52 protein-coding genes and 1 pseudogene (1 of these 53 running past the window's edge) are annotated in these 57671 nt (G+C 32.4%); 33 read left to right on the top strand and 20 right to left on the bottom strand.

Annotated elements, in window-relative coordinates; all coding sequences use genetic code 11:
* From ACHZDT_RS22445 to ACHZDT_RS22425, 5 genes are all read right to left on the bottom strand, one after another.
* A protein-coding gene (locus tag ACHZDT_RS22445) for an acyl transferase (protein ID WP_394776927.1) crosses the window boundary here: on the bottom strand, positions 1-429 show its start. 552 nt of this gene lie to the left of the window's left edge; the window shows 429 of its 981 coding nt (coding positions 1-429); the start codon lies at positions 427-429; the stop codon falls past the left edge of the window.
* A gap of 143 nt (positions 430-572) precedes the next feature.
* A complete protein-coding gene (locus tag ACHZDT_RS22440) occupies positions 573-911 on the bottom strand; it encodes a T9SS type A sorting domain-containing protein (RefSeq protein ID WP_394776926.1) in 339 nt (112 codons plus the stop codon).
* Positions 912-1018: 107 nt separating this feature from the next.
* A complete protein-coding gene (locus tag ACHZDT_RS22435; RefSeq protein WP_394776925.1) occupies positions 1019-2215 on the bottom strand; it encodes a hypothetical protein in 1197 nt (398 codons plus the stop codon).
* Between the two features lie 197 nt (positions 2216-2412).
* The gene (locus ACHZDT_RS22430; RefSeq protein ID WP_394776924.1) at positions 2413-3918 is read right to left on the bottom strand and encodes a T9SS type A sorting domain-containing protein; all 1506 of its coding nucleotides are present in this window, start codon (positions 3916-3918) and stop codon (positions 2413-2415) included.
* Positions 3919-4110: 192 nt separating this feature from the next.
* Complete coding sequence (locus ACHZDT_RS22425; RefSeq protein WP_394776923.1) at positions 4111-6924, bottom strand: TonB-dependent receptor domain-containing protein; 2814 nt, start codon at positions 6922-6924, stop codon at positions 4111-4113.
* A gap of 233 nt (positions 6925-7157) precedes the next feature.
* Between ACHZDT_RS22425 and ACHZDT_RS22420 the strand changes: the two genes are divergently transcribed.
* From ACHZDT_RS22420 to ACHZDT_RS22410, 3 genes are all read left to right on the top strand, one after another.
* Positions 7158-7841: a response regulator transcription factor gene (locus ACHZDT_RS22420; RefSeq protein ID WP_213299981.1), complete on the top strand. Its 684-nt coding sequence runs from the start codon at positions 7158-7160 to the stop codon at positions 7839-7841.
* A gap of 223 nt (positions 7842-8064) precedes the next feature.
* Complete coding sequence (locus ACHZDT_RS22415; RefSeq protein WP_394776922.1) at positions 8065-9150, top strand: sensor histidine kinase; 1086 nt, start codon at positions 8065-8067, stop codon at positions 9148-9150.
* A gap of 164 nt (positions 9151-9314) precedes the next feature.
* On the top strand, positions 9315-10610 hold the full coding sequence (locus tag ACHZDT_RS22410; RefSeq protein ID WP_394776921.1) for a porin: 1296 nt from the start codon (positions 9315-9317) through the stop codon (positions 10608-10610).
* Between the two features lie 142 nt (positions 10611-10752).
* Here ACHZDT_RS22410 and ACHZDT_RS22405 read toward each other — a convergent pair whose 3' ends face one another.
* The 4 genes from ACHZDT_RS22405 to ACHZDT_RS22390 form a co-directional block, all read right to left on the bottom strand.
* On the bottom strand, positions 10753-11835 hold the full coding sequence (locus tag ACHZDT_RS22405; protein WP_394776920.1) for a glycosyltransferase: 1083 nt from the start codon (positions 11833-11835) through the stop codon (positions 10753-10755).
* Between the two features lie 233 nt (positions 11836-12068).
* The gene (locus ACHZDT_RS22400) at positions 12069-12599 is read right to left on the bottom strand and encodes a hypothetical protein (RefSeq protein WP_394776919.1); all 531 of its coding nucleotides are present in this window, start codon (positions 12597-12599) and stop codon (positions 12069-12071) included.
* A 63-nt stretch (positions 12600-12662) separates the two neighbouring features.
* Positions 12663-16094, bottom strand: coding sequence for a hypothetical protein (locus ACHZDT_RS22395; RefSeq protein WP_394776918.1), 3432 nt, complete (start codon positions 16092-16094; stop codon positions 12663-12665).
* A 324-nt stretch (positions 16095-16418) separates the two neighbouring features.
* The gene (locus tag ACHZDT_RS22390) at positions 16419-16631 is read right to left on the bottom strand and encodes a hypothetical protein (RefSeq protein WP_394776917.1); all 213 of its coding nucleotides are present in this window, start codon (positions 16629-16631) and stop codon (positions 16419-16421) included.
* Positions 16632-16899: 268 nt separating this feature from the next.
* Here ACHZDT_RS22390 and ACHZDT_RS22385 point away from each other — a divergent pair, with 268 nt between their 5' ends.
* Entirely contained in the window at positions 16900-17229 is a 330-nt protein-coding gene (locus tag ACHZDT_RS22385; RefSeq protein ID WP_394776916.1) for a helix-turn-helix transcriptional regulator, read from the top strand.
* A gap of 9 nt (positions 17230-17238) precedes the next feature.
* Here ACHZDT_RS22385 and ACHZDT_RS22380 read toward each other — a convergent pair whose 3' ends face one another.
* The 6 genes and pseudogenes from ACHZDT_RS22380 to ACHZDT_RS22355 all read right to left on the bottom strand — a co-directional run bounded on the left by ACHZDT_RS22380 (position 17239) and on the right by ACHZDT_RS22355 (position 20679).
* On the bottom strand, positions 17239-17514 hold the full coding sequence (locus ACHZDT_RS22380) for a hypothetical protein (protein WP_394776915.1): 276 nt from the start codon (positions 17512-17514) through the stop codon (positions 17239-17241).
* A 3-nt stretch (positions 17515-17517) separates the two neighbouring features.
* Positions 17518-17670 (bottom strand): annotated as a pseudogene (locus tag ACHZDT_RS22375) (hypothetical protein); the annotation flags it as partial.
* 217 nt (positions 17671-17887) lie between these two features.
* Positions 17888-18091 carry a hypothetical protein gene (locus tag ACHZDT_RS22370; RefSeq protein ID WP_394776914.1) on the bottom strand — a complete coding sequence of 68 codons (204 nt, stop codon included), beginning with the start codon at positions 18089-18091 and terminating at the stop codon, positions 17888-17890.
* 94 nt (positions 18092-18185) lie between these two features.
* Complete coding sequence (locus ACHZDT_RS22365; protein WP_394776913.1) at positions 18186-18326, bottom strand: hypothetical protein; 141 nt, start codon at positions 18324-18326, stop codon at positions 18186-18188.
* Between the two features lie 372 nt (positions 18327-18698).
* Entirely contained in the window at positions 18699-19958 is a 1260-nt protein-coding gene (locus ACHZDT_RS22360) for an aspartate kinase (RefSeq protein ID WP_394776912.1), read from the bottom strand.
* A gap of 250 nt (positions 19959-20208) precedes the next feature.
* The gene (locus tag ACHZDT_RS22355) at positions 20209-20679 is read right to left on the bottom strand and encodes a GNAT family N-acetyltransferase (protein ID WP_394776911.1); all 471 of its coding nucleotides are present in this window, start codon (positions 20677-20679) and stop codon (positions 20209-20211) included.
* Between the two features lie 261 nt (positions 20680-20940).
* Between ACHZDT_RS22355 and fbp the strand changes: the two genes are divergently transcribed.
* Entirely contained in the window at positions 20941-21945 is a 1005-nt protein-coding gene (gene fbp / locus ACHZDT_RS22350; protein ID WP_394776910.1) for a class 1 fructose-bisphosphatase, read from the top strand.
* Between the two features lie 200 nt (positions 21946-22145).
* Here the strand turns inward: fbp and ACHZDT_RS22345 are convergent, their stop codons facing one another.
* Positions 22146-22577, bottom strand: coding sequence for a TerB family tellurite resistance protein (locus ACHZDT_RS22345; RefSeq protein WP_394776909.1), 432 nt, complete (start codon positions 22575-22577; stop codon positions 22146-22148).
* 160 nt (positions 22578-22737) lie between these two features.
* On the opposite strand from ACHZDT_RS22345, the gene ACHZDT_RS22340 reads away from it, so the two are divergent.
* From ACHZDT_RS22340 to ACHZDT_RS22320, 5 genes are all read left to right on the top strand, one after another.
* Positions 22738-23331 (top strand): HupE/UreJ family protein, encoded by a 594-nt coding sequence (locus ACHZDT_RS22340; RefSeq protein ID WP_394776908.1) that lies wholly within the window; start codon positions 22738-22740, stop codon positions 23329-23331.
* A 4-nt stretch (positions 23332-23335) separates the two neighbouring features.
* Positions 23336-23767: a deoxycytidylate deaminase gene (locus tag ACHZDT_RS22335; protein ID WP_394776907.1), complete on the top strand. Its 432-nt coding sequence runs from the start codon at positions 23336-23338 to the stop codon at positions 23765-23767.
* A complete protein-coding gene (locus ACHZDT_RS22330; RefSeq protein WP_394776906.1) occupies positions 23768-25345 on the top strand; it encodes a S41 family peptidase in 1578 nt (525 codons plus the stop codon).
* A gap of 18 nt (positions 25346-25363) precedes the next feature.
* A complete protein-coding gene (locus ACHZDT_RS22325; RefSeq protein WP_394776905.1) occupies positions 25364-25729 on the top strand; it encodes a nuclear transport factor 2 family protein in 366 nt (121 codons plus the stop codon).
* Positions 25730-25804: 75 nt separating this feature from the next.
* Entirely contained in the window at positions 25805-26116 is a 312-nt protein-coding gene (locus ACHZDT_RS22320) for a hypothetical protein (protein ID WP_394776904.1), read from the top strand.
* 194 nt (positions 26117-26310) lie between these two features.
* Here ACHZDT_RS22320 and ACHZDT_RS22315 read toward each other — a convergent pair whose 3' ends face one another.
* The 3 genes from ACHZDT_RS22315 to ACHZDT_RS22305 all read right to left on the bottom strand — a co-directional run bounded on the left by ACHZDT_RS22315 (position 26311) and on the right by ACHZDT_RS22305 (position 27804).
* The gene (locus ACHZDT_RS22315; protein ID WP_394776903.1) at positions 26311-26916 is read right to left on the bottom strand and encodes an FAD-dependent oxidoreductase; all 606 of its coding nucleotides are present in this window, start codon (positions 26914-26916) and stop codon (positions 26311-26313) included.
* Between the two features lies 1 nt (position 26917).
* Entirely contained in the window at positions 26918-27118 is a 201-nt protein-coding gene (locus ACHZDT_RS22310; RefSeq protein ID WP_017496183.1) for a hypothetical protein, read from the bottom strand.
* 107 nt (positions 27119-27225) lie between these two features.
* A complete protein-coding gene (locus ACHZDT_RS22305; RefSeq protein ID WP_394776902.1) occupies positions 27226-27804 on the bottom strand; it encodes a MarC family protein in 579 nt (192 codons plus the stop codon).
* Positions 27805-28316: 512 nt separating this feature from the next.
* On the opposite strand from ACHZDT_RS22305, the gene ACHZDT_RS22300 reads away from it, so the two are divergent.
* The 23 genes from ACHZDT_RS22300 (at position 28317) to ACHZDT_RS22190 (ending at position 55442) form a co-directional block, all read left to right on the top strand.
* On the top strand, positions 28317-28886 hold the full coding sequence (locus ACHZDT_RS22300; RefSeq protein ID WP_394777015.1) for a DUF3109 family protein: 570 nt from the start codon (positions 28317-28319) through the stop codon (positions 28884-28886).
* 334 nt (positions 28887-29220) lie between these two features.
* A complete protein-coding gene (locus ACHZDT_RS22295; protein WP_394776901.1) occupies positions 29221-30198 on the top strand; it encodes a ribonucleotide-diphosphate reductase subunit beta in 978 nt (325 codons plus the stop codon).
* A 259-nt stretch (positions 30199-30457) separates the two neighbouring features.
* Positions 30458-32857: a ribonucleoside-diphosphate reductase subunit alpha gene (locus ACHZDT_RS22290; protein WP_394776900.1), complete on the top strand. Its 2400-nt coding sequence runs from the start codon at positions 30458-30460 to the stop codon at positions 32855-32857.
* Between the two features lie 201 nt (positions 32858-33058).
* Positions 33059-33283 carry a hypothetical protein gene (locus ACHZDT_RS22285; RefSeq protein WP_394776899.1) on the top strand — a complete coding sequence of 75 codons (225 nt, stop codon included), beginning with the start codon at positions 33059-33061 and terminating at the stop codon, positions 33281-33283.
* A gap of 3 nt (positions 33284-33286) precedes the next feature.
* Positions 33287-33559, top strand: a complete 273-nt coding sequence (locus ACHZDT_RS22280; protein ID WP_394776898.1) for a hypothetical protein — start codon at positions 33287-33289, stop codon at positions 33557-33559.
* 264 nt (positions 33560-33823) lie between these two features.
* Positions 33824-35221, top strand: coding sequence for a DUF1800 domain-containing protein (locus ACHZDT_RS22275; RefSeq protein ID WP_394776897.1), 1398 nt, complete (start codon positions 33824-33826; stop codon positions 35219-35221).
* A 12-nt stretch (positions 35222-35233) separates the two neighbouring features.
* Positions 35234-36400, top strand: a complete 1167-nt coding sequence (locus tag ACHZDT_RS22270) for a DUF1501 domain-containing protein (protein WP_394776896.1) — start codon at positions 35234-35236, stop codon at positions 36398-36400.
* 110 nt (positions 36401-36510) lie between these two features.
* On the top strand, positions 36511-36858 hold the full coding sequence (locus ACHZDT_RS22265) for a type II toxin-antitoxin system RelE/ParE family toxin (protein WP_394776895.1): 348 nt from the start codon (positions 36511-36513) through the stop codon (positions 36856-36858).
* On the top strand, positions 36842-37147 hold the full coding sequence (locus tag ACHZDT_RS22260; protein WP_394776894.1) for a helix-turn-helix domain-containing protein: 306 nt from the start codon (positions 36842-36844) through the stop codon (positions 37145-37147). The genes ACHZDT_RS22265 and ACHZDT_RS22260 overlap by 17 nt, the downstream gene beginning before the upstream one ends.
* Positions 37148-37500: 353 nt before the next feature.
* Positions 37501-38340 carry a prephenate dehydratase gene (locus ACHZDT_RS22255; RefSeq protein ID WP_394776893.1) on the top strand — a complete coding sequence of 280 codons (840 nt, stop codon included), beginning with the start codon at positions 37501-37503 and terminating at the stop codon, positions 38338-38340.
* Positions 38341-38426: 86 nt separating this feature from the next.
* Positions 38427-39572, top strand: coding sequence for a pyridoxal phosphate-dependent aminotransferase (locus ACHZDT_RS22250; RefSeq protein WP_394776892.1), 1146 nt, complete (start codon positions 38427-38429; stop codon positions 39570-39572).
* 166 nt (positions 39573-39738) lie between these two features.
* Positions 39739-40596, top strand: coding sequence for a prephenate dehydrogenase (locus tag ACHZDT_RS22245; protein WP_394776891.1), 858 nt, complete (start codon positions 39739-39741; stop codon positions 40594-40596).
* Between the two features lie 19 nt (positions 40597-40615).
* Complete coding sequence (locus ACHZDT_RS22240; RefSeq protein ID WP_394776890.1) at positions 40616-41698, top strand: chorismate mutase; 1083 nt, start codon at positions 40616-40618, stop codon at positions 41696-41698.
* Positions 41699-41992: 294 nt separating this feature from the next.
* Complete coding sequence (gene rsgA / locus ACHZDT_RS22235) at positions 41993-42970, top strand: ribosome small subunit-dependent GTPase A (protein WP_394776889.1); 978 nt, start codon at positions 41993-41995, stop codon at positions 42968-42970.
* Between the two features lie 142 nt (positions 42971-43112).
* The gene (gene dtd / locus ACHZDT_RS22230; protein WP_394776888.1) at positions 43113-43565 is read left to right on the top strand and encodes a D-aminoacyl-tRNA deacylase; all 453 of its coding nucleotides are present in this window, start codon (positions 43113-43115) and stop codon (positions 43563-43565) included.
* A gap of 64 nt (positions 43566-43629) precedes the next feature.
* Positions 43630-45537 (top strand): DUF3857 domain-containing protein, encoded by a 1908-nt coding sequence (locus tag ACHZDT_RS22225; protein ID WP_394776887.1) that lies wholly within the window; start codon positions 43630-43632, stop codon positions 45535-45537.
* Positions 45538-45552: 15 nt separating this feature from the next.
* Positions 45553-47565 carry a transglutaminase domain-containing protein gene (locus tag ACHZDT_RS22220; protein WP_394776886.1) on the top strand — a complete coding sequence of 671 codons (2013 nt, stop codon included), beginning with the start codon at positions 45553-45555 and terminating at the stop codon, positions 47563-47565.
* A gap of 1 nt (position 47566) precedes the next feature.
* Positions 47567-49558, top strand: coding sequence for a DUF3857 domain-containing protein (locus ACHZDT_RS22215; protein ID WP_394776885.1), 1992 nt, complete (start codon positions 47567-47569; stop codon positions 49556-49558).
* 3 nt (positions 49559-49561) lie between these two features.
* Complete coding sequence (locus ACHZDT_RS22210) at positions 49562-49888, top strand: nucleotide pyrophosphohydrolase (protein ID WP_394776884.1); 327 nt, start codon at positions 49562-49564, stop codon at positions 49886-49888.
* 127 nt (positions 49889-50015) lie between these two features.
* Entirely contained in the window at positions 50016-51239 is a 1224-nt protein-coding gene (locus tag ACHZDT_RS22205; RefSeq protein WP_394776883.1) for a 3-phosphoshikimate 1-carboxyvinyltransferase, read from the top strand.
* An 853-nt stretch (positions 51240-52092) separates the two neighbouring features.
* Positions 52093-53142: a tRNA preQ1(34) S-adenosylmethionine ribosyltransferase-isomerase QueA gene (gene queA, locus ACHZDT_RS22200; RefSeq protein ID WP_394776882.1), complete on the top strand. Its 1050-nt coding sequence runs from the start codon at positions 52093-52095 to the stop codon at positions 53140-53142.
* A gap of 174 nt (positions 53143-53316) precedes the next feature.
* On the top strand, positions 53317-54594 hold the full coding sequence (gene kynU, locus ACHZDT_RS22195) for a kynureninase (RefSeq protein WP_394776881.1): 1278 nt from the start codon (positions 53317-53319) through the stop codon (positions 54592-54594).
* Positions 54595-55004: 410 nt separating this feature from the next.
* Positions 55005-55442, top strand: a complete 438-nt coding sequence (locus ACHZDT_RS22190) for a YMGG-like glycine zipper-containing protein (protein ID WP_394776880.1) — start codon at positions 55005-55007, stop codon at positions 55440-55442.
* 133 nt (positions 55443-55575) lie between these two features.
* On the opposite strand, the gene ACHZDT_RS22185 is transcribed toward ACHZDT_RS22190, so the two are convergent.
* Complete coding sequence (locus ACHZDT_RS22185; RefSeq protein WP_394776879.1) at positions 55576-57387, bottom strand: hypothetical protein; 1812 nt, start codon at positions 57385-57387, stop codon at positions 55576-55578.
* Positions 57388-57671 lie beyond the last annotated feature (284 nt).

Below are 57671 nucleotides of genomic sequence, written 5' to 3'. Positions count from 1 at the left end.
TTTTATAAGATCTTCGACCATATAAATTAACGAAGACCCATCGCGTTCCAGATAAGACGGCAAAAGGGCTAAAACAACATAATTTTCGATGTTTCCATAGAATTGCGAAAAACCATTGCGGTAACTTTCCTCATATAGGGAAACATTGGTCACTAAATGTCGGCTGGTAATCATTCCGGTTGTTCCGCTGCTGGTAAAAGTAACCTGTGCACGATCATTATTAGAAACAACATCATGACTTTTAAAAAACTGAATAGGTAAAAACGGAATTTGTTCCAATGATTTTACCTGTTGTGGATTTACTTTTAAAAAATCGCAGAAATCACGATATACTTTGTTATTCTCATGCTGAAAACGAAACACTTTTAATGCTGTTTTTTCAAATTGTTTCTGACTCGAAATTGTGAATATATCGTTAGCTGTGATCAAAACTTTTTTCTACAAAGATATTCTTTTTAGTTTTCAGTCACAGTTTTTCAGTCGCAGTTTTTGATAGGTAGTGAAACTGGAAACTGTGACTGATACTGAAAACAAAAAAAGCTCCTAAAGGAGCTTTTTTTGTTGTATTTTACTTATCGAATAATAAGCTTTCGGGTTGCAGAAGCATTTTCTTCGCTTATTTTAATGATGTAAACGCCGGGAACAAGATCTGAAACGTTTAATTCTCTCGAACTTAAATGCGTTTGAAGTATTTTTTTACCCAGAATATCAAAAATTATAATTTCTTTTTCTAAATCATTTTTAGACGAAATATTTACTTTTCCGTTAGTGACTGGATTAGGGTACAAGCTCAAACCCTCAATGGTAGTTGCATCTTGAGGTTTTGGTAATTGCTTACTATCTTGTGCCGAGACACTTATAGTAAAGAAAAAAGCCAATAAGAATGTAATATAAAAGTAGTTTTTTGCCATCGCGTTATTTTGATTAGTGTAAATATATACAAAAAAAATTACAAAAACTACGCCAAAAAAAAACATCCTAAATATTTAGGATGTTTTTAACAATTTATATGATATGCTTATTTGATCAAGCTCACGCCATCAACAGTAGCCCAAGCACCAGGAGTTAATGTAGCTCCGGTAGCTGTAGTACTAGTTGACCAGTTTGTTGCAGGAAGAAAGCTAGCGGCAGATAATGTAAAAGTAGCCTGTCCTGAAATGAAGATAATAGGAGAGTTAGTAATTTTTACATTGTTTAATTTGATTTTTCCACCAGCAACTTGATGATCGTAAGTAACTTTATCTAGTATTTGTAATACACCACCATTAAATGCTGTAGGCGTAGTTTGACTAACATAACCATCGATTACGATATTACTGTAGTCTCCATTTCCTTCTTTTTTAAATTGAATAGCGTCCAATTGAATTTCTTTTTGTTCTTCTGTAACCGTACCTGCAGCTCTTTTTAGAGTGATATTAGTTACTTTTGGAAAAAACGCATTGTCATTTGAAGAAGCTTCAATTTCCATACCATAGTTTCCTTTATCAACTTGGTAAGCATACCAGTTTGTATTTGCTTGACCTTGCCATCCATCTTGCCAGTCGAATGAATCATCATAGTTACCATAAGAGATAGCATTAGTCATACTTACAGTTCCTCCAAAAAATTCGAATCCGTCATCAGCACCTTTGTAAGATACTAAGTGATCTAAAGTTGTTCCTGAACCTACTGAGTAAAATGTAAAACCATTGTTTTCTTTTTGACCGTCAGCTAATTTTGAACCTGCGTATTCAACTCTTGTGTAAACTAATGATCCACCATTGTGAGTAGCATTTGCACCTCCGTAAGTTGTGTTATTTCCGTCTTCAGATGTCGAAGTCGATCCTCCACCAGCTACTTTTACAGGAGCATCACCATACATAATGATTCCCCCCCAAGATCCTGGAACTTTTGATTTTTCTGTAAATACTACAGGTTTCTCTGCAGTACCGTTTGTGATTAATTTTCCACCGTTTAAAACAACTAATGCGTTGTCTCCAGTAGATTTGTCTATAGTAATAGTTGATCCTGCATCAAAAGTTACAGTTACGCCTGAGTTAATTTTTACAATTCCTTTTAAAGTGTAGTTACCATAAGCGTAAGTTTTGTTTGCAGTGATTGTACCTGAGATTTCGCCTGTTGCAGGTGTAGGTGCAGGAGTTGGATCATCACTACTTGAGCAAGAATTTAAAAATAATCCTGTAGCAAGTGCTAAAGCAAAAAGTTTAGTTTTCATAGTTGTGTTATTATGTGTTTTTATTTTTGTCAAAATTAGAACGATAATCTTTTTCGGGTGTTATCTGAACATTACATTACGGTTACCAAAAACAAACTAAAATGTGAAGAGAATGTTAAGAGATTTTTTGCAATAGTTTATAAATAAAAAAAGCTCCAAATAAAATTCGGAGCTTTGATTTTAAATACATTATAATTTTATTGATATAAAATTTTTCCAGATTTAACTTCTTTATTGCCAGATATAACTTTATAGTAGTATATCCCTTTTGAATAGTTTGATGGGATATTCCATTTTATAATTTGATTGGGAGTGGAAGTGCCTTTAAAAACGGATTGAGCGTTTCTTAATCCTTCAGAATAAACAATGATTTCCATTTCTTGATTACTGGAAGAACTTGTTGTGAAATTTACTGAGTCTGATGTAGGATTTGGATAAACAGTAGATACTGTCATACTATTAAGACTTAATCCAGAGTTATGCGGCATTACAACATAATTACTAAATGAACGTGTAGTTCCTGAATATACAATTCTTGTTAGTTTAAAAGTTTTAGGTGAATTGATATAGTTAGTAAAAGCAGGGTCAGAAAACATTACATTTTGCGATGATATAGCAGTTAGTTCGCTAAAGTCTCCATCTTCATCAAGGATACCCCAAGTATAGGTGTAGCCACCAATTCCTCCCGTGGGGATGCTTCCTATTACTTGGTTGTTATTTATTGAAAGAGTGTTGTTTTGTATGTCAGAATTATGTGGCATTACAACATAATTACTAAATGAACGTATAGTTCCTGAATATACAATTCTTGTTAGTTGAAAAGTTTTAGGCGAATTGATATAGTTTTTAAAAGCTGGGTTAGAAAATATTACATTTTGCGATGATACAGCAGTTAGTTCGCTAAAGTCTCCATCTTCATCAAGAATACCCCAAGTATAGGTATAGCTTCCTGTTCCTCCCGTAGGAGAACTACCATCAACGCTTGTTCCATTAATTGTGATTATATTATTTTGTATAATTGGAACAGGAATAACCGTAACAGTTACTTCATTACTTACACTTGAAAAGGTTGCTGATGAAACATTTCGACGATATGATGTTGTTGCGACAGGAATACCTGGTGAGTAACTAGTGCTAGTGGCACCTGAAATAATAGTCCATGAACCACTTCCAACCTTTTTTTGCCATGAATAAGTAAAAGTTCCATTGCCACCTGACGGAGTAGATCCACTTATTATACTGGCAGATTGGCCTTCATAAATGTTTTGATTGCCTGAGATAGTATTATTAGTTATAGCAGTAGCTGGTGCAGCTTTGTAGTTAACAGTAATTTTAATCATTTTAGATTCATCCTGAAAACAGCTGCCATCTGTAGAAAACTTATAAGCAATTTGAGTATTTGCGGTCACTGTTTTTTTAAACTTGTATCTTATGGTGGTACTTTGCCCAGGTGTTAGTATACTTCCATTTGTATAGCTTGTTGAAAGTATACCGTCATTATTTGCACATGATTGCATTGCATTAAGAAATACAGATTCGCTTGTGCTTCCATAACAATTGACCAACACGTCAACGGTTCCTTCTACTCCTGAATTAACATCAATTGTTTTTGATATAGGACTGTAGGTAACATAATTTTGAGAAAATCCAATTTCTGCCAAAAAAAGCAGAGACATCATAAATAGTAATTTTACATTTTTCATAAGTTGTTGTTTAAAATTCCAGATAAAATTAGCAGGATAATTTTTACAACATGTTATGTAGGTATTACATTATGGTTACATAAAAGACATTTAAATATCAGAAAAATGCTATGAGTTTTTTTCAAGGATGTATAAATAAAAAAAAGCTCCAGATATCTGGAGCTTTCATTTTTATATTTATTTGGATGGGTACTAAAAAGTATATCCTAGTTTTACAGAGAAACCAACTCCTTTTTTATAGCTGTTTGCTAGTAAAGAGGATTCATCTACTTTTATAGTTCCTTCGTTTCCAAATTCACGTTTTCTCCATGAATTCAAAATGTTATCGGCAGTGAACTTCACATCAAAGTGCTCAGAAAGTTTGCTTCCCCATACAAAATCCAATTGCTGTACAGGCAACTCATAGATATTGTCTTGTCCATTGGTTCCTACAGCATATATTCTTTTTCCAAAAACACCATAAACAAGAGACATAGTATTTGTCATGTCTTTTCCTAAATTAAATTCATATTTTAAATCTGAATTTACTAACCAGTTTGATGCTCCCTGCAGTGATCTTGATTGATGCGTTTCAATGGAAGGTTTTACGGTAATTACCCCGTCCTCATCGATAGATTCAAAAGTTGGGCTTACAGTAACTTTTGATGACATCAAAGTAGCATTTAATCCCCATGAAAAATTATCTAAGTTTTCGCTGATTCTTTCTAAACCAACAAGTAATTCAGCTTCTATTCCAAATACGTTGGCACTTTCAGAATTTAGAAAAGTAGTAACTGTTCCTGTTGTTGCGTTTGAGATGAAAGTTTTTTCAATTGGATTGATAAGGTGTTTTCCAAATATTCCAACAGCAATCATTTCTTTACTCGTTGGGAACAGTTCATATTTTAAGTCAGCATTGTAATTGTCGCTGTTTTTCAAAATTGAATTTCCTTGAGTTGAAGTTCCGTCAGCATTGATGAAAGATATAGGGAAAGCCTCCATAATAACTGGTTTGGTGTATGTTTTGCTTGCTGCAAAACGAATGTTAGCGCTGTCAGTCAGCAAATACTTAAGATTTACTGATGGTAAAAAATAGGCATTATCATACTTTAATATTTTGAAAGCAGCATCAAAAGAACCTAGTGGTCTGTAATGCGTTTCTTTAAGAGTGCTTTCAAATCGAATTCCTGCGTTTACTTCAAGTTTCTCCCCAAATTTTAAAAACAAATTAGCATACCCTGCATTAGCCATTTCGTCAAGTTTAACTTTGTAAGTAGCATTAGAGTTTTCGCTAAAAGTCATTTTATTCGCTAAAATGTCGTTGGTTATTTGAGTATCTATATTATTTATGCTTGAAGTAAAACCATCATTACCGGTACTTGAAACAAAACGGTATGAAGATTCCATCTTAGATCCGTTGCCATTATATCCAACGGTTAATTTGTTTTGTTTGTCATTTTTTCCGAATTTCAAATTATACTCTACTAATGCTGAATAAAAAGAATTACCATCGACAGTCAAATATTGACGCAGGAAATTATTTGCTCCATAAGAAGCGCTTATCATATCATCGCCTTCTTTAAGACCAGAGAAAAACTTTCTATCTGGCTGCTCATATTTTGTAGTAGCAAATGAAGCTCCAGCTTTAATAGTCTGGTTTTTGTCTTTGGTTATTGCGTATTCCCCTAATAATTGGGCATTCAAATAATCACTTTTGTCTAATTGATTGGTACGGATAAATCCATTTTCAGCAGCTGTCCCTCCTGATGGTCCATACTGATCTTTTATAGAGTTTAAGTTAGTTCTGATGTATAATGTGTTGAACGATAACTTAAGCCTGTCATTGCTGTAGTTTAAACCAACTAATGCTGAGTTTGTGGTTTTGAAACGATAATCAGTGGTGATAAAATTGTTTACATATTTAGATCCGGAAGACTGTAAATCGATAGTTCTGTCAACTCCTTCTCTTATTGAAAAATTATTGTCGTAATTTATAGAAAGCAGGTACGAGAAAACTTGATTATTATTCAAATCGAATTTCTCGGCATGCAAAAGGTTGATACTTGTATTTAAAGGACTTTTAGTTTCATTTACATTAAAACCTTTATCGTTACTTACTGAGTTTAAAGCCTGGTCAGTTGTGAAAGTTTGTCTCGTTGCCTGACTGCCAAGAAAACTTGGTAATTGTCTGTCTTTACCATTAAATCCCAAAAAGCCTGTTGCTGTATCTGCATCATTTGATAATAAGAAATCTTTAAAGCTGTTTCCGGTTGTATAACCTGCTCCAACAGTTATCTTCGTAATACTTTTTGTTGGCTTTGAAGTTTGAATATTGAAAGTACCTCCGGCAAAATCACCATATATATTTGGATTAAATGTTTTGTACACATCAATTACTCCAACAATATTCGTTGGGAACAAATCCAAAGCAATAATTTTAGTGAATGGGCTGTTTGTTGGTGCAGCCAAATCATTAATCAATAAATTATTATATCGGTCTTCCAGTCCACGTACAAATATTCCACGGGAATCTACTTTGCTAATTCCGGTAATTTTAGTTAAACCTTCCTCTACATCACTAACGCCTTTTCTTGACATTTCCTGCGCGCCAATACTTTGTTTGATAACAACAGCATTTTTTTGATCTAGTAATAATGCGGTTTCTTTTTCTTTGTTTGCAGTCGATTTTACAACAACATCTTTTAATGTATAACCTCCTGATGAAAGTACTTGATTAACAGTAATAGTTTCGTTTGCTTTAACTATTACCGGTTGTTCTACAGATTCATATCCTACGAAACTAAAAATAATAATATAATTTCCCGGATTTACACTTAACGAATATTTTCCGTCAATGTCAGTGTTTGCGCTAATGTTTGTACCTTTAAGTAAAACATTTGCAAAAGGTAAAACTTCATTGTTGGTTTCTTTGTCGGTTAATACACCAGAAATCGTACCTTTGGTTTGCGCGATCGAAATCGTACAGATAAATAATGTGATAAATAGAAATTTTAAATTGAATTTCATTTCAGTGTTGTGTTTAATTTATTTTTGTGCAAAGAAAGAAACGCTGTGTAAAGTTCATGTTAGGCACTTGTTATGTTTTTGTGTCTTGTAGATTATCAAATTGTTACCACATTAAATTACCGTTAACCGTAATTTTTAACAGTTGTTTTGTTAGTATATTTACGCTGTGAAATAAAAAACATCGAATGTATAATGAAAAAAATTTGATGTAAAAATCTCAATTTTTGCTATTTATGAAAAAAACACAAACCAAGATTTTATTAGTTGACGATGAACCAGATATCTTAGAAATCGTTGGCTATAACCTTGCTCAGGAAGGCTATCAAATTGTAACGGCTTCAAATGGAAAAGAAGCTATCGCAAAGGCTCAAAAAGAATTGCCGGACCTAATTATTATGGATGTGATGATGGCCGAAATGGATGGAATGGAAGCTTGCGAACACATCAGAAAAATTCCTGAATTAAATAATGTTATCATAACATTCTTGACAGCAAGAAGCGAAGATTACTCACAAGTAGCTGGTTTTGATGCAGGTGCAGATGATTATATCACAAAACCAATAAAACCAAAATTATTGGTAAGCAAAGTAAAGGCTTTGTTAAGAAGGTTAAAAGAACAAGAAGTTGTTAGCGATACCTTAAATGTAGGCGGAATCGAGATTAATCGCGAAGAATACAAGATCATTAAAGGCAATGTCGAAATTGCTTTACCAAGAAAAGAATTCGAATTATTTTATTTATTAGCTTCAAAACCCGGTAAAGTTTTTAAAAGAGACGAAATCTTGGATAAAGTTTGGGGTAATGAAGTTGTAGTAGGAGGACGAACAATTGATGTTCACATTAGAAAACTACGAGAAAAAATAGGAGAAGAGCTTTTTAAAACCATCAAAGGTGTTGGTTATAAATTTGAAGTTTAAAAGTCAGTAAAAATTTGAACCATATAAGTTATATAAGTTCATTTAAATTATAGGGCGTACTTTTGTAATACAATATTAAGTTCATCTTTGTCAAAACTCAACACTTTGATAAAGATGAACTTTTTAAATTCATATTATTTATATAGAGAATAAGCTTTACTTTTAAATGAACTTATATCACTTATATGGTAAAAAATAATCTCTTAATGGTTAAATAATTTCAATGAAAATTAATTTTAAAAAAACATACAAGTTTGCTGTAAAATCAGCATTATATATCAGTCTTTTCGGGACAGGATTTGTGTTGATATTGATGAACTTATTCTATAAAAATCAATTAAAACATCAAGTTGCATTTGGAATAATATTTATTATTTCGATTTATATTTTCTCATTTCTGGTTGTACAATATCGGGTAGAACGCTTTATTTATCGACGAGTTAAAAAAATCTACGATGATGTTTCATTATTAGAATCTTCAACACTTATCAATCAGCCCATAACTACGGATATGGAAACGCTTTCACGCGAAGTAAAAAAGTTTGCAACAGATAAAAAGCTGGAAATCGAAATGCTTGAAATTCGGGAACAATACCGAAGAGAGTTTTTAGGCAACGTTTCGCACGAACTTAAAACACCTTTATTTACCGTTCAGGGTTATGTTTCTACTTTATTAGATGGAGCAATGGACGATAAAACGATCCGAAAAAAATATTTAAAACGTGCCGAAAAAGGAGTTGAACGACTAATTTATATCGTTGAAGATTTAGATATGATTACCAAATTAGAATCAGGTGATTTAGATTTAAATATAACCGATTTTAATATCGTGGAATTGATTCAGAATGTTTTTGATTTATTAGAAATGAAAGCTGATAAAAAGAAAATCAAACTGGCATTTGAAAGTAAAAATGTGCAATCGATTATCGTGCGTGGAGATCAGGACAGAATCCAGCAAGTTTTAGAAAATCTGCTTGTAAACTCCGTTAAATATGGTAAAGACGGCGGTTTAACCGAAGTTGGAGTTGTAAATTTAACCAAGAAAAAAGTTCTGATTCGTATTAGTGATAATGGAGAAGGCGTAGAGAAACAAAATATACCAAGACTTTTTGAACGTTTTTACAGAGTTGATAAAAGCGGAACCCGTTCTGAAGGCGGTTCTGGTTTAGGATTAGCAATTGTAAAACACATTATCGAAGCTCATAAAGAGAAAGTATATGTAGAAAGTGAATTCGGAATTGGTTCTGAATTTTCGTTTACACTCGAAAAAGCATTTAAAGCACAAAAAGCTGAGGTTAAAAAATTGTAACCTGATATTTGTAAAGTCCCGTAAAATATGGCGTTTTAACAATTAAGCAATTTACGCCTGAAGTTGGTAACATTAAATTTTTATTATAGTAACATCTTGTTAATGATTTCTTAACATTGATGCTACATCTTTGTATCCTGAAATTAAGGGATATTACAGAAAAGATGATGAAAACAAAATTAGTTGCCATTTTATTGCTGATAAATTTTGCAGCAAACGCTCAGGATTTGAATAAACAGGATGTAAAAAACGAAGTAATGCGTATTTTAGATTCCATCAACAAAGCAAAACTTCCGGATACAAAATCCGGAGTTAGCGGTGAAGAACATTGGTACGACAAAATTTCCTTAAGAGGTTATGCACAAATACGTTACAATGGTTTATTCTCTACAAATGATAAAGTTTCCTGCGAACAATGTGATAAATCATGGGGAACAACTTCTACAGAACCAGATGCAAAATCAAATAACGGACTTTTTATCCGTCGTGCGCGTTTAGTGTTTTCAGGTCAGGTACATCCAAATGTGTTTTTCTATTTCCAACCGGATTTTGCCAGTTCGCCAAGTACTGGAATCCAGAATTTTGTTCAGATTCGTGATTTATATTTCGACCTTTCTTTTGATAAGAAAAAGGAATATCGCGTGCGTGTTGGGCAAAGTAAAATTCCTTATGGTTTTGAAAACATGCAATCAAGTTCGCAGCGATTGGCTTTAGATCGTAACGATGCCATGAATAGTGCCATATTAAATGAACGTGATTTAGGATTATTCTTTTATTGGGCTCCAGCCGAAATCAGAGAGCGTTTTGCCATGTTAGTAAAAGATGGCTACAAAGGTTCAGGCGATTTTGGAGTTTTTGCCTTTGGAGTTTACAATGGGCAAATTGCCAATAAACTTGATGGTAACAGAGATCTTAATGTTGTTGCCAGAGTAACATATCCGTTTGTAATAGGAAGTCAGATTATCGAACCCGGAATTCAGGCATATACAGGAAAATGGGCTTTTACAGGCGAAATTTCACCAGGAGTAAAAGTAAATGATCCGCAATATATAAAAGACCAAAGAGTAGGCGCAACTTTTGTTTTATATCCGAGGCCTTTTGGGATTCAAACCGAATATAATATTGGTACAGGACCTCGATACAATAAAGTAACAAATACGGTTGACGAAACGGATTTAAATGGAGGTTATGTTTTGTTGAATTATAAATTAGATATAAAAAAACAGCATATTTACCCTTTCGCCAAATTTCAATATTATGACGGAGGAAAAAAATATGAGAAAGATGCCAGAAGTTACGTCGTTCGCGATTATGAAATTGGCATAGAATGGCAGCCCTTCAAAGCCTTTGAATTTACAGCAGAATATGTAATTGCAGATCGTACTTTTGAAGATAGCGTGCTTCCAATTAATCGTCAACAAGGAAATTTGTTACGATTACAGGCACAGTTTAATTTTTAAAAATAGGACACGGATAAAACTGATTCGCTTTCGCGAAGACGCGGATAAAAACGGATTTTTTCAGATATAATTTATAGTTATACTTTAAAAAATCCGTTTTTATCCGCGTTTTGCTTTAGCAATCCGTGTGATCCGCGTTCAATTATCTTGTTGTATTATCTTCAAAAACGGTAAACAAAGAATCCCAGTCGATATCTTCGTTAAACTGAGTTAAACCTTTAAACGACTTTACTTTTGAAAGATCTTCAATAGTAAAGTCGTCTTGCATTGCGTACGGTACTAAGTTTTCTTGCTGAAGTTTCACGGCTAAATATTCTTGCTCATATTGTCCCGGAGTTGGAATAAAAAAAGCTTTTTTGCCTAATTTAGCCAAATCCATTACGGTCGTATAACCGGAACGGCACAAAACAAAATCACTTTCGTTAAAAGTTTGTTCCAGTTGTTTAGTGTTCATGAAATTATAATACGTCACATTTCCGGCTTGCCATTTAGTTTGCACTTTCTCTACAATACCTTGTACAAAGACAACTTTACCATCATATTCAGTAATTTGCTTTTGAAGTTTGTCATCTAAAAAAGTACGTTGAGGTTCCGGTCCGGATAAAATAATCATCAAATCATATAATTTTGGCGTTTCCTTTTTACGCATTCTGCTCAAAGGACCAATATATTTTAAATTAAGATCATTAGTTTTAAGATGTCCAAGTTCACCCGTTAAATTTGTAGCGTCATTAGTATCAGGAACCCAGCATTCTGTATATTTTTTTATAATATGTTGATGGCATTTACTCGTAAACCAAGTCGTATTTCCCGTCATGACATTCAATTGATGCGTCATAAATACCGAAGGAACTTTTTTGCTAAAAACACCCAAACGATTATCTGAAATGATACCGTCAATACTATGTTTTTTGATCCAGCTTTTTACCATTTTTTTCTCGTCAAGAATAGCGACAATCATTTTAGGCAGGTTTTTAATCAGTTTCCATTTAAAGTTTTTCGCATTCTTGGCATATTCAATATGATAAGAAGGCAATTCCAGCGTTTGAATATATGGAAATTCTTTTCGTAATAACGCCAATGCAACACCATCAGAAGCTATTATGGGAATATAATTATTTTCCTGAAGCGCTTTTATAATAGGGATACATCTCGTGGCATGGCCTAATCCCCAGTTTAATGGAGCAACTAAAATTGTTTTGTTCGCAGAATAGTCAATGCTCATAGTTTAACGCTTTTTAAAAACGAAGATAGACAAATATGTTTTTTATGATATTTCGCACATATTACTAAATTATTAAGTCTATATTTTTTAAGGTTCTAAGGTGCAAAGATTCTAAGATTCTAAGTTTTTTGCCTGCAAAAATAAAAAGCCGAACGTAAGTTCGGCTTCAAAGTTTATACCTTATAATCTAAGCATCTTAGAACCTTAGTTCCTTAGCGCCTTAGTACCTTTCGCTATTCCTGAATGTACGTTTTGTTTCCGTTTTTATTAATGTAGTATTTACCACCTTTTGGTCCCGTATATACTTTTTTACCATTATATTCTCCGGTAACTTTATCCGCTACTTTTGGAGCTTTTTCAGTAGTTTCCTTTAATGTTTTAGTAGTTGTAGCATCTTTTTTAGCTGTTTTAGCAGCTGCATCAGCTTTTTTTACGTCAGCTTTTGTACCATCTGCTGCTGCGGTTGCTTTTTTAGAAGCTTTAGTTGCATCGCTTTTTGCTTTAGCCGCTTCTTTGTCGGCAGCTTTTTTAGTTGCTGTGGCACTTTCTTTTTTTGCTGTTGTCGAAGCGTCAGTTGCATCTTTCGCTGCTTTTTTTGATTTTGTTGCTTCTTTTTTAGCATCTGTTGCCGCTTTGTCAGCAGTTGCTTTTTTCTTTTTAGCAGCAGTTTCTGTTTTGCTCTTCGTATCTTTTACAGTAGTTTCCTGAGCATAGAAATTAGAGGACAAAACAACCATAAAACAAAGTAATAATAATTTTTTCATAAGGTTACATGTTTAAATTTCAATTAAAATTAATCAATTTATTAATACGTTTTTCGTAAAGTATTAAAAATAAGCGCGAAGCTGAATATTACCTGTATGAACAACAGATCCGGTCTCACTTTTGCGTCCCTGATAGTTCACATTTACATCTAAAAACTGTGTGATATTCTTCTGTAAAAGTAATTTCCAGACTAAATTTTGTCCTTGCTGAAGTCCTTCAAGCATTTGAAATCCTACAGATGAAAATTCGTTTCCTGTAAATTTATTTTGGTAAAAAGAAAACTCTCCGTTTAAGGTTACTTTTTTCTCACCGGCAAATGAAAACGAAGTTCCAATCCTGTTTTGAACCAAAGTTTCGAAATTACCAATCTGATTTTCCTTATTCTGAAATTCATAAAAGAAATCTAAACTTGTGTTTTTAGAAAACAGATAACTAATTTTTGGAGCCACCTGATATCCTTTTAAATCATAGTTTTTTTCGACAAAATCTTCAGAAACTAAAGTAGTGCTAATCGTTTTTGTAAAGAAGTTGAACAACCAGCTTTTTTGATACAAATGCGTGTATTGCAATTGATTCGAACTGTTTTTGACATTTTGTGATCCAATCGAAAGCAGATTTTTACCTTTATTAATAAGATAAGTATACGTTACAGAATGTTTTTGTTTGCCGCGATTGTAGTACAAACTATTTCTAAAACTCGAATTTAATCCCAAAATATTTTCTTCAGATGAATCAAACGGATTCAGTTCTAAACGCTCGCCCTGACTTTTCACTTTTCGATCCATAATAAACGAAGTCTGATTGTAAAAGTAAGAAGCTATTTTTGTGAAACCGGTTTTATTTTGCCATTGTAACGGATTCAAAGCAACGGATTGCGAAAATTTATTCTGATTTGTTTTAATATAAATCTGATTCGGTAAAAAGATCCGGACATATCTCGCCTGATCTGCAAAAGCAGCGATTTCAAATTCATTCAATTCCTGAATTCCGTTACCGTTATAATCATTCCAGGTATAAACGCCTTGTCCCGTAGGAACTTCAATATAGGTGAATTCCTGTTGCGCAATAGTTCCCGAACTGGTTTCATAAGCCGAACCAATTTGCATGAATTGATTAAAAAACCGATCATTATAAAGTATTCTCGAATTCAATGAAGGTTCATTTTTTCGGGATGAATCCGTGAAATCTAAATTACGATAACTTGCATAAACGGCTAAATCAGTTGTTTTATTCTGAATCAGTTTCGATCTTAAATAATAGGTTTGCGAATTGTTTACATGTTGTAATAATCCGTTTTGTAAACTATCATTTCGACGTTGCAAATACCCAATTTCAACAAAAACATTTGTACTGTCTCCGCGACCGATAAAAGTACCATATTCTGTGAATCTTTGGCTTAAAGCCGAAAACTGATTAGTTACTTTGTTTTTTTGCTGATTGTCCTCGATTTGCATACTCGCGCCAATCCAGTTTTTGCCAAAATGATATTTCGTTCTTGTTTGATTTCTAATAAATTTTGAAGTAGAACTTGTCGCATCGCTATTCAAAAAACTGCCTTGATTTTCAATCGTCCATTGTTTTAATTTGAAAATTGCAGTTGTAGTATGTCTCGCTCCGGAATAACTTTCGGAATAATCTAATTTCTCAAATTGATAAGTAAATAAACCAATGTTTGACGTTTCCTTTTTTGCAAATAAATCAAAATTTAATCCTGTAGCTATTAAACTTTGATTGCCCAAAAGGGTTTCGTTCAAATTCCAGTCCCGGTTAAATTCGATATTAAACAATCGTTCAACAGACCTGAAATCTTCCTGAACAAATTGATAATTAGCAAAAGCATCTAAAGTCCAATTCTTTGTAAAAAGGCGTTTTTTAATATTAGTTTTAAGCGCAATTCCGCCATTGTCGCCGTCGTCAATTTTCGAAAATAAATTTTTATCATTGTTACTTATTGCAAGTTCAAAGTCAACCAAAGTTTTTTCGTCAGGATTATATTTTCCTAAAAAAGTTGCAACCTGAAGTTTTATTGGCGCAACCAAATTGACAAGAGGTTCATAATTTCCTTGCGAAATTCCATTAATTGGCGCGATATATTCATAAATGCGTTCTACCGAATTATTATTCTGAATGATGTAATTTCCCAGATTATTTCCAACAAGACTAAACTTTACATTGTATAATACGTTGCTCGCATCATTTGAATATTCATAAGCTTCAACCGAATTAACGGATATCTTTTTATACAATATTTTATTATCTGCATAAGCATCTTCATAAGCAGATGGTGCTTTCATTAAATTAGGATTATCTCCCGCCTGACTTAAAATCTGAACTTGTTCTGTAGAAAGATTTTGCTGCAAAGGTTGATTTTTCATATCATTTTCAGAATAGATATAACCGCCAAAACTCCAGCTTTTATTTTCGTGCGTTGCACCCGCATATGTAACTAATCTATTGTAATTTCGTTCAGAATATTGGTATTCAACGTTAATTCGCATTTCAGAAGTAATTGTAAAAAGCGAAGTGAAAGTGATTTCTCCGGCATTATAATCAATTACATAATCATTGTTTTCACCACGTTTCAGCAAAACACCATTTATATAAACACGCTCAGATCCTGAAATAACCAGAACATACAATTCGCCATTTTGTCCTTTTAATTTATACGGACCCTGATTTCCTTCCTGACCGGTAAACGTACTTTTAGCATATTGTCCTTTTACAAAAGCAACCGAAGCAAAAATATTAGTTTTACTTTCATCAGTTCCAAAATTAAAACTCGTTGAAAGTCCCTGAACTTTTTTATTGAAATTTAGAAATTGAGTTTTTCGGTTTTCTAAAAAAACATCACCGGCACGAATGTTCCAGTTATCGCTAAAAAGTTCCATGAAAATATTATCAAACTGATCGAGTTTTTGTGAATAACCGCCATCCTGTAACGGAATATTACTGTCCTGAAGTGAGGCCCGCAAACTAATTTTATCTGATATTTTTCCGGTAATCTGTAAATCTAAATTAGAATTTAAAACCGTGTTTTGATTATTCCCAACCGTAAGACCGCGCGTGATACTTCCGGAAGTATTCAAACCATCAAAAGGCGCGACTTTTTTTATAGCTGTATTTTCTATTTTGTAGAGTTTTTCAGAACCAACATCATTTGTAACAACTTGATCTGATTTGTAAAAACTGTATTCTTTAGTTAGAAAATCCGGGTATTTTAAATAATTTACAATTAAAGTATCAGAAATTGAACCTGATTTTTCGTTTAAGATCAAAGTTCCTTTTTGGAAATCAATCTTATAAAAAGTAGAATCAAGAATCTCATTTTTAGTATTTAAAATTTCGAAAAAACTCGAATTAATACTAAATTCTTCCAGATGAATCGTGTCACGCGTTACAATTACTTTTTTGGTTTTATACGAGGATTCCGTTTCCTGTGCCTGAAGCCCGGAATACCAGATTAAAACCGTTAAAAACAGTAATTTTTTCAACATAAATACTTTAACTCTAAAAAATCAAAAGTAGTATTTATAATCCGGAAATCTTAAGTCTGAGATTTGAGTCTTAAATGTTTATCTGCGAGCTATTTTCTGCTCCTTATCTGATGGTACATTGATACGGAAATTGAAAGCGCCAATGCCATTGAAGTTCCCATTTTTATCAAATTGTCAATTTGATGAGAGTTATAAAAAAAGTAAGCTAAATAAAGACAGCTAATAATTGCCATACTATATTTGAATATAAAGAATTTCATGTTAAGAGATAGAATAAATTAATTAAGCAAATCGCTTTTTTTTGAACAGGATTTTTTAGAATAATTATCGAATAATAAGAATAATTGCAATTATAAAAATGAACATAACTACAGAATTTGGATGAGCGAAATTAATTGTCCATCCCAATTCTTTTATCCTTTTTGGAGGAAATAATCTAATGTCTTTCGGGTTAAAATAGAAAAATCCCCAAATCCAGTAGTTTGGGTTATTACGCCATTCATTTTGCGTTTCTTTGGTAGGTTTGTTATTGTACATTACGGATACTTTTTACTGAATTTATATCCCAACGCAATAATAATCACAAGAAGAGATAAGAGTAATGCAGAATTAATCATGACTTTTTAGTGGTTTGTTTTTGGCATGCCTAAATTACCAATTTGTAAGTATTTGTATTATGCGTTTATCGGGTAATTTGAATAAGTAATCATAATAGTTTTTTTATAACTAAAAATAATGGCATTTTTGTGAGTATATTTTTATAAAACTGTCCTCTATAGCTTTGTAAGGAAAAATTTTGCTCATTATGAATATTGTTGTTGGTAATAAACTTAAGGAACTTCGGAAAATAAAAAATTTGTCACAAGAACAAGTGGCAGATTATCTTTGTATTTCACAATCTGCTTACGCCAGAATAGAAAGCGGAGAAAGTCATTCATGGGCAAGTCACATTTTAAAAATATGTACAATTTTTGAAATAACACCCGAAGAATTATTTCATTTAGATGGTCAGAAAAATATATCTTCCGGAGAAACAATTTACCAGTTATCTGAGGATATAATTGAACAATATGAAGAAAAGATAAAAGAACTAAGAAAAGTAATTAAGGATTTGAAGAAGAGAGGGAAGGTGTGAGAACAATAATTAACGATGTTCTTTCCAATAGTCACTATAAAAATTAGAAGTTTGCATCAGTTTTTCATGATTTCCCCATTCTTTAATAGTTTTGTTTTCTAAAATATAAGTTACATCTGCTGAGTTTTTTAACATATTTAAACGGTGCGAAATAAATAAAATAGCACAATTTGGTTTAATTTTTTGAAACAATTTCATAGTAAAATTTTCAGTATTTCTATCCATTGCTGATGTTGCCTCATCAAGAATTAGAAATTGTGGTTTCTTATATAAAACTCTTGCCAAAGCAATAATTTGCTTTTGACCTCCACTCAGATTGATTTCCTCTTCTCCTAGAATCGTTGATAATCCTTGTGGTAATTGATTGAAGTAAATTTCAAAATCATATTCGTGAATAAAATGTAATATATTTTGTGATGTTTCATTACATCCTAGTAAAATATTATCAATTACGTTTCCATTGAAAATTGTGATTTCCTGCGGAATTACTCCTAATAATCCCGATAACTTTTAAGCTCTACTTCTTGCAGTTGAAATTTACTGTTGAGTATTATATTTCCATTTTCAAATAGGTAAAAACGTTGTGCCTGATATTTAAAATTATTATTCATGAAGGAATAATAATTTTAGTTATAGATAAGATTAATTTTTAAAGTTATTATTTTTTAATTTCTTCTTTTAACGCTGCGATATAGGACATAAAAAGAGCTAGGGATGATAAAAAAGATCCAATGCTGTATTTAAAATCGGAAAAAGTGATGCTGTTTAAATTTTCTTTTTCAAATAGCCAGCTTAAATTAAGACCTAAAAAGAATAAGGAAAGAACAAGTACAATTAATAATACGTTTTTTTTAATTTTCATAATTTGAACTAATAAATTTGAATGAACTTGTCTTTAAATTTTAGATTAGTAATAAAATTTTGTTTAAGACATAAAATATTAAAAATATATTTCACTAAATAAGGCTTCCTATTGCAAGTAACATTCCCGAAGCACTAAAACTAAATAAAAAATAATAATTATTAGTTTGTAAATATCTGTAGATATTATAACCTGCAAATCCAGAGGATATATACAAATAATAAAGTATAGCCATTTTTAAATTGTAGATTCTGTTTTTTCATTTAATGGGGTTACATTATTAGAGGTTTTTTAAAAAATATTTTCAACTTGTCTCAAAGCGTTAAATAGTTATTCTTTTTTGTTTAAAAATCTGTAACCCAATGCGATTATTATAATAACAAGTGTTGCAGTAAAGGCAGAATCATTCATTGTTTGTCGATCAATTATTAAAATTATATTTCTTTAAATTTACAACCAAAGTGAATAAAGTCTTATGCGAAAATAGAGTAATGATCTTTTAATTTGAATAAGGTTTAAATTTTATGCAAACAAAAAAAAGCCTCACCAATAAGTGAAGCTTCTTTTAAATATGTTTGAATTGTATAATTAACCTAATAAAAAAGATTTAGTTCATCTCTTTAGTAACGATTTGCATTGTTTCACGGCTTACTTGTTTTAGTAAAACCACTTTATTTTCTTCAACCGTTGATGCAGCTTGTTCTGTAAAGTGACGAATTGTATATAAAGTCACATTTTCGTTATAATCTACCTTGAACTTTTTTGATAGAATTGCATTCAATTCGTTGAAATTTTCAAATTTATCCTCCACACAAACAGAAAAACTAATTGCCGAGTTTTGAATCAGGTTTACTTTTAGTTTAAACTGATGAAAAAGCCCGAAGATCTCACTAATATTTTCCTCCATTATAAAGGAGAAATCTATCGATGAAAGCGAAATCAAAAGTTGGTTTCTCTTTACAATAAAACAAGGATATTGTGGCTCTAAATCAGCACCTTTAGAAACGCAGGTTCCTTTTAATAATGGGTTGATAAACGATTTTACATACAACGGAATTTCTTTTTTCTGTAAAGGCTGTAATGTTTTTGGGTGAATTACGGTTGCGCCATAAAAAGCCAGTTCAATTGCTTCACGATACGAAATTTGGTTTAGCAAACTTGCATTTTCAAAATAACGGGGATCGGCGTTCATAACTCCCGGAACATCTTTCCAGATAGTAACACTTTCAGCATTTAAGCAATAAGCAAAAATTCCCGCAGTATAATCAGAACCTTCACGACCTAGAGTTGTAGTAAAGTTATTTGCGTCAGCACCTAAAAATCCTTGCGTAATATTTAATATTTTACGTTTTACATTTTTACCAATAAGTTGTTGCGTAATTTCCCAATCTACTTCGGCATCTCTGTAATTCGCATTTGTTTTAATAAAATTACGAACATCAAGCCATTGCGTCTGAATACCTCTGTAATTCATATAATGACTTAAGATTGTAGTCGAAATTAATTCTCCAAAACTTACAATCTGATCATAAACAAAATTATAATTTGGCGATTTATTATGCGCTAAGAAATATTCTAATTCTGAAAACTGAGCGCTTACCGCAGTAAAAACCTCCTGTTTTTCATCTTCAAATAAATCTAATAATATTTGATTGTGATATTTTTTTATTTCCTCTACAGATGAATTTAACTCTGTCGATTTATCAAAATAATTCTTGATAACAACTTCAAGAGCATTTGTAGTTTTCCCCATCGCCGAAACGACCAAAATTACATCTTCATATCCTACTTTTTGTAAAACGTCGTATACGTTTTTAATTCCATCAGCGTCTTTAACAGATGCGCCACCAAATTTAAATACTCTCATTTTTTTATATGCTGCTATTTTTTTATAAAATTCCAATTTTTTAAATTCCAAATTCCAATTCCGGTTGGATTGGTAGAGGCGCACAGTAGTGCGTCTTTTTTTTTTTGCCACAGATTAAAATGATTTTCCTTGATTTTTTTGCCACGAAATTACACGAATTAATTTGTGCTAATTTGTGTAATTCGTGGCGAACAAGACAAAGATTTAAAAATCATTTAATCCTTTAAATCTGTGGCAAAATATATTTTGATTATTTTTCCAGAAAAGAATTAATTCCCGCTTCATCCATTTGAACAACTCGCCATTCCTCAAGGATTTTTGCTCCTGAATTTTCGTAGAATTTTACTGCCGGAGTATTCCAGTCGAGAACATTCCATTCTATTCTTCGAACATTATCTTTTTTTCCTTGCTTCATAATTTCAGAATAAAGCGCAGATCCCAAACCGGTTCCTCGCATTTTATCCTTTACAATTAAATCTTCAAGATGTATTGTTTTTCCTTTCCAGGTTGAATAACGGTAATAATAAAGAGCAATTCCCACAATTTCCTGTTCAACTTCGGCAACAAAAACATGAAACAGTGGGTTTTCACCAAAGCCATCACGCACTAAATCATCAACAGTTATTACAACAGCTTCCGGTTCTTTTTCGAATATTGCCAACTCCTGTATTAATCCCAAAACCGATTCCATGTCTTCAGGATTTCCTTTTCTGATATTCATATTCTGTAAATATTTATTTTTTAATTTTATGATATCGCTTTCTTATTTAAGGTGTTTGTCTGCACAAAACATTTTGTAAGGGCAATTCATATATTCGTATTATTAAACGTTTATTAGCTAAAAAAGTATTCTTTTATTCGGTACTTGTTGTCTTTAATTAGCAAATATACAATAGTGGCAAACTAACGAAATAATTTTTAAATCATTCTCACAAAAAAAACGATATTTGTGACTTAAAATTAAAACTACAACGATATAGTAATGGAAGAACGCAATAAAACACTAGGAGAGTTTATTATTGAGAACCAAAAAGCATTTCAGTATTCGTCGGGAGAGCTTTCCCGAATTATCAACTCTATACGTTTGGCGGCAAAAGTTGTCAACTATAAAGTCAACAAAGCCGGATTAGTGGATATTATTGGCGCAGCAGGCGAACAAAATATTCAGGGAGAAGACCAGCAAAAATTAGATGTGTATGCAAACGAAGTATTTATCCAGACGTTAATAAACCGTGAGATTGTCTGTGGAATTGCTTCAGAAGAAAACGACGATTTTATTACTGTTCAGGGGAGCGACAACAGTCATAATAATAAGTACGTGATCTTAATGGATCCGCTTGACGGATCATCAAACATTGATGTAAATGTTTCTGTGGGAACTATTTTTTCGGTTTTTAGGCGAATTACCCCAATAGGAACTCCGGTTACAAGCGAGGATTTTTTACAACCGGGAATCAATCAGGTAGCAGCAGGGTATGTAATTTATGGAACTTCGACGATGTTGGTTTATACAACAGGTCATGGCGTAAATGGTTTTACATTAAATCCGGCAATCGGAACATTTTATTTGTCACATCCAAATATGCAATTTCCAAAAAACGGAAATATATATTCGGTAAACGAAGGGAATTATGTTCATTTTCCACAGGGAGTAAAAAACTACATTAAATATTGCCAGAGAGAAGAAGAAGACAGACCATATACTTCAAGATATATTGGAAGTCTGGTTTCTGATTTTCATCGAAATATGATCAAAGGCGGAATTTATTTATATCCAACAAGCACAAAAGCACCAAAAGGGAAATTGCGTTTATTATATGAATGTAATCCAATGGCATTTATTGCAGAACAAGCAGGAGGAAAAGCAACAGATGGTTTTGGAAGAATTATGGAAATCCAGCCAACAGAATTACACCAAAGAGTTCCATTTTTCTGCGGAAGCTATAATATGGTAGAAAAAGCGGAGGAATTTATGGCAGCTGAGTAAGGCTCAGTCTCAGACAACCTAACAGGTTTTTAAAACCTGTTAGGTTTATTTTGGAATAAATAGATTTTTCGTTTTAGTTTAAAAACAGCAAACCCGACAGATTTTTAAAACCTGTCGGGTTTATTTGTTAAGTTCAAGTTTACAAATTTTTTAATTTCCAGCCAAAAACTGAAAACTGCGACTGCAAACTGAATACTTTTTTATTTGTTCATATTTTCCATTTCGAAAAGGAAAGTATCTAAATCTACTTTTTTATCTACTAAAGACAATGCTTTTCTAACAATATAATTTACGTTTCCTGGAGTAAACCCTAAAGCTAATCCCATACGGGTTAACATAACTTCCTGCTGATCACCTAAATGGTGGTCAACGTGAACCATTCTTGCTAAATCATACAAACGCTCTAAACGTTGTGTATATAAATAAGGTGGGTTTATTGGATGTTTCCACGGATCTGAAAGAATTTCTGTGTATTCATCTTCTGAAATTTGTAATGTAGATGCTAATTTATCTAAAAAGTCTTTTTCCTCTGGACTTACTTTGCCGTCCGCAAAAGCTACACGAACAATTGCAGAGAAATGACCCCTGTTTCTTTGTTTGAATTCGTTATCAAATAATTCTGAAAATGCCATAATCTATTAGTTTTTTATTGGGCAAAGATAAATCTTATTTTAATTTAACAAATTTAAATTTCTCATAAAATTTAACTTATTGATTTAATATTTTGCACCGTTAATTTTTCAAAATAAATCGTAAGTTTACAACCCCTAATCATTTAATAGTAGTACCAGTATGTCAGAATTTTGGATTTATTTTCAAATAGGATTAAAGCACGTTTTAGATATTCACGCTTACGATCACGTTCTTTTTTTAATCGCATTAACAACGCCTTATTTGTTTAAAGACTGGAAACGTATTTTACTCTTAGTTTCTGTTTTTACAATAGGTCATACAGTAGCTTTATTGCTTTCGGTTTATGGAATCATTGCCATAAAAGTGAATACAGTCGAATTTCTAATTCCGATAACAATTTTAATAACCGCCATATTCAATCTCTTTTCGGCAGGAAAAGCATCTAAGAGCGATGGTTTGAATTTAGTGTTTTTTGTAACCCTGTTTTTTGGAATTATACACGGACTTGGATTCTCAAATTATTTCAAAACTATTTTAGGAGGATCACCTAGTTCAAAATTACTACCTTTAGGCGAGTTTGCATTAGGAATCGAAGCAGCTCAGTTAGTTGTAGTTTTCGTGGTTCTGATAATCTCATATATTGTGCAAACCGTATTTCGTTTTTCAAAACGCGATTGGGCACTTGTAATGTCGGCTTTTATTATAGGAGTAGTAGTTCCTATGATTATCGAAAGCCCAATTTGGAACAGATAAATAAATGGAAGAAAAGAAATTAAATAAATACGATAAAGCTTATTTGAGAATTGCCAAAGAATGGGGCGCGCTCTCGTATTGTAAACGAAAACAAGTAGGCGCAATTATCGTAAAAGACAGAATGATTATTTCTGACGGATACAATGGAACTCCATCCGGATTTGAAAATTGCTGCGAAGATGAAGACGGATTAACACGCTGGGATGTTTTACATGCCGAAGCAAATGCGATTTTAAAAGTAGCCAGATCAACACAATCATGTGAAGGTGCAACTTTATACATTACGCTTTCGCCTTGCAAGGAATGCAGTAAATTAATACATCAATCAGGAATAAAAAGAGTAGTTTATCAAAACGGATATCGCGATGATTCCGGAATTCAATTTTTAATAAAAGCAGGTATTGAAGTCGAACATATTCCTGTTTCAGAAGAATAAATGAAATTTAATCCAAAATATTTGCCAATCATCGTTGGAGGGACTTTTGCCCTCGGAATTGTTCTCGGAAGCGTTATGAATGCTCCCGTAGATGAACAGCTTTTGGCTAAAAATTACTCGAAAACAAAGCTGAACAAACTAATTGATTTTATCAACAATGAATATGTTGACAGCATCAATACAGATTCTATTGTAAACCTTACAGTTGATAATATTCTATCAAAATTAGATCCGCATTCCGTTTATATTCCGCCAACAGAACAAGCAGAAGTAGCCGAAAGTATGAAAGGAGATTTTGTGGGAATCGGAATCAATTTTTATATGTATAAAGATTCTGTTGCGATTATAAAACCTATTGAAAACGGACCTTCGGCGAAAGCAGGAATAAAATCTGGTGACCGAATTTTATTTGCAGGAAAAACAAAATTGTTTGGAAGAAGATTGCCTTCGGATAGTTTATTTTCGAAATTAAAAGGATTAAAAGGTTCTGAAATTGAATTGACTGTTTTTAGAAAATCAGAACAAAAGAAACTTAAGTTTAAAGTAAAAAGAGATATTATTCCGATAAAAAGTGTTGATGCATCATTATTGCTCGACAATAAAACCGGTTATATAAAAATCAACCGTTTTGCCGAAACTACTTTTAATGAATTCAAAACCGGTTTAACAAGATTGAAACAAAACGGAATTGAATCGCTGGTAATTGATCTTCGTGATAATGGCGGAGGTTATATGGAAGAAGCGATTGCAATTGCCGATGAGTTTTTGAAAGACAAACAGCTAATCGTTTTTACAAAAAATAAAAACGGAACAACCGAAAAAACATTTGCGACAAAAGCCGGAAGTTTTGAAACCGGAAAAGTATATGTTTTAATTAACGAAAATAGCGCATCTGCAAGTGAAATCCTGGCTGGAGCACTTCAGGATAGTGATCGCGGTACTATTGTGGGTCGCCGTTCTTTTGGAAAAGGATTGGTACAGCGCGAAATGGATTTCAACGACGGATCTGCGGTAAGATTAACCGTGGCAAGATATTACACGCCAACCGGAAGATCAATTCAAAAACCGTATAAAAAAGGAAACGAAGAATATTTTAAAGAATCAGAATCACGTGTGAAATCAGGTGAACTTTATGCAAAAGACAGCATTAAAGTAGCAGATTCTTTAAAATTCAAAACTCCAAAAGGAAAAATTGTATACGGTGGCGGCGGAATTGTTCCGGATATTTTTGTGCCAATTGAAGCCGAACACGGAAATGAAAATGTTGCTTATTTAATGCAAACCGGAATCGTTGGGCATTTTGTTTTTGAAGAATTAGATAAAAACAGAGATGCTTTTAAAGGACTTCATTTTAATGAATTTTTGGCTAAGATGAAAAACTCTGATGCGTATTTTAAAAAGTTCAGAACTTATATTTTAATGACAGGTTTAGACTTGAAATTAGATAAAACCAAAGCTTTGGTAAATCGTTACATCACAGCAGAATTTGCCCGTCAACTTTATGGCGAATTGTATTATTATGATGTTATCCTGAAAGAAGACGCGATGATCAAAGCAGTTTTGAATCCGAAAAAGTAATCCTTAATTTTGAATCAGATGAAAATAGAAAATATTGTAAATGCTGAAATCGAACTTTTAACGGCAATTAAAACGGCAAATATTCCAACTTTGGATAAAATGCTGCACGATGATTTGCTTTTTAATTTACCGGATGGACAAACCATTACTAAGAAATTTGATTTAGAATCTTATCGATCGGGTAAAATGAAAATCGATGTATTAGAAGCTTCGGATCAGCTTATTAATATAATTGATGATACGGCTGTAGTTGCGGTAACGATTATGCTCAAAGGAACTTATGAAGGCAATATCTTAAATGGTGCATTTAGGTATATCAGAGTTTGGAAACAATTTGAAGAAAATGTAAAAGTGATTGCGGGAAGTTGCGCGGCTTTACAATAAAATAATAATAATTTTTTAAAATATAATGTAATAGATCTTCTTGAAAATGAGCGAGCTTTACATAAAATATAAAATATGAAAAATCTAAAAAGAGTAAGTTTTCTAATAGTTCTAATGACATTTGTAATTTCTTGCGCAAGTATGAAAAAGGATAATACAGTTACAGGAAAAGTAGATTCGATAGAATTTGGGAAAGACGGTTATACTGCAAAAGTAACTACTGATAAAAAAGAAGTTTATTTTGCCGTAATCAGCATTGTAAATGTTGGCGGACCGCAAAATTACAAGAAATTAAAAACAGGTGATGAGGTTTCGTTAAAAGGAGAAATCTGGAAAACTGAAACTGAAAAACATATGACAGTTAGAGAAATTGTTTCGGTAAAGTAAATTCTGAACATTAATTCTTTTTAAACCATTAAGATATTAAGTTTATTAAGCTTTGCGGCTAAATTCCTTAATCTCTTAATGGTTTAATTTTTTATAAACTTTGCTTTTTCTATTAATTGGTTAAGTGAAGTTCAAGTCATAGCTTAATAAACTTAATCTCTTAATGGTAAAATAAAAAACTAATGTTTTAAATTCTATCGAATACTATCGTGAGCGTGAGTTTGTACGCCGTTATTCCATAAAGTAAGAATATCTGTGGCAACTGCAGCGCCACTTCCGGCAGCAATTGCCAATTGGCTTCTCCAGCCTGCTAAAGTTCCTATAACATAAATACCATCGGATACTTTATGATCGTCGTTTTTAAGCTGAATACGTTGTTTTTCGGGAAGTGCTTTTTTGTGAGGTTCAATATATTGCGTTAAACCCTCAATATCAAAAGTATTTGCAGAACCAATTCCTACGACTATACTTTTTGTTTTATAAGAGTTTTTATTTGTAGTAACCGTAAATTCAGGATAAGATCCTTCAACTTTAATTACCTTTTCATTAGCAATCTGGGAAATATGCGGATAAGCCGTTGCTAAATCCTGCGTGCTTTCTAATAGTAAATCAGATCCTAATTTACCTGGCGTTATGCCATAAGCATTGTAGAAAATTGCTTCTTGTAAAGAAGAATTTTTTTGGTGCGTAAAAATTCCGATTTTTTTATCGGTAACAAAAGCTTTGTTTTTGGCTGAGCCTAAAACCAGTGCACAAGACATGCCTGAAACGCCTCCGCCAATAATTAAAACGTCAAACATATTATCGACCGTTTGTTTTTTCTTCGATTCTTTTAGAAATTCTAAAAATCAAAAGAATTAAAACGGCACAAAATGAAGCTGCAATTCCAATAAAAGCAACTACACTGTCTCCTTGAAAAGGATTTTTGAAGTCTAGCAACGTAATATTAAAAACAATTAAAGCTAATGCCAGAAGCACTAAGATTGAAGTAAAAATTTTCATAATGGTTGTTTGTTTGTCTAAAATATTAAAGTAAACCTGAAGAGTTGTAAAATGTCCTTAAGTTGTGTTTTTAAAATTTTTGTGGGGTAAATTTATAAAAATAATTGTTAGACGAACAAACCTTTAACATTAGCAGCGAATAATTTAACAGCAATTGCTAAAAGTATGACTCCAAATGTCTTGCGGACAACGCCAAGTCCGTTTTCTCCTAATAAAGTCTCGATTTTTTTAGACGATTTTAAAACAATATAAACCAAAATTATATTCAATAAAATTGCAATAATGATATTAATGGTGTGAAATTGAGATCGCAGTGAAAGTAAAGTCGTCATAGTTCCTGCTCCGGCAATTAACGGAAACGCCAAAGGAACGATTGAAGCTGATCCCGGTTCTTCGTCACGATAGATTCTGATTCCTAAAATCATTTCTAAAGCAAGAAAAAATAAAACGAATGAACCCGCAACTGCAAAAGAATGCACATCAATACCTATAAGGCTCAAAAAACCTTCTCCCACAAATAGAAAAACAATCATAATAAGTCCGGCAACAATTGAAGCTTTTTCAGATTCTATATGCCCAACTTTGGATCTTAGATTTACAATAATAGGAATTGAACCTACGATATCAATTACGGCAAAAAGAACCATTCCAACAGTGATAATTTCCTTATAATCAATTTGTAGCATAATTTTTCTTTTAGTGTTTAACGATGTGCAAATGTAGATAATAAAGTTAGGGCTTTTTTTGACACAATGCACTTTTGTTATAAAAACATGGTTTTGTAGTTAAAAAAGTGTTTTTTGTAACAATTGTTGTTTTTGGTTTAGAGTATTGCAATGATTTTTGTAAAGATTCAAAAAGCTTGAATTGTAAAAAGATTAAAAAAGGCTAAATATTCCTTGTGGATATTTGCGAATACTTTATGAGTCTTTGAGGCAGATTATTTTTTACGAGGATTTTGCATATTCGAACAGCTTTATAAGATTGTGTATTCTATAAAGCTTTGGGAACTTTGAAAATATTTTTTCAATTATCCTTCATAAAATTAAACTTTGCGATTCTTTGCTAAAAAACTTTGTGTACTCTGCGGTAAAATTCAACATATTTCATGCGTTAAACCGACATGAAAAAAAGAATAAAAATATATCTGTTTTCTTTGTCTATCTTTGCACTTTATAAATTTCAGTACTTTATTATCATGTTTCAACTAGGAAAAACCATTATTTCAGAAGATATTCTTGAAAAAGAATTTGTGTGCAACTTGTCAGCTTGTAAAGGAGCTTGCTGTGTTGACGGAGATGCGGGCGCTCCTTTAAGTGAAGAAGAAACCAGAATAATGGAAGAAATTTATCCTAAAGTAAAACCTTTTTTACGCAAAGAAGGGATTGCTGCCATTGAAGCGCAAGGAGCTTGGGTAAAAGGAACCGATGGTGATCTTGAAACGCCGTTAATCGACGAAAAAGATTGTGCTTATGTTATTTTTGACGGCAAAACCGCACTTTGCGGAATCGAACAAGCATATAATCAGGGAATCATAGATTGGAAAAAACCAGTTTCTTGTCATTTATATCCAATCAGAGTAAAAGACTTTACAGAATTTGCTGGGGTCAATTACGACAAATGGGATATTTGCGATGACGCCTGTTCTTTAGGAAAAGAGTTGGAAGTTCCGGTTTATAAATTTGTCAAAGAAGCGTTGATTCGCCGTTTTGGTCAGGACTGGTATTTAGAGCTTGAAAAAGTTGCTGAAGAACTTAAAAAAAAGTAAAAATTCAGGCGCTATAGTTACCGCTTTTTAAAGATGTATTTTAACTCAAAAAATAAAGTTTTAACTCAAAAAAAACTTTTCAAAACAATTAAAATTTTCTTGCTTTTTATTCCAAAAAATCTATATTCTACGGGACTTTAGGTGTAAATTACTATATTAAATGTCTCATTTACAAATAATTAATAATTGTCTGAAAAATATCTCATTTTTCTGCGTTGTTAAAAACTATGTCGAATTGTGAATAAGTTTGGCTTTCATTTTTAGCGATAAATGACAATCTTTGTATTCGTATTAAATTAGTAAAATTCAGTACAAAAATTAAACAAAAATTACCATGTCACAAGTCGAACCAATATTACAAGAAAATAAAAATCGTTTCGTTATTTTTCCTATCAAACATCATGATATTTGGGAATGGTATAAAAAAATGGAAGCTAGTTTCTGGACTGCTGAAGAAATCGATTTGCACCAAGACTTGACAGACTGGAATAATAAATTGAGTGAGGACGAAAGATATTTCATTAAACACATATTAGCATTTTTTGCAGCTTCTGACGGGATCGTAAATGAAAACCTAGCTGAGAATTTTGTTAACGAAGTTCAATACGCTGAAGCAAAGTTTTTCTATGGTTTTCAAATCATGATGGAAAACATTCATAGTGAAACTTATTCTTTATTAATTGACACTTACGTGAAAGATGAAGCAGAGAAAGCAGAATTGTTTAATGCTTTAGAAGTTTTTCCTGCAATTAAGAAAAAAGCAGACTGGGCTTTAAAATGGATCGACTCTGATTCGTTTGCCGAAAGACTAATTGCTTTTGCTGCGGTTGAAGGAATTTTCTTTTCAGGTGCTTTCTGTTCTATTTATTGGTTAAAAAAACGTGGTTTAATGCCAGGTTTGACTTTTTCAAACGAATTGATTTCTCGTGACGAAGGTGTTCACTGTGACTTTGCAGTACACTTACACAATCATCACTTAATTAACAAAGTGCCAAAAGAAAGAATCAAAGAAATTATCGTTGATGCTTTAGCGATTGAAAGAGAGTTTGTTACAGAATCTCTTCCAGTAAGTTTAATTGGTATGAACGCTGTTTTGATGACGCAATACTTAGAATTTGTTGCGGATAGATTATTAGTAGAATTAAATTGTGAACGTGTATATGGATCATCGAATCCGTTTGACTTTATGGACATGATCTCACTTCAGGGAAAAACCAATTTCTTTGAAAAACGTGTTGCCGAGTATCAAAAATCTGGTGTGATGAACACAGATAGCGATGCTCAGAAAATTTCATTTGATGCAGATTTTTAGCGCAAGTATATTTTAGCGTTACCTCGAAACGCTATTAAAGATTAATTTATAACAGTACAATTTTCAAGATTGAATCTCATTCCCAAATCGAAGATTCAAACAATTTTTAATGCCTTTTCAGTCTATTTTTAGTCTGGAATACACAACTATTGAGAATCCTGCAATTCTCAAAAAATAATTTAAAAACACACAATGTTTAAGACCTGGAAGTCGTTATTCCAGTGTCTTTCATTTTTTCAATAACTAAAAAAGTAAGCTTATGTATGTAGTAAAAAGAGATGGCCACAAAGAGCCCGTAATGTTTGATAAGATTACAGAAAGAATCAAAAAATTGTGTTACGGTTTAAATGAACTTGTAGATCCTGTTAAGGTAGCGATGCGTGTTATCGAAGGATTGTATGATGGGGTTTCAACTTCTGAACTAGATAATCTTGCGGCAGAAACGGCGGCTTCTATGACAATTGCGCATCCTGATTATGCACAATTAGCAGCGCGTGTGGCGATTTCGAACCTACATTCAAATACAAAAAAATCGTTTTCAGAAACGATGAAAGATATGTACTTATACGTAAATCCAAGAAATGGACAAGAAGCGCCATTACTTTCGGATGAAGTATTTAAAGTAATTCAGGAAAACTCAGAGTTCTTGGATTCTCATATTATTTATACAAGAGATTTTAATTACGATTACTTTGGTTTCAAAACTTTAGAGCGTTCGTATTTGCTAAAAATAAACGGAAAAATCGTCGAAAGACCACAACATATGTTGATGCGTGTTTCGGTTGGTATTCACCTTGACGATTTAAAATCGGTAATTGAAACTTACGATTTAATGTCTAAAAAGTTCTTCACGCACGCAACGCCAACGTTGTTCAATGCCGGAACTCCAAAACCACAAATGTCTTCTTGTTTCCTTTTGGCAATGCAGGATGATAGTATTGATGGTATTTATGACACATTAAAACAAACGGCTAAAATCTCGCAATCAGCAGGAGGAATTGGTCTTTCTATTCATAACGTTCGTGCAACAGGATCTTATATTCGTGGTACAAACGGAACTTCAAACGGAATAGTGCCAATGTTGAGAGTATTCAACGATACGGCGCGTTACGTAGATCAGGGTGGAGGAAAACGTAAAGGAAGTTTTGCGATTTATATCGAAACATGGCATGCGGATATCTTCGACTTTTTGGATTTAAAGAAAAATACAGGAAAAGAAGAAATGCGTGCAAGAGATTTATTCTTCGCAATGTGGACTTCAGATTTATTCATGAAACGCGTTCAGGAAGATGCATCATGGACTTTAATGTGTCCTAATGAATGTCCGGGATTATATGACGTTTACGGAGAAGAATTCGAAGCAATGTATCTTGATTATGAATTTAGAGGAAAAGGCAGAAAAACAATTCGTGCACGTGAATTATGGGAGAAAATCCTTGAATCACAAATCGAAACTGGAACACCTTATATGTTGTACAAAGATGCAGCAAACCGTAAATCAAACCACAAGAATTTAGGAACAATTCGTTCGTCAAACTTGTGTACTGAGATTATGGAGTACACATCTAAAGATGAAATCGCGGTTTGTAACTTAGCTTCTATTTCATTACCAATGTTTATTGAAAATGGAAAATTCGATCATCAGGCGCTTTACAATGTTACAAAACGTGTAACCCGTAACCTAAACAAAGTAATTGACAGAAACTACTATCCGGTAAAAGAAGCTGAAAATTCTAACTTACGTCACCGTCCGGTAGGATTAGGAGTTCAAGGTTTAGCAGATGCTTTTATCATGTTGCGTATGCCGTTTACAAGTGATGAAGCAAAAGTATTGAATCAGGAAATTTTCGAAACATTATACTTCGCAGCCGTAACCGCTTCTATGGAAATGGCAAAAGAAGAAGGTCCATATTCAACATTTGAAGGATCTCCAATGTCAAAAGGAGAATTTCAATACAATATGTGGGGAATGAAAGATGAAGAATTATCTGGTCGTTGGGACTGGGCTTCATTAAGAAAAGAAGTAATGGAACACGGAGTTCGTAATTCATTATTAGTTGCTCCAATGCCAACTGCTTCAACTTCGCAAATTTTAGGAAACAACGAAGCTTTCGAACCCTATACATCAAACATTTACACACGTCGTGTATTGTCCGGAGAATTTATCGTAGTAAACAAACATTTACTTCATGATTTAGTAGACAGAGGTTTGTGGAACGAAACGTTGAAACAAGAAATCATGCGTCACAACGGATCAGTTCAAAACATTGATGTGATTCCGCAAGACCTGAAAGAATTATACAAAACAGTTTGGGAAATGTCTATGAAAGACATTATCGATATGTCTCGTCAAAGAGGTTATTTCATTGACCAATCACAATCATTGAACTTGTTCATGCAAGATGCAAACTATTCTAAACTTACGTCAATGCACTTCTATGCATGGCAATCAGGTTTAAAAACAGGAATGTATTACCTAAGAACAAAATCTGCGGTTGATGCGATTAAATTTACATTAAACAACGATAAAAAAGAAGAAGATGCACCAACAGCAGTTTTAGTTCCTGAAACTGAATCAATCAGTGTTGAGGATTACAAAGCAATGTTGCTAAAAGCACAAGCCGGAGATCCTGAAGATTGTGAAATGTGTGGGTCTTAAATTTTTTAGAAGAAAGAAGATAGAATAAAAAGGAAAGATTTTATTCTTAATTTATAGAAAGCAGTTATCGTTATGGTAGCTGCTTTTGTTTTTTTAGGAGCTATTTCCCGCTTTTCGTTGCAATCTTTTTTATTTTTAAAGAAAAATAAAAAAGGATTTCCACTTCAATCGGGGCTAGGAAAAAAAATAAAATAGATATTTATGACAAAAGTAATAATGGAGAGTTGGAGATATGGACTAGAAAAAGTTTCTCTCACTAAATTACAATACGAGAAACTTGGAATGTCTTTAAAAGATTCAAAAACAAATACTGACATGCTTTTAGATGATAATGTCATAATTTTAGAAATTGAAGATGAAAATGTAGTCCAAGAGTTTTTAAAAGAAGCAGATAGAATTGGTGTAAATTGTAAAATATTAGAATAATAAATGAATTTGCATAAAAGCATTATTGAAAACAAAGAAGAGTTTTACAACCTAGCTATTCAGTATTACACTAACATTGATAAAGAACATTTAGGAGAATGTTTAATAGTCCTAAAATCGATTTCCATATTAATCGATCATCAATTTATTGCAACTCCTTGTGTTGAAATAAAATTAGAACTCAGAGATCAGGATAGTCAAAAAAGTATTGGTAATTACTTTTTGTACATTGATGAAAGGAGAAATTTTGTTGACGAATTTCTTATTTTTCATTAAATCTTGTTTTTTTTGTCATTCCGAAGAATGAGGAATCTCCGCAAGTAGCTCGATAAAGATGAGCGACTTGTTTAACATAGCCCAAGGTTGAAACCTTGGGCTATGTTATTGTAAATTTTTAATAATATTTCCAAAATTTCCCCGTTTTAATTAATACAAAAGATTTTTAAACCTTAGCCCCTTAGTATCTCAGTACCTTAGAAACTTCCTCAAATTAAACCTTTAGGAAAAAACAAAGTCTTATTTCAAACAAATTCCTGCGTTATGAAAAAAAGCAATCTTTGGTCGTTACGATTGGGTTTTTCCGGAAAAGAATCCGATACAATTGAGAAACTAGGACTGGAAAAATTTCTAAAACATTCCTATGATTCAAAATTCGACACACAACTTCCTGCTTTTTTAAACGACGATCCCAAAACACTTCTTGAACTTAAGGAATTACGCGAATCCATAAAAACCGCTGATTCAGAAGAAAAGAAAAAGGTTCTCAAAAAAGAAATCTATTCAGCCGTTGAATTAAAAAAATGGTGGATTGCCAAAATCCGAAACGACGAATTTCCGTTACGCGAAAACATGGTTTGTTTCTGGCACAATCATTTTGTTTCTACGACTCAAAAAGTAAAAGTCAATTATTGGATTTACCAACACAATATGATTTTGCGCGAAAATGCTTTTGGGAACTTTAAAGAACTCACGAAGCAAATCGTAAAATCGAATGCAATGGTCAAATACTTAGACAACGTGGATAATAAAAAAGGAAAATACAACGAAAATCTAAGTCGAGAATTATTGGAATTATTCACCATCGGGATTGGGAATTATACTGAAAGCGATATTAAAAACGGTGCAAGAGCTTTGGCCGGACTAAATTACGGAGATGAAGGAGCGGTTTATAGAAAATTTGCAGAAGATAATAGCGATAAAACTTATTTCGGGAAAACCGGAAATTTAAAAGCAGATGATCTTGTTGATATTATTTTCGAACAAAAAGAAATCCCATATTTAATTACCCGAAAAATCCTTAAATGGTTTGTTTATGATAATCCGTCAGAAGAATTAGTAAAATATTACGGAGATTATTTCAGAAAAGTAAAGTTTGAAATCGAACCATTATTAACTAAAATTTTTACCGAAGAATATAAGAAAGAGACTTCGGGAACTAAAATAAAAGATCCGTTAGTTTATATATTACAGCTTTTGGATGAATTGCATATCGATGATCTTGATGATGGTATGGTTATGTTTTTCCTGAAACAGCAAGGAATGGATTTGTACAATCAGGTAAATGTAAAAGGTTGGGATGGCGGAAATTCCTGGCTGACTTCGCAGATTTATTTGCAACGCAATAATACGGCAGATTTACTTTGCAGCGGAAGAAGCATCACCAGAAAAGTATTAAATACGATGACTTCTGAAACTGAAAAGCCAAAATCAGAATTCGAGAAAATCGACATAAAAATTGATTTTGATCCTGACGGAAATAACAAAACTATTATCACCGAATTGTCTAACCGATTATTATTTAAAGTAAATGATTCGATGCAAAAAGACATGGAAAATTTGCTCAAATACGATTTTGACCCAAAAGAGGAACACGCCAATTTTGCCGTACTAAGACTGTTTAATTACATCACAAAACTACCCGAATATCAATTAATTTAGAAAGCTAAAGCAATGAACAGAAGGAATTTTCTAACACTTACAGGAACTTTTACAGGCGGAATGCTTGTGCTTCCTGATTTTTTACATGCTTTTGGTACGCAAAATAATTTGGTAATTGGAGAGCAGTGTATTGTATTTATTCAATTGAATGGAGGAAATGACGGATTGAATACTTTTATTCCGTACGATAATCCATTGTATTATGATTTACGAACTAAAATTGCTTTGAATAAAGATGCGGTTATTGGAAAAAATAACGGAATGGCATTTCATCCTTCGTTAAAAGATTTTGCCCAAATGCAGCAAAACGGGGATTTAACCGTAATTCAGAATGTGGGATATCCGGAACCTATTCGATCTCATTTTCGCAGTCAGGAAATTTGGCAAACCGCAACAGATTCTAATAAATACATTAACGAAGGCTGGTTAGGTCGTTATCTTGATTTGCAATGCAACGGACATCAGGCAACGGCAGGAATAAATCTGGACTCGATAGATAATCTGGCTTTAAAAGGGATGGAACCCAATTCGATAACCGTAAAAGATCCAAATAGATTTAAAGTAAAATCAGATAAAGAAGAGGATGTAACCTTATCTGATAATCCGCAATTAGATTTTGTTCGGAAAATCGCCAATTCAGTAACAGAAGGATCTGATGAAATTCAGAAAGCATTGGCGAAATCAAAATCAGAAATCAGTTATCCAAAAACTGATTTGTCTAAAAACCTCGAATGGATTGGCCGATTGATAAAAGGGAATCTGAATTCAAAAGTATATTATACTTCCCTTGGCGGATTTGATACGCATGATAATCAACTTGCGATTCACGAGAAAAAATTAGCCGATTTAAATGACGCCTTATATAGTTTTTACCAGGATTTAAAACAAGCGCAATTACTTCAAAATGTTACCATTGTTGTGTTTTCGGAATTTGGGCGACGGGTAAAAGATAACGGAAACGGAACGGATCATGGAACCGCAGCACCAATGTTTATTATTGGAGGAAATAACAAGGGAACTATCCTGGGAAATAATCCGGATTTAGCGAACTTAGATAATGGTGATTTAAAATATGAAATTGATTTCAGGAGTGTTTATGCTTCATTATTACAGCAAAAGATGAATTTCGATTATGCTAAAATTGGAATTAGAAATATGCCGGTTTCGGGATTGTTTTAAATAAATAGAAGTAAAACAATATATAATGTAGCTTTTTTCGTATAATTGCTGTTTGAAAGTGAAATTGCAAATAAACATGTTTCACTTTAAAACAACTTTTATATATTTGCATGAATAGTAATTTAAAATTTAGATCTGTCTTTCTCTTTAAAGATTATTTTCGAAAATTCTACGAGAAACAACAAGATAAAGTTAAGCAGAAAATACTTTGGACAATAAGATTAGTTGAATATGTCGATAGAGTTCCAGTAACATATTTGAAATATATCGAAAATACAGATGGGCTTTTTGAAATGAGAATTCAAGTGGGAACTGATATTTTTAGGATTTTTTGTTTTTTTGAGAGAGAGAAATTAGTTGTTCTTACTAATGGCTTTCAAAAGAAAACTCAAAAAACACCAAAAAAAGAAATTGAAAAAGCATTAAGAATAAAAAAAGAATATGAAAGCGAAAAATAAAAACTTAACAAGCCTCGATGAATTTATTGAAATTGAGTATGGCAAAATTGGGACATTAAAACGTGACGAATTTGAAGCAGGTTTTGAAAGTTTTAAAATTGGAGCCATGATCCATGAAGCAAGGCTTCAAAAAGGAATGACTCAGGAAGAACTTGCCGCAAAAGCAGGTACAACAAAATCATATATATCTAAGATTGAAAATAATGTTAAAGAAGCAAGATTTTCAACACTTCAAAAAATTGTAGAACTTGGTCTGGGAGGGCATTTAGAGCTGTCAATTAAATTTTAAGATCCAAAATCTTAATATCTTAATAACCGAATGCTCAAAACCAATTACCTAAATCGTATTTTAAGGCTGATTTATTATAATATCCTACAAAACCAATAGATTTTGTTAAGAAATCCTTTTTTGTTTCATAAAATGCAATATTTGTTTTGGTGCGGTAAAAATAATTTATACATTCGCAAAGAATTTATTGAAAAACACAAACAAAATGTCTAATAACCGTTTTTATTTTAGCAACTCTTTTTATTTCTTCTTTAGTAGAAGTGAGGATTGTGCTATGGTTATTTGAGAAATTAAAAAAGACAAATAAAACTAATATACAATCCTGATGAAAATCAGGATTTTTTTTTGAATATATGACAACTAAAATTGCAATACAAGGTATTAAAGGTTCTTTTCATCATCAGGTTGTGAAAGAGTATTTCTCTGAAAATGTGGAAATTGATGAATGTTTGTCTTTTGAAGAATTGGTCGATAGCCTGATTTCAGGAAAATCTGATCAGGCGGTAATGGCGATTGAAAATTCGATTGCAGGACCAATTATTCCGAATTATGCCTTGATTGACAAGAATAATTTACACATTATTGGAGAGCATTATTTGAGCATTCACCAAAATTTAATGGCTTTAAAAGGGCAGAAAATCGAGGATATAAAAGAAGTTCATTCGCACCCAATGGCAATTTTGCAATGCATGGATTTCTTAAAACAATATCCGAACATTAAATTGGTTGAAGATAAAGATACGGCTGAAACCGCAAGAAGAATTCAGGAAAAACAATTAACCGGAATTGCAGCAATTGCAAGCAAAACGGCTTCTGAAATGTATGATCTTGAGATTATTGCGCCTGAAATTCAAACGATCAAAAATAACATGACTCGTTTTGTGATTATCAAAAAACAGAATTCATTTTTGCCGGAAAACGAAATCAACAGAGCGTCAATCAAATTTGAATTAGATCACAAAAGAGGAAGTTTAGCAGCGGTTTTAAATGTAATGAGCGATTGCAAACTGAATTTAACCAAAATTCAGTCATTACCAAAAATTGAAACTCCCTGGAAATATTCGTTTTTCGTAGATGTGACATTCGAGAAATACGAGGATTTTGCAAAAGCCAAGTCGCTACTAAATATAATGGCAGAATATTTAAAAGTATTGGGAGAATATAAGAATACAAAACCGTTAAGTCAGTCTTAAAGTTGGAAAGCCGAAAGTTTGAAAGTAACAATAAGAGAGCATAAAGCTTACGGCCTAAAACCCAAAGCAAAATATAAATAAAAATCATGATTACAACAGCAAAAAGATTAGATACAGTTGAAGAATACTATTTCTCATCAAAATTGAGAGAAGTTCGTCAACTACAATCTGAAGGAAAATCGATCATCAATATGGGAATTGGAAGCCCTGATTTGAGTCCGTCCAAAGCAGTAATTGAAGCAGTTGCTGCAGCAATTCTGGATGAAAACGGACATGGTTATCAGAGCTATCAGGGATTACCGGAATTGAGAAAAGGGATGGCAGATTTTTATCAGAATCAGTTTGGTGTTGAGTTGAATCCGAATAATGAGATTTTGCCTTTGATGGGTTCGAAAGAAGGAATTATGCATATTTCGTTAGCCTTTTTAAATGAAGGCGATCACGTTTTGATTCCGAATCCGGGTTATCCAACGTATACTTCGGTAACTAATTTGGTTGGGGCGGTTCCGGTTTATTATGATCTGAAAGAAGCAAATGCATGGGAACCGGATTTTGAAGCATTGGAAAAACTGGATCTTTCGAAAGTAAAAATTATGTGGCTGGGTTATCCGCACATGCCAACAGGAGCGAGAGGAAGTTTGGCATTATTTGAAAAATTGGTTGCTTTTGCTAAAAAACACAACATATTATTGGTTAACGATAATCCGTATAGTTTTGTTTTGAATGATAACCCAATGAGTTTATTACAGGTTGAAGGTGCGAAAGATGTGGCTTTAGAATTAAATTCACTTAGTAAAACATTCAATATGGCAGGTTGGAGAGTTGGAATGGTTTTAGGAAATCCTGAAATTATCGATGCTGTCCTAAAAGTAAAAAGCAACATGGACAGCGGAATGTTCTATGGAATTCAGAAAGGTGCAATTGCAGCTTTGAATTGTGATAAATCCTGGTTTGAAGACCAAAACAAAATTTACAGACGCCGTCGTGAACTAACAGAAAAATTAGCAGAAAAATTAGGCTGCGAAGTTTATAAAGAAGGTGTTGGCCTTTTTGTTTGGGCAAAATTGCCGGAAGGAATTAAATCATCAGAAAAGTTCATTGACGAAATATTATACGAGAAACATATTTTTATCACTCCGGGAACTATTTTCGGAAGTAATGGTGAAGGATATATTAGGTTTTCGTTGTGTGTAAAAGAAGAAAAAGTACAAGAAGCGATAGACAGGTTTTAAATTTTAGATTTCCTGCAAGGTTTTCGAAACCTTGTAGGTATTAATCAAAAGTTCTTGGAAAAACGAGAAGCCCTAGCCCTGATAGAAGTGGAAATCCTTTTTTGAGGTTTTTACCGAAAAAAAGATTGAAACGGATAGCAGGAAATAGCTTCTAATAAAAATAAATATGAAAGTATACGTAATAGGAATAGGGTTAATAGGCGGTTCGATGGTGCTGGACATCAAAGAAAAACATCCTGACGCTACTATTTTTGGAATTGACAATAACGAAAAACACTTGCAGGAAGCGATTGATCTTGGCGTTATCGATAAGGCGGGAAGTTTTGAAGATTTGGCGGAAGCTGATTTTGTAATTGTTTCGGTTCCTGTTGATGTGGCGCTGGTAGTTTTGCCTAAAGTGCTGGATTTGGTTGGAGATCAAACAATTGTTTTTGAAGTAGGTTCGACTAAAAAGCCAATTTGTGATGCTGTTGCCAGTCACCCGAAAAGAAGAAATTTTATTGCAACACATCCAATTGCAGGAACGGAGTTCTCAGGACCTTCGGCGGCGATAAAAGGTTTGTTTCAGGGGAAAACAAACATTATTTGTGAGGTGGAAAAAACCACTTTCAAATTGCAGGAAAAGGCGTTAAAGCTTTTTAGCGAAATAGGAATGAGAATTCGATATATGGACCCAATTTCGCACGACAAACATATTGCTTACGTTTCACATTTGTCGCACATCAGTTCGTTTATGTTGGGGAAAACCGTAATGAATAAGGAAAAAGACGAACAGGATATTTTTGATATGGCGGGAAGTGGATTTGAAAGTACGGTTCGTTTGGCAAAAAGTTCACCCGCAATGTGGACACCAATTTTTAAGCAAAACAAGGAACACGTTATTGAAACGTTAGAAGAATACATCTCAAATCTGAGTCGGTTTAGGGATTTGTTGAAAGAAGAAAATTACGACGCCATTTTTGAAGAAATGGAAAGCACGAATAAAATCAGGGAGATATTAAACGGATTAACAATTAAAAAATAAAAATAAACTAAAAATTAAGATGGAAAATAATAAACAAATGAGAAAGTGGTTAGATGATTTCAATTTAAATCACCCACTTGTGATAGCAGGACCATGTAGTGCAGAAACGGAAGATCAGGTATTGAAAATTGCGCATGAATTGAAAGATTCAAAAGTTAGTGTATTCAGAGCTGGAATCTGGAAACCAAGAACGCGTCCGGGAGGATTTGAAGGAGTTGGAGAAATTGGTTTAAAATGGCTGCAAAAAGCTAAAAAAGAAACTGGTTTATTAATGGGAACTGAAGTTGCAACTGCAGCGCATTGTAAGTTGGCTTTAGAGCATGATATCGACGTTTTATGGGTTGGTGCTCGTACAACTGCAAACCCTTTTGCGGTTCAGGAAATTGCTGATACTTTGAAAGGAACTGATAAAATCGTTTTGGTTAAAAACCCTGTAAACCCTGATTTAGCTTTATGGTTAGGTGGTGTTGAGCGTTTACATATGGCTGGAATCGAGAAATTAGGAGTTATTCACAGAGGATTCTCTACTTACGAGAAAACAAAATACAGAAACATTCCGGAATGGCAAATTGCTATCGAATTGCAAAATAAATTCCCTGATTTACCTTTAATCATCGATCCATCTCACATTACCGGAGATCGTAAAATGATTTTTGAAGTAACTCAAGAGGCTTTAGATTTGAATTACGATGGTATGATTATCGAAACGCATTACGATCCGGACAATGCCTGGTCTGATGCTGCTCAACAAGTTACTCCGGATGCTTTGAAACAAATCATTAAAGATTTGACAATTAGAAAAACGGATGATACTACAGATCAGTACACTCAAAAAATGACTAAACTAAGAGCTAACATCGACGTTCTTGATGCTAACTTATTAGAGTTATTAGGAAAACGTATGAAAGTTGCTGACGAAATTGGTCAGGTGAAAAAAGATGCAAACGTAGCGATTCTTCAAAATAATCGTTGGAATGAAATTTTAGGAAAAATGATTCTTGAAGGGGAGAAAAAAGGTCTTACTGAAGAGTTTGTTTTGAAAATGTTCAAAGCAATTCACCAGGAAAGTATTGGTCATCAGGAAAAGGTAATCAACTCGTAATATTTTTTAAACCATATAAGTGATATAAGTAAATTTAAGTTTTTGTTTACATTGAATTTAGGTTTTATTATATCACTTTTGGCAATTCTCTATTAAATCTCCATGTTTCGTTGAAACGTGGAGATTTTTTGTTTTATTAACTATCATAAACAGAATCTAAATATTCAGGCTTATTTATATTCTCTTATATAACTTATATGGTTAAAATTATTAATTTATCTTTGCAAAGATTTACAGTTTAAATCTATCCCGTCCCGAAGCTTCGGGATCGGGACTAAAATCTAAAATTAAAGAATGACAGGACTCGTATATAAATCTACAGGAAGTTGGTACACTGTAAAATCTGAAAAAGGCGATTTTATAGAATGCCGTATGAAAGGGAAGTTTAGGATGAAAGGTATTAAGAGTACTAATCCTATTGCTGTAGGTGATATTGTAGATTATGAACTTGAAGAAACTTCGGATACTGTAACGGGAACGATTTTTAATATTCACGAAAGAAAAAATTACATCGTTCGTAAATCCGTTAATTTGTCGCATCAAATGCATATTATCGCATCGAATATTGATCGCGTATTTTTATTGATTACGATTAATAATCCGCCAACGACATTCAATTTTATAGATCGCTTTTTAGTAACTGCCGAAGCTTATAATATTGAAACGATTTTGGTTTTTAATAAAATAGATACTTTTGATGAACCTACTTTAGACGATCAATTGTATATGCAATATGTGTATCAGCAAATTGGGTATAAATGTCTTCGCGTTTCTTCGACAGAAATGAAGGGTATTGACGAATTAAAAGAAATGATGATTGGTAAGGTAAGTATGTTTTCCGGGCATTCGGGTGTTGGAAAATCGACTTTGGTAAACGCCATGGAGCCTTCTTTACATCTTAAAACCAAAACCATTTCTGAAGCCAGTAAACAAGGTCAGCACACAACTACTTTTGCAGAAATGTATGATTTGTCTTTTGATGCAAAAATCATCGACACACCAGGAATTAAAGGTTTTGGAATCGTTGATATGGAAAAAGAAGAAATCAGCGGATATTTTCCGGAATTCTTCAAACTAAAAGATCAATGCAAGTTTAACAATTGCCTGCATAAAGAAGAACCACATTGCGCCATTAAAGTTGCTTTAGAAAGAGACGAGATTGCGTGGTCACGTTATAATAGTTACCTGAAAATCCTTGAAGGTGATGACGAAAATTATCGTACAGATAATTATGATGAAGATCGAAAAGCAAGCGATGAACTGAGAAAGTAATTGAATAATTGTTGATGGTTAATTGTTAATTATTGATTACAAAGCTTGCCTGATCAAATTTAATTGCCAGAATAATTTCTCAAACAATAATCGTCAGAATAATTAACAATTAACAATTTACAATTCATAATTAACCATTAACATGAAAGTAGTTCTTCAAAGAGTTTCTCAAGCATCAGTAACGATTGACAATCAAAAAGTTGCTGATATTCAAAAAGGTTTATTGATTTTGGTAGGAATTGAAGATTTAGATACTCACGAAGATATTGATTGGTTGGTTGGTAAAATCATCAAAATGAGAATTTTTGGTGATGAAAATGATGTTATGAATTGTTCTGTTCAGGATATTGATGGCGATATTATTGTAGTAAGTCAATTTACACTTCATGCTTCTACAAAAAAAGGAAATCGCCCTTCGTACTTAAAAGCTTCAAAACCGGAATTTGCGATCCCAATGTATGAGAATTTTGTTAATTCTCTGGAAAAGGAATTCGGCAAGAAAATTCAAACCGGAATTTTTGGCGCAGATATGAAAGTTAATTTGCTGAATGACGGACCTGTAACAATATTAATAGACAGTAAAAACAGAGATTAAAATTTTATTAGACAAATGTTAAAAATTTCTAAAAATAATATATATTTGACGAAATTACTTACTAATGAAAAAGCACTTTTTTGCGCTGTTTTTTTTCTTCCTTACCTTTATTTCTTCTGCTCAAAAGAGCGAATTTGTTTTTACACCAATTTCAGATAGTCTTATCGAAAATGCCAATGCGGTTGTTCGTTTGAATCAATTGGATATTAATATTGTTTCGCAAAGAGAGATGAGCATGAAAACTCAGCGCATTGTAACTGTTATAAATGAAAAAGGTTTAAGGGAAATCGATGCATATCAGTATTATGATAAAAGAACTACCGTAAAAAATATCGAAGCAATAATTTACGATGCTTCCGGTAAGGAAATTAAAAAAATAAAACGCAAAGATTTTATAGATGAAAGTTCGGCAAGCGGAAGCACTCTTTTTTCGGATAACCGTTATTTGTATTTAGATTATACTCCAATTTCATACCCGTTCAGCGTAATTTTTAATTGCGAAATTCAAACTTCAACAACAGCATTTATTCCGGCATGGTTTCCTTTGTCAGGTTACTTTTTAAGTATTGAAAAAAGTGTCCTGAATGTTACATACCCTAATAAACTTGGATTTAGGAAAAAAGAATCTCAATTTTCTGTATTTAATATAAAGAAAACTTCAGATACAGATACTAAGCTTTCCTATGTAACAACTAATATTTTAGCGCAAAAACCCGAAGATTATAGTCCTGCCTTTAGAGATTTATATCCAAAAGTGGTAATGAGTTTAGAATATTTTAACTTAGAAGGTGTTGACGGCAACGCAAAGGATTGGAAGGAATATGGGAAGTGGTTTTCTGATAAAATTTTAACAGGAACTACAGTATTATCCGCAGAAACAATAGCTAAAATAAAAGCTGTTGTAGGCAATGAGACAGATCCTATAAAAAAAGCAAAAATTGTTTATCAATTTATGCAGGAAAAATCCAGATATGTAAGCATTCAAGTAGGAATTGGTGGTTGGAAACCTATGTTGGCCGGAGATGTGGACAGATTAGGTTATGGTGATTGTAAGGCACTTTCTAATTATACAAGAGCATTATTAGATGCAGTTGGAGTCCCGTCTTATTATACTGAATTATATGGTGATTCAGATTTAATGGATATCGATGAGGATTTCTTTTCAATACAAGGAAATCACGCCATTTTATGTGTTCCCGACAAGGATAAATATGTTTTTTTAGAATGTACAAGTCAAAGTGATCCTTTTGGATATCAGGCAAATTTCACTGATAATAGAAAAGTCATCGTAATTAAACCTGATGGCGGAGAAATAATAAGAACAAAAATTTATGATCCAATAGAAAATAAACAATATAGTAAAGGAAGTTTCGCGATAGATGAAAATGGATTTTTTTCGGGTAAAATAAATATTCTTTCTGAAGGTTCGCAATATGGAATAAGAGAAAGAGTTGAAAAGTTACAGCCAACAGAAAAAGAATCACATTACAAAAATTATTGGAACAATATCAATAATTTAAAACTCGGAAAAATAACTTTTACTAACGATAAGGATAATATTCGTTTTACCGAAGAAGCACAAATAAGCGCAATTGATTACGGAAATATTGCAGCCAATAAGATGATTTTTACCGTTGATGCTTTCAATCAGAGTTCGGTTAATATAAAAAGAATCAGAAACAGAAAAAATCCATTTCAAATTCAGCGAGGTTATTTAGATTCAGATGAAATCGAAATTAATTTGCCAACGGGATTTACGATCGAATTTTTGCCTTCAAATTTTGAGTTGAAAGGAAAGTTTGGAGAATATAAAACGGAAATCATTAAGAAAGAAAATAATAAACTTACCTATAAACGATCGATGCTTTTAAATAAAGGGAAATATTCTAATAAAGAGTATGATGAATATCGCCTTTTTATGGAACAGATTTCAAGAAACGATAATGCCAAAATCATATTAATCAAGAATTAAACAATAACCAAGTACATGAAATTTATTAAACCTTTAAGTCTTTTAATGTTTTTGCTTTTTATATCAAAAGTAACAGCGCAGGAATTTAAATTAGGAAAAGTATCAATTGCCGAATTAGAGCAAAAGGTACATCCTAAAGATTCATCGGCAGTAGCTGCGATATTGTATACAAGAGGGAGGACCAGAATTGAGTACGATCTAAATGATGGTTTTATTACTTTGACAGAAGTAGAAACCAGAATTAAGATTTATAAAAAAGAAGGGTATAATTGGGCAAATCGAAGTGTATGGTATTATAATCAGAATGGCTTTAAGGAAAAAGTGAGTTTTGATGATGCGGTGACTTATAATTTAGTAAATGGTAAAATCGAAAAAACAAAATTGAAAAGTGATGGTACTTTTGATGAAATAGTAAATAAATTAAGAAGCCAGAAAAAAATAACAATGCCTAATGTTAAGGAAGGTTCTGTTATTGAATTTAGTTATCTCGTTAGAAGTCCTAGTGACACAGGGATTAGAAAGTGGGATTTTCAAAGCAGTATTCCGGTAAATTATTCTGAGTTTTCAACTTATGTTCCGGAATATTATGTTTTTAATTCAAGACAAAAAGGATATATTTTCCCTAAAGTTACCTCTCAAAAAAATCCGAAATCCATTACTTTCACAAATAAGGAAAGAAGTGAAGGTGGACATTCTAAAACTATTTTTTCCACAAGTAAATTAGATTATATGGAAACGCAGACCACTTATTTGGCTGTAGATTTTCCTGCTATAAAAGATGAAGCTTTTGTGAATAATATTGATAATTATACCTCAAGTATTCAGCATGAACTTTCGATGACGAAATCTCCAAGTTCGAAAATGAAAATGTATTCCACAGATTGGAATTCGGTAGTAAAAACAATTTATGATTACGATGATTTTGGTCCTGAATTAAACAAAACAGGTTATTTTGAAGAAGATTTAAAAAAATTGCTCGAAGGGAAAACTACAAGCGATGAAAAAATACTAGCTATTTTAAATCATGTAAAAACCAATGTAAAATGGAATGATTACGCAGGATATAGTTGTGACAATGGTGTTAAAAAAGCATACAAAGAAAAAACAGGAAATATTGCTGATATTAATTTAATGCTAACCGCAATGTTACGTTATGCAGGCTTAACGGCAAATCCGGTTTTAGTAAGTACACGTTCTAATGGAATTGCGATTTTCCCTAACAGAAATGCTTTTAACTACGTGATTGCTGCGGTTGAAACTCCAAACGGAAATATTTTATTAGATGCTTCGGATAAATTTTCAACTCCAAATATTTTACCACTCAGAGCTTTAAACTGGTCAGGAAGATTAATTAGAAAAGACGGAAGTTCTGAAGAAGTTGATTTAATGCCTAAAAAAGCTTCAAATGATATTGTATTTTTGAGTTACAGTATTGATGCAGAAGGTAACGTAAAAGGAAAAACCAGAAGACAAAGTACAGATTACAATGCATTAATTACCAGAGAGAATATTAGCGACTTAAAAGAGGAAGAATATTTAGAGAAATTAGAAAATCAAAATAGTAAAATTGAAATAAGCGATTATTTAAGAACAAACGAAAAAGAAATTTTATTGCCTATGATGGAAACATATTCGTTTGCAGGTAATAATTTATGCGAAATAATAGGAGGAAAAATATACGTAAGTCCGATGTTGTTTTTTACAAATGAAAAAAATCCGTTTAAACAGGAAGTTAGGGAATATCCGGTAGATTTTGGATTTCCATTTTCTGACAAATACAATATTACACTTACAATACCTGATGGATTTATTGCTGAAACACTACCGGCACCGGTTGTAATTAATATGGAGGATAATTTAGGAAGCTTTAAGTTTAATATTGTTGCAAATGATAATAAGTTACAAATTAGTATTCAGCATCAGATTAATGAAGCAATTGTTACAACAGAAAAATATGAAATGCTTAAGGAATACTATAAAGGCATGATTGCAAAAGAAACCGAAAAAATTGTATTAAAAAGAATATAATATGAAGTTTCAAAACTTAGTAATAGTTATTTTTTTATTTCTGGGAATTTCAAATGCCAAAGCCCAAAATTATGAACTGGGAAAAGTAACTATTACTGAATTAAAAGAAAAATCAAATCCAAAAGATACAACCGCTCCGGCTACAATTTTATTTAAAAAAGCCAGAACCTATTTCACTTACGATAAAGACAAAGGCTTTTATGCCAATCACGTTTATGAATTTAAGATTAAAATTTATAAAAAAGAAGGATTAAAATGGGCAGATCAAAAAGTGCGTTTCTATATTGGTTATGAATCGCTGAATGAGGATCGATTAGAGTTTTCAAATGCAGTTACATACAATCTGGAAAACGAATCAATTGTAAAAACAAAACTCGATAATCAAGGAACTTTCAAGAAAAAAGTAAATAAATTCTGGAACGAAAAAACAATAACATTGCCTAATGTCAAAGTAGGTTCTATTATAGAATACAGATATATTCTAAAATCAGAGAACATTGTAAAATTACCTGATTTTGATTTTCAATTTGATATTCCCGTTAGCTACTTTGAATACAAGACAGATATTCCGGAATACTATATTTATAAGCCTATTTTAACTGGAAGTCATAAAATTGAAGCTGAATCAAAATTCACTAATGCAAATCAGTCTTTTACGGATGAGCATAATATGACCAAGTCAATATCATACAAGCAAATTAGTGCTTTTTATAAAGGAAAAGATATTCCGGCATTAACAAATGAGCCGTTTGTAGATAATATCCAAAATTATACAGGATCTATTCATCATGAATTAGAAAGAGTTAGATATCCGGATCAGCCGGTGAAAGATTATGCGATGACCTGGGAAGGCGTTGCTACCAATATTTTTAAAAGTGAAAATTTTGGAAAAGAACTCAGTGAAAAAAGCTTTTTATTAGATGATGTAAAACGGTTGCTAACAAATGTTGAATCTCAAAATGAAAGATTAAATATCATTTTCAAATTCGTTCAAAGTAAAATGAACTGGAACGAAGTAAATGATTGTTTCACAGATAAAGGTGTAAAAAAAGCATACGCCGATCAATTGGGAAATACAGCCGAGATCAATTTTATTTTAATCAATATGTTAAAATTGGGAGGCATTGACGTAAATCCGGTTTTAGTAAGTACGATCGAAAATGGAGTACCGGTTTATCCCACAAGAACCGGTTTTAATTATGTAATTGCAGCCGCTGAAATTGACGGAAAACAAATTTTGTTAGATGCATCTCATAAATTTACCTATCCAGGAATTTTGCCATTAAACATTTTAAACTGGAAAGGCAGATTAATTAAGAATGATGGAACTTCGACAGAAATTAATTTAGTTCCTATTAAAATATCAAAAGAAGCTTCGACTTTGCTGGTGAAAATTGATGATCTGGGTAAAATAGAAGGTAAAATCAAAATTCAAAGAACAGATTACAATGCTTATCTCTTTAGAATCGAAAATGCGAATAAAGCTCAGGAAAATTATCTCGAAAAATTAGAAGAGCAAATGGGAGATTTAAAAATTTCCAATTATACAATTGAGAATAAGAAAACGAATTTTCAAGATCCGGTAATAGAAACATTTAGTTTAATTTCAGAAAACCGTGTGGACATTATAGGGGGCAAGATTTTCATAAATCCATTGTTGTTTTTTACAAGATCTAAAAATCCTTTTAATCAGGAAACAAGACAAATGCCGGTTTATTTTGGATATCCAACTCAGGAAAAAATAAACGTAAACTTAGAAATTCCTGAAGGCTATATAGTAGAATCATTGCCGACGCCTGTTAGGATTGTGTCCGAAAATAAAGAAATTGTTTATCTGTTAAATATATCAAACGAAGGAAACAAAATTCAAATAAGTAGTTCAAAAGAAATTAACAATAGTATTTTTGCAGCTGATCAATATGAAGGATTAAAAAATATTTTTCAGAAAATGATCGCGAGTCAAAACGAAAAAATTGTTCTAAAAAAAATATAACTTATGGACTTGAAAAATGCCCAACTTGATGTAGATACCTGGATAAAAGAACACGGTGTTCGCTATTTTAACGAGCTTACAAATATGGCACAACTTACAGAAGAAGTAGGGGAAGTGGCCAGAATAATTGCCCGCAGATATGGAGAACAATCCGAAAAAGAAAGCGATAAAAACAAAGATTTAGGCGAAGAATTAGCCGATGTTGTTTTTGTAGTTTTATGTCTGGCTAACCAAACCGGAATTGATTTACAAACTGCTTTTGATAAAAAAATGGATTTGAAATCAATTCGCGATAAGGATCGTCATAAAAACAATGATAAATTGAAATAATTGTGAAATATCACTCATAAGTTTTGAATTATGAGTTTTGAATTTTGAATTATGAATGGGGAGTGGTAAATTGCGTGGCGAATTACGTCTCTAACCATAATTCATAATTTTCAACTTACAATTAAAAATGAATTTATTACTTCAAACAACTCAACATAATTTACAAGGACAAATTGCAGTAACAGGATCAAAAAGCGAAACAAATCGTTTATTGTTACTAAAAGCATTATTCCCCAATATTACATTAGCAAACACTTCAAATTCTGATGATAGCGAGGTAATGCAAAAAGCGTTATTAGGCGATGACGAAATTGTAGACATACATCACGCCGGAACGGCAATGCGATTTTTAACCGCTTATTTTGCTGTAAACGAAGGTCGTGACGTTATTATGACAGGCTCAAGCAGAATGCAGGAACGTCCGATCAAGATTCTAGTAGAAGCTTTAGGACAATTAGGAGTTGAAATCTCTTATGAAAAAGAAGAAGGTTATCCGCCAATCAAAATCCAAGGAAAAAAAGTAACTGCTTCAAAAGTAACTTTGGCAGCAAATGTAAGCAGTCAATATATTTCGGCACTTTTATTAGTAGCTTCAAAGTTAGAAAATGGTTTAGAGCTTACTTTAGAAGGAGAAATTACTTCGATTCCATATATTAAAATGACATTAGCTTTGCTTAAAGATTTAGATATTCAGACTAGTTTTGAAGGAAATGTAATTAAAGTTTATCCGAAAGCTGAAGTTGCGTCAAAAGAAATGGTCGTAGAATCTGATTGGAGTTCAGCGTCTTACTTTTTTAGTTTAGTAGCTTTGGCCGATACAGCTTCAATAACTTTAAGCAGTTACAAAGAAAATAGTTTACAAGGAGATTCTGAATTAGTATCGCTTTATGAGAAATTAGGAGTTCAGACTACTTTTCAGGACAATAAAATGACATTGGTTAAACAAGAGAATTTTCAATTTGGAACAATAAATTTTGAACTAAATAATACGCCGGATATTGCGCAGACAATTGTTGTAACTTGTTTAGGTTTAGGAATTGGCTGTCATTTAACGGGTCTTCATACTCTAAAAATCAAGGAAACCGACAGACTTGAAGCGCTTAGAATTGAATTAACGAAATTAGGAGCTAATATTTCGGTTACAAATGATAGTTTGACTTTGACAGCATCAGAAAACATCAATCATAATGTAAAAATTGCTACATACAACGATCACCGTATGGCAATGGCATTTGCTCCATTAGCGTTAAAAGTGCCAATTATTATTGAAAATGCTGAAGTAGTTTCTAAATCATATCCTGATTTTTGGAATGACCTGAAAGCTTTAGATTTTCAAGTTTCAGAATTGTAAAAATTAAACCATATAAGTAATATAAGTTCATTTAAATAAAATGTGCTTAATTTGAATAGCCTCCAGTTTTAACTGGAGGTTTTTTTAATGTCTTAGTTTTTGGCTTTAGCCAAATAAAAATAATAGGATTTTTTAAACCATATAAGTAATATAAGTTCATTTAAATAAATGTGCTTACTTTGAATAGCCTCCAGTTTTAACTGGAGGTTTTTTTAATGTCTTAGTTTTCGGCTTTAGCCAAATAAAAATAATAGGATTTTTTAAACCATATAAGTAATATAAGTTCGTTTAAATAAAATGTGCTTAATTTGAATAACCTCCAGTTTTAACTGGAGGTTTTTTTATGTTTAGATTTTCGGCTTTAGCCAAATAAAATAATAGAATTTTTTAAACCATATAAGTAATATAAGTTCATTTAAATAAAATGTGCTTAATTTGAATAGCCTCCAGTTTTAACTGGAGGTTTTTATGTTTAGATTTTCGGCTTTAGCCAAATAAAAATAATAGAATTTTTTAAACCATATAAGTAATATAAGTTCGTTTAAATAAAATGTGCTTAATTTGAATAACCTCCGGTTTTAACTGGAGGTATTTTTAATGTCTTAGTTTTCGGCTTTAGCCAAATAAAAAACACCAACAATTTTTTGCAGCATCCTAATTAAATGAACTTATATTACTTATATGGTAAAAAAACATTTTTTTATGTTGTTAAAACGCCACTAAATCAACGACTTTTAAAAATAAACATCAAAACACTTGACAACGCCTATCTCACAATCGTATATTTGCACACGATTAAAAATCAGGTCTTCAAATAATCCTGATCGAAATCTATAACTCATAACTTTCTCAAATGAAATTATCACATTTTCAATTTAATTTACCGAAAGAACTTTTAGCGGAATTCCCAGCAGAAAACAGAGACGAATCTCGTTTAATGGTAATCGATCGTCAAAAACAAACTATAGAGCACAAAATGTTCAAAGATGTTATCAACTATTTTGATGACGGAGATGTTTTGATTCTTAATAATACTAAAGTTTTCCCTGCACGTTTGTACGGAAACAAAGAAAAAACAGGAGCAAGAATTGAAGTTTTCTTATTAAGAGAATTAAATTCAGAGCAACGCCTTTGGGATGTTTTAGTTGATCCGGCTCGTAAAATCAGAATTGGTAATAAACTTTATTTTGGTGACGACGATTCGTTAGTTGCTGAGGTAATCGACAACACGACTTCTCGTGGTAGAACTTTACGTTTTTTATATGATGGTTCTTACGAAGAATTCAGAAATAAATTAACAGAACTTGGAGAAACTCCAATTCCTAAATACATCAGTAGAGAAGTAACACCTGAAGATGCTGAAAGATACCAAACTATTTATGCAAAAGAAGAAGGAGCTGTAGCTGCACCAACTGCAGGTTTACATTTCTCAAAACACCTTTTGAAAAAATTAGAAATCAAAGGAATTAACTTTGCTGAAGTAACATTACACGTTGGTTTAGGAACTTTTAATCCAGTTGAGGTTGAAGATTTATCGAAACACAAAATGGATTCTGAGGAATTGATTATCAAACAAGAAGCTTGTGATATTGTAAATGCAGCTAAAATTGCTAAAAAACGTATCTGTGCTGTTGGAACAACTTCGATGCGTGCTATCGAAAGTTCAGTTTCATCTCAAAATACTTTAAATCCTTTTGAAGGATGGACAAATAAATTTATTTTCCCTCCTCATGATTTTAGTATTGCAAACTGTATGATTACAAATTTCCACACACCAAAATCAACATTATTAATGATGATTTCTGCTTTCTGTGGGCACGATTTAATGAAAAGAGCATACGAAGAAGCAATCAAAGAAGAATACAAATTCTATTCTTACGGAGATGCGATGTTAATCATCTAATTCGTCAAGCGAAATAAATATGGAAAACCTGTCAGTGATGACGGGTTTTTTTATTTAAAATTGGTTTCAAGTTTTTTTTGTTTCAGGTTTCAAGTTTTGCAGAACGTTAAACTTGAAACCTGAAACTTGAAACAAAAAAAACATTTCCTATTTTTACGATTCAAAATAAAAAAAATGACTTTTCAAAATACACGCGAATTTGCGAAACAACTTGACGCAGAAGATACCTTAAATCAATATCAGGATCAATTTATATTTCCGAAAGTAAATGACAAACGAGTAATTTATTTTACAGGAAATTCATTGGGATTACAGCCTAAACGTACCAAAGCATATATTGATGAAGTAATGAATGATTGGGCAGATCTTGCTGTTGAAGGCCATTTTTATGCTGAAAAACCCTGGTGGGATTATCAGGAAAGATTTGCAGAACCATTGAGTAAAATTGTTGGTGCTTTACCATCAGAAGTTACAGTTATGAATACTTTGACCGTAAATCTTCATTTATTAATGGTTTCGTTTTATCAGCCAAAAGGGAAACGTTACAAAATTATTTGTGAAGAAAAAGCTTTTCCTTCAGATCAATATATGTTCCAAAGTCAAGTGCATTTTCATGGATATAAAACAGAAGATGCAATTGTAGAAATTAAACGTCGCGATGGCGAACACAATATTCGTCTGGAAGATGTTCTGGCAAAAATTAAAGAAGTTGGTGATGAACTGGCTCTGGTTTTAATAGGTGGAGTAAATTATTATACCGGACAAGTTTTTGATATTAAAACAATTACCGAAGCCGGACAAAAAGCAGGAGCAAAAGTAGGATGGGATTTAGCACATGCTGCCGGAAACATCAAACTTGAACTTCATAATTGGAATGTAGATTTTGCTGCGTGGTGCAGTTATAAATATATGAATTCAGGACCTGGAAATGCTTCAGGTTGTTTTGTACACGAAAAACATCATAATGATCCTGATTTACCAAGATTTGCAGGTTGGTGGGGACATAACAAAGAACGCCGTTTTAAAATGGAACCTAATTTTGATCCGGTTCATGGAGCTGATGGCTGGCAGATTAGTAATTTACCCGTACTTTCTTTGGCGCCTTATTTAGCTTCGGTTGAAATGTTTGCTGAGATAGGAATGGATGCTTTAATTGCTAAAAGAGATAAAATTACATCTTACTTAGAATTTATTTTACATGAAATTGATCAGGAAGTAAAAGGTAATTTCGAAATTATCACACCTTCAAATCCTGAAGAAAGAGCGTCGCAATTATCAGTTTTTTTACATGGAGAAGGACGTAGCTTATTTGATTATTTAATGAAAAACGGAGTAATCACAGATTGGAGAGAACCTAATGTAATTCGTCTTGCGCCAGTTCCGTTGTATTGTTCTTATGAAGATATGTATGATTTTGGACAAATTCTGAAAAAAGGAATTTTAGGGAAGTAAAAAAAAATCTCTCGCAAGTCTTAGAGGTGCAAAGTTTTTAATTAGACAAGTAGTGCTGTTTGTCATTTCGACCGAAGGGAGAAATCACACTAACATTCCGTAAAGAATGTCGCCAATCTTTGTAGATCTTCTAGTGTGATTTCTCCTGCGTCGAATGACATAAAGTGAGAAAAAACTTAACGACGTGGCGTCTTTGCGGGATTGTTTTTTAGATACAATTTAAAAAAATCTGCTTAAATCTGTGAAAATATGTGTAAAAAATCATTCAGCTAATTGAAGGAAATCCGTTTTAAATCCGCGTTCAAATTTATTACAATCATCAAATTTTATAACCTTTCTCCTAAATCATGTAACATCATTAATATATATCTTCTTTAATTTGTAGAGTATAAATTTTTAAAACTACAATCATGAAAAGCTTATGTATTATATTAGTTGCTTTATCTATCGTTTCTTGTCAAAATCAAGGAAAAGGGGATATTAATAAAGCAAAACAAGCTAGCATTGATTCGATGAGAGTTGAAATTGATAAACAAAAAGTTATTGATTCAATGAAGACAGAAATGGCTAAGATGAAAGAGGAACAAAAAGTAGAATCCCAAAAAGTTGTCGTAGTACATGAACAACAGGCTAACGGAACTTCAACTGCAACTACCACAACTACCAAAAAGAAAAAAGGCTGGAGCGCTACTGCTAAAGGTGCCGTAATTGGTGCTGGAGTTGGTGCTGCAACTGGAGCAATTGTGAGTAAGAAAAAAGGCGAAGGTGCCATTATTGGTGGTTTAGCCGGTGCTGCTTTAGGAACCGGAACTGGTGCTGTCATCGATAGTAAAAAGAAAAAAGAATAGACTAAATCTATCATTATAAAAAAAACAGGCTGTCCGTATGGGCAGCCTGTTTTTTATAACAATTTGTCAATTCCGAGGAACAAGGAATCTTCGCAAGTACCTCACGTAAAGAAAAACTATTTCATTCCTTAAATTATACTAATTCCAAACTTGGAATCTTAATTTCTGCTAATTCTGATTTATAAAAATCGAAATCTTTTTTAATCTTGCTCAAATCATTTCTGAAATATAATGATGACGAAAGTAAGTTGTCATAATATTCAATTCCTTCAAAAATATTGGATTTAAAAGTATTCCATTTTTTTAGCTGAGAATTGGTAATATCACCGGAAATATTTTCGATTTCATTTCTAAAATAATCAACATACATTTTTAATTCTTTTACAAATAAGTTCGGTCTGTTTTCCGTTCTTAAAACCGAATTATTTCCATAAATATGACCCAACATATCAGATAAAGAAACTTCTTGGTCAAAATAAGCCATATTTGGCCCAGGACAGATTATTACGCCTTGTGCCTGACCTTTTATTTTAATATCATTCTCTAAATACGAAGCATTGGCTAAACCAACACATAAGCATGATTTTTCGGTAATATCAAATTTTGCTTTTTCAAAAGCTTTGACTGACATTGTTTCTTTTACGTTTTCTAATTCCTCCAGTTTATGATCCTGGAATTTTTTCGAAGCGCTGCAAATTCCTTGTGGATCATATTCTTTGCTTAAAGCAAGGAATTTCTTCGGACAAGAACTTCCGGCTTTGTTTTGATCTATTCTTTTTTGTCTTAAAATTTCATTTGTAGTTCCTCTCAAAGTGTTAAACGGAACTCCTAATGGCGAAATATGACTTAAATATAAATCCTCTTCTTTTGCATTTATCAATAATTCGCGTGTTGCTTTATCTACCGAAGTTGCTTCCGGAACCAATAAAAATGGCGTTCCCCAACCTACAGAATCAACTTTGTAATTTTCTAACAAAAACTCATGTTCTTCAGCAGTTCCTACGCCGCCCTGAACCGTAATTTTTAGAGGTAAAGGACTTTTTGGTGTGTGAAATTGTTTTTGCTGTAATACTTTTGTCATCAACTCATGCGCAGATTGAATAAGCTGATCTTTTTTTTCTTTGAATTCTTCTAATATCGGACCTAATAAAAGTCCGTCAGTAGCAAAAGCATGTCCGCCGCAATTTAATCCGGATTCAATTCTGTACTCAGAAACCCATAATCCTTTTTTAGCAAGGAAATTTCCCTGAATCATTGCAGATCTAAAATCACTTACCTTTAAGGTAATTTTCTTTTTTAGTTCATTATTTAAATTCGGAAAAAAATCTGAAAAATTTTCAAAATAACTAAATAATCTCGGATTCATTCCCGCAGAAAGTACAACAGAAGATTCAAGATTACTATTCGCAAAACCTCTTAAAGCTGCATGAGCATCATTGAATTCGATTGGTAATTGTTCATTTTTATCAAAATTATCTTTGTCCAGTTTCGTCATGATATTCACATCAATTAATCCAGGAGAAAGATGTGACTCAATATAATTTTGAATGTTTTCCTTAAAAGAAATTCCATCATCCAGTAGATTTTGAAAACCCTTTTTGATATCTGAAGTATTAGGCAGCATCGCAATATAATTTTCTACAGCAGTTTTGCTTTCTATAAGTTCAGTTTTGAAATTCTCAAACTTTTCTTTTACAATTTTGTCTACTAAATTTAGATATGAAGTAATTCTTTGTGCTCTGTAATCGTGAAATTTTTGAGTTATTTCTTCGTATGGTAAATTGAATTTTGTGCTGTAAAAATTACGCATTTTTTCAATTAAATCATCATCGGCTATTGAAACCACAGATGAAATCCCATATTGTGCCACTCTTATTGGGCTGTCGATTGTATATGCGAGCCCCATTACAGGAATATGAAAGGTATGTAAAGGCTTTTTTGTCATTTGTTTTTAAATTAAAATAAAAGCAAATGTTGGAAAATAAATTATTTTAAAACCTGATAATTGTCAGGTTTAAAATGGTTGAGAAATGTTTGCCGTGAATTGCCCGAATTTTTATTTGAAGTAAAGTTTAGTCCCTGTGGGCAATGTCATTAAATTAAGGGGAAATCTATAAAATTACTTAACAATTTAATCAAGAAAGTAATTAGAAAAATCCGTTTTTATCAGCGTTTTCGCTTTAGCGAATCAGTAAAATCAGCGTCTAATTTTGACGCGGATAAAACAGA

Origin of the sequence: Flavobacterium sp. (assembly GCF_043722275.1) — a bacterium.
Taxonomy (GTDB): domain Bacteria; phylum Bacteroidota; class Bacteroidia; order Flavobacteriales; family Flavobacteriaceae; genus Flavobacterium.
The sequence above is the reverse complement of the archived record's forward strand: the minus strand, read 5'-3'. Positions and strand labels throughout refer to the sequence as shown.

Coding starts and splice junctions, on each gene's coding strand:
- ACHZDT_RS22340 (WP_394776908.1), top strand. CDS start 22,738: ATGTCAGAATTTTGGATTTATTTTCAAATAGGATTAAAGCACGTTTTA.
- ACHZDT_RS22345 (WP_394776909.1), bottom strand. CDS start 22,577: ATGGCATTTTCAGAATTATTTGATAACGAATTCAAACAAAGAAACAGG.
- ACHZDT_RS22330 (WP_394776906.1), top strand. CDS start 23,768: ATGAAATTTAATCCAAAATATTTGCCAATCATCGTTGGAGGGACTTTT.
- ACHZDT_RS22265 (WP_394776895.1), top strand. CDS start 36,511: ATGAATAGTAATTTAAAATTTAGATCTGTCTTTCTCTTTAAAGATTAT.
- fbp (WP_394776910.1), top strand. CDS start 20,941: ATGGAAGAACGCAATAAAACACTAGGAGAGTTTATTATTGAGAACCAA.
- ACHZDT_RS22305 (WP_394776902.1), bottom strand. CDS start 27,804: ATGCTACAAATTGATTATAAGGAAATTATCACTGTTGGAATGGTTCTT.
- ACHZDT_RS22400 (WP_394776919.1), bottom strand. CDS start 12,599: ATGAAAAAATTATTATTACTTTGTTTTATGGTTGTTTTGTCCTCTAAT.
- ACHZDT_RS22395 (WP_394776918.1), bottom strand. CDS start 16,094: ATGTTGAAAAAATTACTGTTTTTAACGGTTTTAATCTGGTATTCCGGG.
- ACHZDT_RS22410 (WP_394776921.1), top strand. CDS start 9,315: ATGATGAAAACAAAATTAGTTGCCATTTTATTGCTGATAAATTTTGCA.
- ACHZDT_RS22335 (WP_394776907.1), top strand. CDS start 23,336: ATGGAAGAAAAGAAATTAAATAAATACGATAAAGCTTATTTGAGAATT.
- ACHZDT_RS22300 (WP_394777015.1), top strand. CDS start 28,317: ATGTTTCAACTAGGAAAAACCATTATTTCAGAAGATATTCTTGAAAAA.
- ACHZDT_RS22385 (WP_394776916.1), top strand. CDS start 16,900: ATGAATATTGTTGTTGGTAATAAACTTAAGGAACTTCGGAAAATAAAA.
- ACHZDT_RS22280 (WP_394776898.1), top strand. CDS start 33,287: ATGAATTTGCATAAAAGCATTATTGAAAACAAAGAAGAGTTTTACAAC.
- ACHZDT_RS22440 (WP_394776926.1), bottom strand. CDS start 911: ATGGCAAAAAACTACTTTTATATTACATTCTTATTGGCTTTTTTCTTT.
- ACHZDT_RS22290 (WP_394776900.1), top strand. CDS start 30,458: ATGTATGTAGTAAAAAGAGATGGCCACAAAGAGCCCGTAATGTTTGAT.
- dtd (WP_394776888.1), top strand. CDS start 43,113: ATGAAAGTAGTTCTTCAAAGAGTTTCTCAAGCATCAGTAACGATTGAC.
- ACHZDT_RS22425 (WP_394776923.1), bottom strand. CDS start 6,924: ATGAAATTCAATTTAAAATTTCTATTTATCACATTATTTATCTGTACG.
- ACHZDT_RS22295 (WP_394776901.1), top strand. CDS start 29,221: ATGTCACAAGTCGAACCAATATTACAAGAAAATAAAAATCGTTTCGTT.
- ACHZDT_RS22250 (WP_394776892.1), top strand. CDS start 38,427: ATGATTACAACAGCAAAAAGATTAGATACAGTTGAAGAATACTATTTC.
- ACHZDT_RS22325 (WP_394776905.1), top strand. CDS start 25,364: ATGAAAATAGAAAATATTGTAAATGCTGAAATCGAACTTTTAACGGCA.
- ACHZDT_RS22215 (WP_394776885.1), top strand. CDS start 47,567: ATGAAGTTTCAAAACTTAGTAATAGTTATTTTTTTATTTCTGGGAATT.
- ACHZDT_RS22430 (WP_394776924.1), bottom strand. CDS start 3,918: ATGAAAAATGTAAAATTACTATTTATGATGTCTCTGCTTTTTTTGGCA.
- ACHZDT_RS22390 (WP_394776917.1), bottom strand. CDS start 16,631: ATGTACAATAACAAACCTACCAAAGAAACGCAAAATGAATGGCGTAAT.
- ACHZDT_RS22245 (WP_394776891.1), top strand. CDS start 39,739: ATGAAAGTATACGTAATAGGAATAGGGTTAATAGGCGGTTCGATGGTG.
- ACHZDT_RS22420 (WP_213299981.1), top strand. CDS start 7,158: ATGAAAAAAACACAAACCAAGATTTTATTAGTTGACGATGAACCAGAT.
- ACHZDT_RS22220 (WP_394776886.1), top strand. CDS start 45,553: ATGAAATTTATTAAACCTTTAAGTCTTTTAATGTTTTTGCTTTTTATA.
- ACHZDT_RS22310 (WP_017496183.1), bottom strand. CDS start 27,118: ATGAAAATTTTTACTTCAATCTTAGTGCTTCTGGCATTAGCTTTAATT.
- queA (WP_394776882.1), top strand. CDS start 52,093: ATGAAATTATCACATTTTCAATTTAATTTACCGAAAGAACTTTTAGCG.
- ACHZDT_RS22285 (WP_394776899.1), top strand. CDS start 33,059: ATGACAAAAGTAATAATGGAGAGTTGGAGATATGGACTAGAAAAAGTT.
- ACHZDT_RS22185 (WP_394776879.1), bottom strand. CDS start 57,387: ATGACAAAAAAGCCTTTACATACCTTTCATATTCCTGTAATGGGGCTC.
- ACHZDT_RS22435 (WP_394776925.1), bottom strand. CDS start 2,215: ATGAAAACTAAACTTTTTGCTTTAGCACTTGCTACAGGATTATTTTTA.
- ACHZDT_RS22210 (WP_394776884.1), top strand. CDS start 49,562: ATGGACTTGAAAAATGCCCAACTTGATGTAGATACCTGGATAAAAGAA.
- ACHZDT_RS22365 (WP_394776913.1), bottom strand. CDS start 18,326: ATGGCTATACTTTATTATTTGTATATATCCTCTGGATTTGCAGGTTAT.
- ACHZDT_RS22315 (WP_394776903.1), bottom strand. CDS start 26,916: ATGTTTGACGTTTTAATTATTGGCGGAGGCGTTTCAGGCATGTCTTGT.
- rsgA (WP_394776889.1), top strand. CDS start 41,993: ATGACAGGACTCGTATATAAATCTACAGGAAGTTGGTACACTGTAAAA.
- ACHZDT_RS22225 (WP_394776887.1), top strand. CDS start 43,630: ATGAAAAAGCACTTTTTTGCGCTGTTTTTTTTCTTCCTTACCTTTATT.
- ACHZDT_RS22360 (WP_394776912.1), bottom strand. CDS start 19,958: ATGAGAGTATTTAAATTTGGTGGCGCATCTGTTAAAGACGCTGATGGA.
- ACHZDT_RS22415 (WP_394776922.1), top strand. CDS start 8,065: ATGAAAATTAATTTTAAAAAAACATACAAGTTTGCTGTAAAATCAGCA.
- ACHZDT_RS22405 (WP_394776920.1), bottom strand. CDS start 11,835: ATGAGCATTGACTATTCTGCGAACAAAACAATTTTAGTTGCTCCATTA.
- ACHZDT_RS22260 (WP_394776894.1), top strand. CDS start 36,842: ATGAAAGCGAAAAATAAAAACTTAACAAGCCTCGATGAATTTATTGAA.
- ACHZDT_RS22190 (WP_394776880.1), top strand. CDS start 55,005: ATGAAAAGCTTATGTATTATATTAGTTGCTTTATCTATCGTTTCTTGT.
- ACHZDT_RS22275 (WP_394776897.1), top strand. CDS start 33,824: ATGAAAAAAAGCAATCTTTGGTCGTTACGATTGGGTTTTTCCGGAAAA.
- ACHZDT_RS22320 (WP_394776904.1), top strand. CDS start 25,805: ATGAAAAATCTAAAAAGAGTAAGTTTTCTAATAGTTCTAATGACATTT.
- ACHZDT_RS22240 (WP_394776890.1), top strand. CDS start 40,616: ATGGAAAATAATAAACAAATGAGAAAGTGGTTAGATGATTTCAATTTA.
- ACHZDT_RS22270 (WP_394776896.1), top strand. CDS start 35,234: ATGAACAGAAGGAATTTTCTAACACTTACAGGAACTTTTACAGGCGGA.
- ACHZDT_RS22355 (WP_394776911.1), bottom strand. CDS start 20,679: ATGAATATCAGAAAAGGAAATCCTGAAGACATGGAATCGGTTTTGGGA.
- ACHZDT_RS22370 (WP_394776914.1), bottom strand. CDS start 18,091: ATGAAAATTAAAAAAAACGTATTATTAATTGTACTTGTTCTTTCCTTA.
- ACHZDT_RS22255 (WP_394776893.1), top strand. CDS start 37,501: ATGACAACTAAAATTGCAATACAAGGTATTAAAGGTTCTTTTCATCAT.
- kynU (WP_394776881.1), top strand. CDS start 53,317: ATGACTTTTCAAAATACACGCGAATTTGCGAAACAACTTGACGCAGAA.
- ACHZDT_RS22205 (WP_394776883.1), top strand. CDS start 50,016: ATGAATTTATTACTTCAAACAACTCAACATAATTTACAAGGACAAATT.